A 47,455-nucleotide genomic window follows, 5' to 3' on the forward strand; every position below is an offset into this window, starting at 1 on the left:
TAATAAATATAATTAAAGTGATTAATAAAAAAATTAAATAATTTGTTGTTTATATTTAATATATATAATTATAACTTGTGGTATATGTATATAAGTATATAAATGATTATAACAATATTTATTAGGTATAAATTATTTTAATTTAATATTGTTATTTGTTTAGTTAATTCTAAAAATATAAATTTTCATAAAAATTTACTGGCTATTTATTCTTTTATTATCAATAGTAAATGTCACGCTAAGTATTTTACTTTATGACGATGGAAATGTTATGTCTATGGATATTGAAGATTCCGATTGGGCGTGTATATGACTAGATGAATCTATACATAGAGCCATTGACAAGATATAAAAATGATTTTCTCTTTTTTCAGGATAAAAAATATAATAAAAGTTGGATTGTAAGCATATCCAGTTATCCCAGTTAAGGGTATTATGTTTATAAAAGTAATACTCTAGTAGAATAAAAGGTTAAAAAGCAAATTTTGAAATTAGAACATTGACTTTTATGATATAATGTACTTATTTAGTTCAGGAAAATGATAATTGTTAGGAAACAGAAACACTGCGTGAATAAGCAATTTGGATAAGTGATGGGGGAGAAGGTTGAATTGATTTAAGCTCACCTTTGGTCGAGATGAAAATCAAATCGGTAAATTGTCAATATAAAAGTTTAAATATACGTTAACAGTACTAGAGTAAAACAATCAATAAATATTGCATCAGAAGTTTATGTTTCTTCAGACTAAAAGAAACTTACATGGGTATTTGATGATAATTAATAAATAAAGAGGATAAAAAAAGATAATGATTATGAGCCTACAATTTCAATAAAAAAAGAAATTTTATTAAAAATATATATATTTATTTTTATACCAATTTATCTTCAAGTTTATTTATAATCATATTAGAGAAATAAGTCGAAAGGATCCTTCTGCTAATAAATTTAAATGCTTCAGTAGTATTTTCTAAAAGTATAAATAATAAAAAAACCTAAGTCATTTATATTCAAGAAAAACACGCTGAAGTGTATATTTTAAAATTTCAATCCAATCTAGTAAACAGATACTAAAAAAATAATTAAAAATTATGATTTTTTAATTTTTAAGAAAAAAAATCTTCCTAAAATATTTTTTAGAGATATTTTTACTATAGATATAGATAGTAAGATTTCTTTAATTATAATATTATAAAAATATAACTAAGAATGTTAGTAGAAGAAAATATAAAGAACTGATAGAATGAATTCTACTAATTAAAATGAATATCATTTCGTTATAAATAGGAATTAAATTTTTTTATATTTTTTTAACCCATTACAAGCCCAATGAGCAGTATAGTATAAAGATTTGTATAAAGATAAATTTAAAAAATTATAATAAACGAGAAATTGAAGTTTAAACATTAACCATTTATTTCTCGAATAAGAATTTTGTCTTATTCTGTAAATAACTAAAGGAGACTGGATTGCTCGTATGTTTTCAATCTTTTTTGATAAATTGAGAATCATAGCATAATCTTCTCTTCTATGAACATTAGGAATATGTAATTTACCAATTCTTTTTGTATCATATATTAAAGTTGAAATAAATATAGGGCAATTTAATAATAAACGCTTATAAGTTACATGATCTTCTGCAACAAAGTCTTTTAGACATGGGGTTAGATTTTCATCTACTCTTTTATAAGAGGTATATATAGCTTCTTCATTATTATTTTTAAGGAAATTAATTCTTTCCTCAAGAGCATTAGGTAACCATATATCATCACTATCAATAAATGCTATATATCTTCCAGAAGCGTTATCAATACCATAATTACGCGCTATTGCTGCACCTTGATTTTCTTTTAATACAATAAGCTTTATTCTATTATCCTGATATTTTTTTATTATCTCAACAGAATCATCAGTACTACAATCGTCAATAATAAACCATTCCCAATCAACATACGTTTGATTTAATACAGACTCTATTGTATCTACGATAAAATTGGAAGAATTATAGTTAGCTGTAATAATTGAAACGGAAGGATTAATATTCATTATGTTTATGATTTATATCATTAATAATAATATTTGAATTATATGATAGTAGAAAATATTTTTACAATCAAATTATTTATTCATCAATAAATTCATAAGGTATAAAATATTTTATATCAAAATCATCACTAAAAATATTTGACATTTTATCGAAGCCTAATGCAACGGAATTCGGCCATATTCGCCAGCTCATTAAATAAATATAAATAATAAAAAAGAAATATATAATATGATTATATGTTTTTTTTGAGTATTTTATAATCATAGCAATAAGAATGGCCCAAAAATCACCATATGCAGCCGGTAGTCTAATTGAAAATATTGAATTTTCTCTTAAAGAATAATATATAAAATAATAGGTAACAACTAAATTTCTAATCATTTTATAGTTTTCATCCGAGGTAGTATTGCATATATATCTATCATTGACCAAAAGAGTAGTTATAAATATTAATTTTACAATATCATTTATACTCCATCCTGCACTCTCCAAATTTTTATAAGAATAAAATCCACCGGTAGCTTCTGCTATAATATCAGATGATATATTGGAAAATAAGTTTTCAAAAAATAAATATGGTTTAAATGGGGATATAATTATTGCAAATAAAATAATAAGGAAGCATGAAAATGTAGATAAATTCAACTTAGTAATCCAATAGGCTGGAATAAATATCAAAGCAGTTTTATGGAAGTAATAGCTAATAAAAATACAAAATAAGAACTTAAATAATTTTCGTTGCTCTATATATTGATAAGAAAACAAACAAAGTGCTATAGAGACACCTTGTCTAATATGTCCAGAATCGCTAAAAAAATAATTAGGCATAAAAAAATATAAAAGCGATATCATGGGATATGGCGAATATTTATAATAAGAATAAGTTTTTAGAGATATTGAGATTAGCCCATAAATAAATAATAAAGCAAAGAATGGCATTCTAAAATATCCTAAAATTTTTGATATTAAAACATAAGACACTTCAACATCTGCATCAAAAAGATCACTCCATTTTACAAATTTATTAATACTCATATATAATTTATAATAAGGCCAATAATCTGCACCTTGAGCTACACGTATTCCACATAGAAATATGAAAACTGAAGATATAACTATATATGGAATTTTAATTCGTGCCTTAATACCATTATTATTTATATCTATATAAGAATAAAAGGTTATTACAAATAAAATAATATAATATACGGGATGAAGCATTTAATTATAATTTAATTAATTGTAATATATAAAATACTATTTTCTTTATGCTTAATGTTGATAGATAATTTTTACCAAATCTATTGTAAAACAAAATTTCTTTTCTCGAAATATTTTCGTTTTTCAAAATACTTTTAAGTCTAGAGAACATCTGTCTTCTACTGGTAATATCTTTAACATACGCATAATAAGCTAAAAAACAATAAAAACCTTGAAAGATAATAAATTTATTCCAGTCCTTAATATTTTTATTATAACAACTTTTATTAAAATCAAGTTTTACAATTTCTATAGCATCAAACATATGAATTCCTTTAATGGTGTAATTTCTGGTTATTGAACCGGTTCTAATTAAATATTGATAATAAAATTTATTAGTTTTTGCAATAGTTTTAGCTTTTAAAAATAATCGGGGTATGGTAGCAACATCTTCAAAATGCATATTTTTAGGAAAAAATATATTTTCAAATAATTCTCTTTTAAAAATTTTATTACATGCAAAACAAGACATTTCACCGAAAATCATAAAATCCTGGGTAAGATCTATTTTTTCTGGAAGTTGATGTAATTCAGGTAATTTTTTTAATAATTTTCCATGATTATCGATATTCTGAAGGCTACATATTACAATTTCAGCTGAGTGTTTTTTTGCTAAATTATACATTTCATCCATCATCTCTTTATCTATCCAATCATCACTATCTACAAATGCTAAAAATTCTCCCGAAGCATTTAAAATTCCAGTATTGCGAGCTTCACTTAATCCTTGATTCTTTTGGATTATTGATTTTACATTATCATATTTTAAATAATATTCATCTATAATTATTTGCGAATTATCAGTAGAACCATCATTAACAATTATAATTTCAATCTCTTTTAAAGTTTGATTTATAAGAGAATCCAAACATTTACGAAGATAATGCTCTACATTATAGACAGGTACAATTACAGAAACTTTATAAATCATAGATATAAAAAAGATTCAAAGTTACTATTTTAATTAGATAATTTTGAAATTGATACATTTAAAAATAATTATTATAATAAGACAATAATATAGTAGTATAGTGAACAAAAAATTATGGTTTTATTCCATAATAATTCATATCATTCCAAAATTCAACATAAGATTTTTCAACAACGCTAGGATTTACTATTTCTAAAGGAAATAATAACTTTAAAGGCGCAAAGCTCATGGCCATCCGATGATCGTTGTAGGTTTCAATTTTTTGATTTTCAAAAAACGAATTAATTTTTTTAAGTTCAAAAGAATTATCAGTAATTTTAACGTTTCCACCACACTTTTCAATTTCATTCTTTAATGCAATTAATCGATCAGTTTCTTTTATTTTTAATGTTTCAAGTCCGGTTATCTTTATTGGTATTCTTAATCCAAACGCAGTTAGAGCAACGGTTTGCGCTATATCCGGACAATCATTCATATCTATTTCAATAAAATTCGGATATTCGAAATTTAATATTGAAAAAATAGTAATTTCATTACCTTCAAATAAGGTTTTAACTCCGAAATATTTTTGGTAAATATCTGCAACCCTCCTATCTGCTTGCAATGAATCTTTAAACAAATATTTTAATTTAATTTTTAAATTATTGTTACTCAATGCACATAGGGAATAATGATAAGAGGCAGACGACCAATCACTTTCAATTATAAAATCTTGCTTTTTTATTTCAGTAATTGGTAATATTAAAATTTTATTTTGAAGAATAGAAGCTGCGATGCCTATCTCGGTTAAAATTTTAAGTGTCATGGTAATATAAGGCAGTGAAGTAACTTTACCCTCTAAGTTGATATGCAATCCATTTTCAAGCTTTGCGCCTATTAAGCATAATGCGGTAATATATTGACTACTAATATTAGCAGGTAAATTAATAGTATTACCCTTTATTTTCTTTCCTTTAATTTCTAAGGGAGGGTATCCTTCATTTTCAAGATAAGAGATATTAGCTCCTAGATGTTTTAAAGAATCAACCAAAATCTTTATCGGGCGTTCTTTCATTCGATGTGAGCCGGTAAGTATAGTTTTTCTACCTTCCTGAATGGAAAAGAAAGCGGTTAAAAATCTCATAGCAGTACCTGCGTGATGGATATCTATTAATTCCTCTTTTGATTTTAAAGCTTCTTGCATTACATGACTATCTTGGCTTTTCGATAAGTTTTGTAAAGAAAGTGAATTATCAAATAAAGAATTTAATAACAATAACCGGTTAGTTATGCTTTTTGAGCCTGAAAGATTGATTGTTATACCCATTACTTTAGTTTTGTATTATTAATATGCCTATCACTATCCCGTTTTGATGTTGCATTTAATTTTTTCTGAAAAGCTGTTTCCAGATCAATTCCTGTTTGATTAGCTAAACAGGTTACCACAAAGATTACATCTGCTAATTCTTCACCTAAATCTTTATTTTTATCGGATTCTTTTTCTGATTGTTCGCCGTATCTTCTGGCTATAATTCTGGCAACTTCTCCTACCTCTTCAGTTAATTGTGCCATGTTAGTGAGTTCATTAAAATACCTAACGCCATACTGTTTTATCCATTGATCTACTTGAAGTTGAGTTTCTTTTAAGCTCATTTTTGTAAAAATATAATAATTTATAGCTAATATATTAATAATATACATAAAAACTTTAATTGTTATATATTATGTTTAAATACTTTTTACTTTTTCCTTAGTAAAAAATTAAGTATCAGCAGAATTTATGATATTATCTAGCTTGTTTCCTGATAATTTTTGTATAATTATTTATAAATAGTTTAGAAAAAATAAAATATAATAATATAAGATAAGGAAATAAATTTTCTCATGTGAAAAAAATATATGATTAGTATTTTCCTAATCAATCCTTTTTGAATAAAATCATACCTTTGCCGGTATGAGATGGGATTTAGTTATAAGTAATTTCCAAGAATACTTATGGTTGGAAAAAGGCCTTTCTGAGAACACACAAATTGCATATATAAGAGATGTAAAGAAACTTCAAAAATTTGTTTCAAATAATGAGTCTATAACACCCTATAATATTGATCGATTTTTGGTACAAGATTTTATTTATAATTTTGCTAAACAATCGACTTCAGTAAAATCTCAAGCAAGGTTAATATCCTCAATAAAATCTTTTTTCAAATTTTTACAGATAGACGAAAAAAGAGAAGATAATCCAGCAGAATTACTGGAAAGTCCTAAAATTGGCTTATATCTTCCCGATGTTTTAAGTCATGAAGAAGTCGTAACGTTAATAAAGTCTATAGATTTATCTAAACAGGAAGGAGAAAGAAATCGTTCCATAATAGAAACCTTATACGGTTGCGGTTTACGTGTATCAGAGTTAATTAATTTGAAATTATCTGATTTATATTTAAATGAAAATTTTATTAGAGTGACAGGTAAGGGAGATAAACAAAGACTAGTACCTGTTTCTGAACGTACTATTAATTTTATTACTATTTATAGAGATTCTATTCGAGTGCATCAAATACCTAAACCTAACTGTGAAGATATACTTTTTTTAAATAGGAGAGGAGGAAAGCTTACTCGAGAGATGATTTTTATTATAATTAAAAACATAGCAGAAAAAGCAGGGATTAAAAAGAAAGTTTCACCTCACACGTTTAGACATTCTTTTGCGACAATATTATTAAAAAATGGGGCAGATCTTCGTTCTATTCAACAGATGCTTGGACATGAAAGTATTACAACAACAGAAATTTATACACACCTAGACAATCAACAGCTTAGAGATACTATCGAAAAATATCACCCTTTTTCCATTTATAAGCCCGATTAAATGGAGTATACATAAATCAAAACGTAATGAATTTAGATAAATATAAAAATGAAGCAATAAAAAAAGCTTCGGAGCACAAAAAATATTTAGAAAAGTTAAAACAAAAAAAGCCCAAGAAATTAGATGAAGAAATGGAAGAAATACATCAAAATGTATTTTCTAAAATTGATTGCTTACAATGTGCCAATTGCTGTAAGACTACCGGTCCTTTAGTTTTAGATAAAGATATAGAAAGGATATCAAAGCATTTGCGAATGAAACCAATAGAATTTATAGATCAATATTTATATAAAGACGAAGACAATGATTGGGTTTTTAAACAATTGCCCTGTCCTTTTTTAGATCATTCTAACTATTGTATTATTTACGAAGTTCGTCCGAAAGCTTGCAAAGAGTATCCGCATACGAATCGAAAAAAATTTTATCAAATTAATAATTTAACTTTAAAGAATACGGTCATATGTCCAGCTGCCTTTGAAGTTGTAGAATTATTGATGAAAAGTAAAAGATTATGATTAGTTATCTTTTTGAATCAATAATTTTTTTATTTTGCAACCATTCAACAATTTTAGCACCCAACCATGAAAACGGGAAAAAAATAAAAAACATACTAATAATATACCAAGTAGGATGTCCTTTAATTGTTAAAACAGAAATTATAGCAGTTATTAAAAGGATAAATCCGATTAGCATGGCATAAGCTGTTTTTGCAGTCTTTACGATCAAAGCACAAACTATTCCTCCTAATAGAGAACCAACACCTGAAGAAATCAATAAAGCTATAAAAAATTCACCTTTAGCAGTATGAACTACAGATCTCCAATATTCAATAGGAAGTCCTTTATAATTGTACGGAATCCAATATGAATTGATCATAACTGATAGCGTAATAATTGTTAAAGCTACAAAAAGCCCAAATATAACCGCAATAGTGTTTCTAATCATATTGTTTATTTATTCTGTTGCTATAATTGAAATTTCTATTAAAACATTTTTAGGCAAGGCTGATACCTGTACACATTCTCTGGCAGGATAAACATCTGAAAAATAAGAGGCATAAATTTCATTAACTGTTGAAAAGTTATCTAAATTTTGAAGAAAGATTGAAGTTTTTACCAAATTATTCCAGTTTAAATTTGCTTCAGTAAGGATTGCTTCTATGTTTTTCATAACCTGATGCGTTTGTTCCTCAATAGTTGCAGGAATTTCAGCATTTAACGGATTAACAGGTATTTGTCCGGATACGAATAAAAGGTTACCAACCTTAATCGCTTGTGAATAAGGACCTATGGCTGCTGGAGCTTTATCGGTAGTAATAATTTTCTTAATCATGATTTAAATATACAAATTTTTTAAAAACTTGATTGGTCATTAAAATTTTTAGCTTCGTATTTGACAGCATCTTTCAATATTGCTGCTTTTACTCCAATATAAAAACTCCATGTCTTATTATAGCTAGATGAAATAGGAACCCAGTTAAAGTTGATATTGAAACTTCTTAAGTCTCTCATAAAGCCTAATCGTGTATATCCAAACTCTTTAGTCTCCATATCATAATTTGTTGAAGCTGTAATTTTCCAATATGGGGAAGGGGAAATTTCTCCGGTCAGATTTATAGTGGCAGATATATTGGTGTTTCTATTATACTCTTTTGTTGAAGCATAATTTAAACCTACATCCAATTTCCAAGGCATATCGAAATGGGCATAATTCTCGTCATCAAAATAGTATTTTTCATATCGTACAGTTCCTTGTTTCTTATATTTGGTAACTTTTTTCTCACCGAATAAAGACTCATCCAAAGAAAAATTTAGTCCCATTGTATAGCTGGCAATAGTCAAATGCCCAAACTTATCAATGGCATGGCCCACTGTAGATTCGGGAGTATCGAAGACTATTTTATAAGGATTTACTCTCATGGCATAGTTAACTCGTAATTTTGAATTAAATAAAGAAGAGGATCCAGAAGCATTTATTGGACTCCATTTTAAGGAATCAGCTGCAAAATTATAAGAGGTATTAATATTTAAGGATTCAAATATTTTTATCTTTTTAACGCCACTAGCTTCTTTCTTACTTCTTACTTTCATCTCAAGGTTATTTGCTAATGATATATTAAGAGAGCTATTTTCATAATTAGAAGGAGTTCCCATGATATTTCCTTCATAATAAGAATACTTTACTTTTTTTCCATCTTTATCTATATATGTCCCATAATATCCCCATGAATCTCTAGAAAAATCGGGCATAAAACCATAACTAAAGGTCGGCGAAATCATATGACGAATAGCTTGTATCATGCTACCTTTTTTAAAGTTGGCGATACCATATAATGTTGTTGTCAGATTTAAAGAGCCGTCAAAAGTTCGAAAAGTTTTAAAGCCGTCTTTGTTTAGCGTTTCAATTTTATCTGTTAAAGGATTATACTCTTTTCTTATGCTTTTTGTAGTCCAAATTTCTCTGTAATTACCATTTATTCCGAATTGAAAATAATTAAAGAGAGTAGAAGTAGTTCCAAAACTGGTTGAATTTTTCATACCGTTCTTGGAATTTTTAAACATTTTAGACGTAAACATATCATCAGTGGTCGTATTTAATGAATTTTGAAGATTCATTTTATAATCCATATAGATGTTATGCAAAATTGTTTTTTTAGGTCCAGACTTAGGTTTGAAAGGATAAATTTGTGGCATGGTAACCGTTAAATTGGGAAGGACCATTGAAACTTCTCCGGTAGAGATATTTTGTGAGGCAGAAGTATTTAGAGAAATAGTCAACGGGTTATTATCAAATCTTTTAACTAATGATATGGATGAAGAAGTTTGGTTATTATTTACATTACCATGTAGAGCATTTTGATTGTAAATACTATTATTATAATAATTTTGACTCATATAATTAACCGAAGCATTGAATGATAAATTTGGATTAGCTTTCGAGTCCTGTAAATGAGACCAAGTAATTCTATAATTTTCAATTTCAGAATAATCATCTAAACCTTTAGTGCTATTTATATTTTTTTCATAAATAAAATTTAAATTTCCGGAATATCTATAACGATTTAAATATCTCAAGCGATTGTCGATCATCCAACTTCCTTTTGTATAGAAACCAAAACGGCTTTCTAAATCAAGATATTCTCCAATAGGTACATAAATACCCCATCGTTCTAAATAAAATCCTTTAGCCTGACGTTCGCCAAACGTACCAATTAAAATTCCAGCTTGACGATTACTACCTGTAGAAGGAAGATATAAAAACGGTAATATAAATGGAGTAGGAACTTGCTCAATATACATGGTAGTAGGCCCAGCAATAATTGTTTTTTGGTTTTTATCAGTTATTAATTTCAATTTATTCGTAGATAATCCATAATCGGGGATAGAATCTTTTTTTGCTTTAAAATATTCATCCGTTGTTAAAAAACCACGCCGCATGTAGTATTCACGATCATTCATTCTTTTGGCTTTTTGAGCTATAATAGCCATTTCGTCTTCTTCTGTTCGAATATTAAAAGCTGTACCTTGCTTGGTATTCATATTGAATTGAGCTTCTGTATATTCGTAACTTTTTCCTCCTTGAGTAAATGTTATGTTATCAATGATTCTTCCAAGACTATCTACTTTTCCACGAGCTAAAATATCCCCCGTATTCCAATCCATCACGATATAATCCGCCTTGATAGTCATATCTTGATAACTAACCTGAGCATTATGAATAAGATAAGTAAGTTTTTTCGAGAAAACGTTTCGAATTTCATCACCTTTAGTATCTACTATATTTTCAAGTCTTTCTTTAGTAGAGGATATAGAGTCGTTAGGAGTTTTTACTGTGTCAGCAAGGTTTTTAACACCTTTTTCCTGTGCTAAGATAATGTTAAAAATTAGAAAAAATAAATAAAGTATATTATATTTGAAACTTGAATTGATCAAAGCATATAAATTCAGAAAAATTTTTGCTGTCAAAATTAATCAAAAAAAAGAATTAATGAGAGTTTTAACAATATTTAACTTAAAAAATATACTACTATTAACCTTACTTTTCTTTATTAACTCTTTATATTCCCAAAAAAAAGATTTTATTTTAGTATTAGATGCCGGTCATGGTGGACATGATAATGGGGCCAAGGGATTATCTGCAAATGAAAAAGACGTGAATCTCTCATTGGTTTTAAAAGTAGGAGCATTGATAGAAAAAAAAAATAAAGATGTTAAAGTCATTTATACTCGTAAGACAGATGAATTTATTCCCTTAATGACACGTGCAGACATTGCAAATAAGGGTAAAGCTAATTTATTTATATCCATACATTGTAATTCAAGCCCTAAAAGCGCTCCATACGGTACAGAAACTTTTGTTTTAGGAGCACATAGAAATAGAGATAATTTCGACGTTGCCAAAAGGGAAAATGAGGTAATATATATGGAAAAAGATTACCAAACTACTTACGAAGGATTTAATCCTTCATCTCCGGAATCCGTTATAGGGTTAACATTAATGCAAAATATTTATTTAGAAAATAGCTTAAAAATAGCCAGTTATATTGAAAATAATTTTAAAAAAGAAAATCGATTTTCAAGAGGAGTTAAGCAGGCTGGATTTTTAGTATTGGTTCAAACGGCTATGCCTTCCGTATTAATTGAGACAGGTTTTATATCTAATCCTCAAGAAGGGCAATATCTAGCCTCTGAAGAAGGACAGAATACAATTGCAAAGAATATTTATGATGCTTTTTTAAGTTATAAAAAAGAATATGATAAAAAATCGGAAAAGAAAGAGGAAATAGATATTTCGCAAGCGGTTGAAAAACCTATTGATAATGGCAAAGTTTTAAAAGTTCAATTTTTAGCATCATTTAATAGATACGATCCTAATTCCGCACAACTTAGAGGAATGCAAAATGTTGAAATTATTAAAACAAATGGTAAGTATATATATTATGCAGGAAGTACAAACTTAAGATCTGAAAGTGAAGCAACTTTAAAAATTGCCAAAGAGGCAGGATTTAGAGATGCTTCCGTAGTAGAATTTAATGAAAAAGAAGTTTCAATTAATCAATATTATACAATAGAATTATTTATTTCACCTAAAAAATATAGAGAAAATGATTCCATCTTTAAAGGGTTGAATAATGTAATAAGAGAAAGGATTAATAACGTGTATATTTATACAAGTGGCAAAGTAAATAATTATGATTCAGCTAAAAAACTATTGGAAGTTTATAAAAATCTTGGACTTAACGATGGTATAATATCTAAAATTTCATCATAAAAATAGATTGCCCCTTATTGTATAAGATTTAATTTTTTTAACAGCGTTGCAAACTTTTTTTCATTCATAAGTTCATGAGTAAATAGTTCTCCTTTATAATAAATACCCAAAGTTCCCCATGGGCATGCTGTACCTTGGGCCTCTTGATGATTTTTTAATTTTATTACTGTTGAGGGGATATTATATTCATTACAAACAAGAGAAATACGATAAATATATTCTTCCATAAACGGACATTGATTGGAAAAAATAAACGTAAAACCATTATTGTTTTCTACCTTGCCACTTCTTGATTTATCTGAAAATTTCGGGCTAATGCCTGTTTCATTAAGCTTTAGCTCCAATAATTCAAAATAAGGAAAAGCTGAATCTATAACTGAAAAACCTTGTTTTAAATAAAATTTTTTATCGGTTAAATAAGGTTTTATTTTAGAGCTGCTCACAACTACAATACCGTCTTTACCTTGTTCTAAAGAGTCTTTAATACATTCCTCTAATAGTTTTTTCGATATCCCTTTCCCCTTATATTGTCCGGACACCCATAAACAATTAATTACCATGTAATTGGAACCAATAATTGGTTTCCAAACAGTCTCAATAGGCATATATTCTATAAAAACTTTTCCTCTTACATCATATTTTTTAAATACAAGTCCATTGGAAAATTGTTCATTCATCCAATTTTTTTTGGTTAAAGACCTGTTTATGCTATCCTTATCATTTCCTAATGAACAACATATATGTTCTTCTTTAATATTTTTAGAATTTATTGAAACTATTTTCATAAAATGATTTTATATTACTAAGAGAAAGGCAAAAATAAATAAATTAGATTATATAAGAGTTACTTTATATATTTTTATGAAAACTTAGCAAAATTGGTATAGTTTATTTTACTAATATAAAATTTAATACCATAAAAAAATTATTTTTGTATTATGAAAGAAAATATTATTTTATCTATAGTTATACCGGTTTATAATTCGGGATCATATTTAGTAGAGACCGTTGAGAGTATCAAAGCGGTTAAATTTTCTTATCCTTATGAAATTATTTTGGTTAATGATGGATCAACTGATACCAATACCTTAGAAATATTAGATCAATATAAAGATATTTTTACTGTAATAAATCAAAAAAATGGAGGAGTTGCAATGGCTAGGAACAGAGGTATATCAGAAGCTAAAGGTAAATATATTTTGCCCTTTGATTCTGATGATTTAATGAATGAAAACTATTATGACTTAGCTTTGCATAAAATGGTAGCAGATAATACTATTGATATCCTATACGGAGATTATTTAGTTTTTGGGAGTGAAAAAAGATATAATCGATCAGGCAAATACAATCGTTTACGATTGATTCAGAGTGGATGCTTTCTTTCAAATGCGACGATTTACAAAAAAAGTGTATGGAAAAATAATGGGGGATATGATACCAATTTGTCTTATGCAGAAGATTGGGATTTTTGGTCTAGATCTGCAGTACAAAATTATAATTTCTTTTATTTCGATAAACCATTGTTTAGATATAGAAGAATATATGATGGTAAATCATTAAGCCAAACTAAAGGACATACCTCTACTGAAGCTGTAAAAATTTTAAAAAATAAAATTCCTTCATCAGTATTTACTCAAGAAAGTATAAGTGATTATGTGGTTGTATCAGTTAGAGAGAGTAGGAAATTAAAAATAAAATTGCTTTTACGCATTTTTTTTCCGCGCTTATTTATTTATCTCCAAAAAAAGAAAGTATTTCCCAATGGAATTGTTGTTGAATAGAAAAGGCTTTTATTAAAAAAAATAAAAGCCTTGAACGTAAATTAAATTGCATCTGTATGGACCGTTTTTACGGCTCTTCCTGAAGGATCAGGATTGTTTTTAAACGCTTCATCCCATTCCAAAGCTACCGCAGAGCTGCAAGCTACGGAAGGTACTGAAGGAACGGTCTGGGCTGCTGCTTGAGACGGAAAATGTTCTTCAAAAATGCTTCTAAACCAATATTCTTCTTTAGACATAGGAGGATTTATCGGAAATCTTTCGGCGGCTCTCTCCATTTGTTTATCTGATACTTTTTTATTGGCAGTTTCTTTTAAAGTGTCAATCCATGAATAACCAACTCCATCCGAAAATTGTTCTTTTTGTCTCCAGACAACCTCTTCAGGTAAATAATCTTCAAAAGCTTCCCTTAAAATATGTTTTTCAATTTTTCCATTGCCGCACATTTTATCTTTGGGATTCAAAGTCATTGCAATATCCATAAATTCCCTATCTAAAAATGGTACTCGTCCTTCAACCCCCCAAGCCATAAGAGATTTATTGGCACGTAAACAATCGTAAAGATGAAGCTTATCCAATTTTCTTACGGTTTCTTCATGAAACGCTTGTGCATCAGGAGCCTTATGGAAATATAGATAACCTCCGAAAAGCTCATCGGACCCTTCTCCCGAAAGAACCATTTTCACTCCCATAGATTTTATGTATCTAGCTAAAAGATACATAGGGGTGGAGGCACGTACAGTTGTTACATCGTATGTTTCTATATGATAAATTACATCACTAATTGCATCTAAAGCTTCTTCAATGGTAAAATGTATTTCATGATGAACCGTACCGATATGATCGGCAACCTTTCTGGCAGCTAATAAATCGGGAGCACCTTTCAATCCTACAGCAAAGGAATGAAGTTGAGGCCACCAAGCATCTGAATTATTATTATCTTCAACACGTTTACTTGCATATTTTTTAGCAATCGCTGAAATAATCGAAGAATCTAATCCTCCCGATAAAAGTACTCCATAGGGTACATCAGACATTAGTTGTCTATGTACAGAATCTTCTAATCCTTTTCTTAATTTATTAACATCGGATTCGTTATCTTTTACAGAGTTGAAGTCCATCCAATCTCTATGATACCATGTCTTAATTTCCCCATCTGGGCTATAAAAATATTTTCCAGGTTCAAACTCTTTAATATCCGGACAAACACCCTCCAAAGATTTTAGTTCACTCGCAACATAAAATTGGCCTTTTTCATCATATCCCATGTATAAGGGAATGATTCCCATATGATCTCTTCCCACTAAATAAACATCTTTTTTCTGATCATATAATACAAAAGCATAGATCCCTGTAATATCATTAAATAAATTGATCCCTTTTTCTTTGTATAAAGCTAAGATAACTTCACAGTCGGATAAAGTTTGGAAATCGTATTTTCCTTCAAATTTTTTTCTAATTTCTTTATGATTATATATTTCACCGTTTACAGCTAATATTAATTTTTTATCACTACTATAAAGAGGTTGTCCTCCCGAAGCAATGTCTACAATTGATAATCTTTCATGAGCAAGGATTGCATTTTTTTCGCAATGAATTCCGGACCAATCTGGTCCTCTATGACGAATTTTTTTTGCCATTTTTAAAGCTTGAGGCCTTAGTATCTCATTAGCTTCTTTTAAATCAAAAATTCCTACAAATCCACACATACTTAATTGTTTTAAATTTTATGTAAAAGTAAAGTATTTTAGTTGATATTTAAAGTTATTGTATGTTATTTGTTTTTATAAATAACTTTTTTTAATATTTTGATTTATATTGTGAACTTTTTTTTTATAAAATAGTAAAATAAGTTTAGATTAAAAATTCGGTTACAATGAAAAACATTCTTAAGAACAATTTAATTTTTTTTGAACTTGTCTGTAATATTACATTTTCGTTTATTTACTTATGAAAATAAAATAATATAATTATTGAACAATTTATTTCATTTATTTAGCTCATGTACTTATCTAAAATTTTTAATTTAAGAATGAAATTTTAATCTATTTCAAAATTATAAGATCACCTTGTTTAGGAAAAATGTAATTGATGGAATATGGGTTAGTATTTAATAATTCATTTTTGATTATTTGTTCATTATCATCTTTTGGCTTAATATGAGTTACAATAATTGATAATTTTTTCATATTGTTTTTACCAACTAATTTAGCTAATTTTCCCATTTCTTCATTTAATAAATAAGGTGTTAAATGACCATATAATATTTTTTCTGATTGAGAATTTGGAAATGAAACTTCAATCATAAGGGTTTTTAATTTCCCTGATTTAATTTTTGGAGCAATTTCTTTCCATATTTTTGCCAATTTATCAGATTTTTCAACTCTGTCAGCTCCGGTATCACCAAAATATAAAACAGCATGTTTATTATTTTCAACTAAAATTGCTGAACTTTTTAATGGATTTACATGGCTTAATTCAAAAACAGTTCCAGTAAAATTTGTGTTACATATGGAAAATACTTTTCCAATTTCTGCATAAATATATTGATATTTATTAAGAATCGGGCTTTCACCTTCATTAGCAAAATTGATCCATGCTGTGTTTGTAAAATATTTATTCTTTAAAACTTCAATCGTTTCTTTGATAGCATATATGGGTTTGGAAGAGTCTTCAGGTGAATTAATTAACATTCCAGATAAATGATCCAGATGTCCATGAGATATAAAATATCCTTTAATATTATTTTTTAAAATATTTTCGACGGTTGTATTCGTAAAACTTCCATTTTCAATGGCCTTATTTATTCCACTATATATTGTACCAGCATCTAATGCTATATAATCAGTTGTATTTTCTTCTGCTAATAAATAAGAAGAAAGATTACTTTCATCACTACCTCCATAAACACCTAAAGGAATAATTTTTAAATTTTGGGCAAATGTGAACATCGAAATAATAAAACATATATTGATTAGGTATTTTTTCATAAGTATATATTTTTTGTAAAAATACAATCAATTTAATTGCTAAAAATGTATAAGTAAGTTCTTTTTAAAATTTGTTTAAAGAATAAGTTTTAATTTAACAGAACATTCATTTTTTTAAACAATTAAAAATTATGATCATTTATTCATAATTAATGAATAGGTTCGGGAATAGGTATTATTTTTAGGTATAAAAAAAAGATTTATATCATCTGTAATAACTAAATTCTTTATCTATTTATTGATTACGCATATAAATAAAGATTATTAGGTTGTATTTTTAATGATAAAATAGAATTTAAGCTATTTCTAAAGCTTCATTTAGATGAAATTATTAAATTAAACTATTTGTGTATTTAAGATGCCAAAAATCCAATCAAAGAAATTTTTAAAAAAGCTTTTTATATGGTTATCATACGAATATTAGTTTTTAAAATAAAATTATTTTTAAAAATATTAAACTAAAAAACATATTAATTTTAATATGTATAAAATTTGATTAATAAATTATTTTAAATAATTATTTTTTAATAAAGCTGTAAATTTTTTTAAAGCAATTGCTCTATGACTTATTATATTTTTTTCTTTAGGAGAAAACTCGGCAAAACTTTTAATATAACCATTAGGAATAAATATGGGGTCATACCCAAATCCTTGTGATCCACTAATTTCAGAAGAAATATTTCCAAAAATTTTACCTTCAAAGTATTTTACTTCCTGATCGTTAACCCAGCAAATAACACTAATGAAGTATGCATTTCTATTGGAACAATTTTCCATTTTTTTCAAGACTTTGGATATGTTATCATTAAAAGATCCTGTACCGGCATATCGAGACGAATAAATTCCGGGCTCTCCATCTAATGCTTCAATAACCAACCCACTGTCATCGGCGAAACAAGGAATATTAGTCAAATCATATCCAAATTTGGCTTTTATAAAAGCATTCTCATGAAAAGTTGTGCCTGTTTCTTCAATTTCTCCTTCGAAATTAAAATCATTAAAAGTTTTAAGTTGTAAATTTTCTGGTAACATTTCAATTATTTCAGCTTTTTTATGCTCATTTTGAGTCGCTAATAGTATTTCCATATTTTGTTATTTCCATATTTTTGTTTTTAGTAAATTTGATATAAAAATGTCCAAATATAACTATTAATATAATTCCCACAATAAATAAGGCAAAACCACTAAACCCAAAATCAGGTGATTCCAATGATTTATAGCGTATAAATAGTAAATATGCAACAAAATTATTAATAAAATGTAGGGTTGTGCACGTAAGAAGAGATCCTGATTTGTAAAAAGTAATTCCTAAAATGGTTCCGGCTAAAATGCCTCCTACTGCTTGCCAAGGAAATATGTGAATACCTCCGAAAATTAAGGAAGAAATCAATATCGCCGCATAAGGTTTTACTCCATTGTTAAGCATGCCTTTTAATATAAATCCCCTAAAAAATATTTCTTCAAATATAGGAGCAACTATACATACAGATATAAAGGTTATGATAGGATAATTTTCGGTATTACCTAATAAAGCATAAGACATAGCTTTATACATTTTCTCTAAAATCCCCCCTTGCGTTGGTATTAATCCTGTTAAATATTCTGAAACTAAGTATTGACCTAAAAATAACAAAAAGGCTATAGGAAAAAATTTGATATTATTATAAGAATAGCTGATTTTAAAGCTTTCATTTCTAGGTTTTAAACAGATGAAATGATAGACAATATAAATCAGTATATAATTACCGACAGTAATTATCGGGGTAAATACATAAGGGTTCAGATTTATTATTTTAGCCAGATATAAAAAAAGAGTATTAATAATACAAATTCCCACAAAGAATAGTACAATTACTAAAATTATATCGTACCATTTTAATTTAAAATAATTATTCATTATGATAAGGTTTACCTTGTAATATACTAAAAGCACGGTATAATTGTTCAATAAAAAACAAGCGTACCATTTGATGAGTGAATGTCATTTTTGATAAAGCTATTTTTTGAGGATAAAGATTGTAAATTCTATCTGAAAAACCAAATGCACCTCCAATACAAAAAACAACATGCTTAACAGAATTATTCATTTGTTTTTCTAAAAAAGAAGAAAATTCTGTGGAAGAAAATTCTTTACCCTTTTCATCTAAAATTATTAAAGTATCTCCAGAAGTTATATGAGATAGTATATGTTGTGCCTCAGTATTTTTAAGTTCAGTTTCAGATAGATTTTTTGAATTTTTTACATCCGGCAACTCCTTTCTTTCAAATTTTATAAAAGGAGGTAAACGCTTTTCTAGATCTTCCATTAGATATAATAATTCTTTAGAATTAGTTTTTCCAACAGATAGTAAGGTAATTTTCATACAGCATTAATATATACAAAAATACAAGATTATTTATTAATAAATTAAATGATATAAGAAAATAATTATTTTTTAATAAAAAATGCAAATTTAAGATAAATTAAAATGATTTTTACTTAAATTAAAGTTAAAAAATATAAATTATCAAAGGTTTAAAAATGTGTTATTTAATATTTTTATTATAATGATAGAACTATATATAATAAATATTAGAACCGTACACTCAGTTGCTCATAGTTTTTTATCTTTGTTAAAACATTTAATATATAAACATTTTTAAAGATGAAAATTAATATCGTTGCGGGTATGCTTGCCGCCTCAATAATCTTGGGGTCTTGTAATTCGAAACATCCGGACCAAGTCGAAAAAATTAGTCAAGATGACTTTAATTACAAAGTTGATCGTTTTGCAGATATAGAAGTTTTAAGATATCAAATACCCGGATGGGATAAGCTGTCTTTAAATGAAAAAAAATTGGTTTATTATCTTTCACAGGCAGGATTAGCCGGTAGAGATATTGTTTGGGACCAAAATTATAAGTATAACTTAAAAATAAGAAAAGCTTTAGAAAGTATTTACCAAAATTATAAAGGAGATAAAAATTCAAAAGATTGGAATAATTTTGAAACATATGTAAAAAGAGTGTGGTTCTCAAATGGAATTCACCATCATTATTCCAATGATAAAATAATGCCGGAATTTTCTCAAGAATACTTCGAAAAATTATTGAATGAAACTCAAACTTTATTAGATAAACGCATTGTTGACGTATTATTCGATCAAAATGATGCTAAAAAAGTAAATTTGGATGAATCAAAAGGGTTAATTACAGGGTCAGCGGTTAATTTTTATGGAGAAGGAATTACAGAAAAAGAAGTAGAAAAATATTATGCAGCTAAAAAAAGTCCGGATGCTTCCCGTCCATTATCTTTTGGTTTAAATTCTCAATTAGTAAAAGATAGTAAAGGAGAATTATTTGAAAAAACATGGAAAAGTGGAGAAATGTATGGAGCAGCTATAGATCAAATAATCTTTTGGCTTGATAAAGCAGTTACAGTGGCAGAGAATGAAGAACAAGCAAATGCTCTTAAGCTTCTAATTGAATATTATAAAACAGGTGATTTGAAGACTTGGGACGACTATAATATAGCCTGGTTAAAAGCAACTAAAGGAAATATTGATTATATAAACGGATTTGTGGAAGTATATAACGATCCGCTTGGACATAAAGGTTCTTATGAAAATATCGTTCAGATCAAAGATTTTGATATGTCGGCTAAGATGGAAGTTATATCCAAAAATGCTCAATGGTTCGAAGATCATTCTCCATTAATGGCAGAACATAAGAAAAAAAATGTTGTTGGTATTTCCTATAAAACTGTTATTGTAGCCTCAGAAGCCGGAGATTCTTCACCGAGTACGCCTATAGGTGTAAATTTGCCTAATGCTGATTGGATACGTGCTGAATTCGGGTCTAAATCAGTTTCCTTAGGTAATATAATTGATGCTTACAATCAAGCAGGTGGAAGTGAAAAGCTGAAAGAATTCGCTTATAATGAAAAAGAGATTGAATTATCTGAAAAATATGGAGAATTGGCAAGTAAACTCCATACCGCTTTACATGAAGTAATCGGTCATGCCTCAGGTCAAATTAATAAAGGAGTAGCTACACCAAAAGAGACATTAAAAAGTTATGCATCTACGATGGAAGAGGGAAGAGCGGATTTAGTGGGGCTATATTATTTATATGATCCCGAACTTCAAAATTTAGGCTTGGTTGATGATTGGAAAAAAGTGGGGATGACAGCCTATAATGATTATATACGTAACGGATTGATGACACAATTGATACGCATAGAGCCAGGCAGAGATATTGAAGAGGCACATATGCGAAATCGTCAATGGGTAAGTGCATGGGCTTATGAGAAAGGTAAAAAAGACAATGTAATTGAAAAAATTGTCAAGAATGGTAAAACCTATTTTAAAATCAATGATTATAAAAAATTACATGATTTATTTGGAGAGCTGTTAACGGAAACTCAGAGAATTAAGTCTGAAGGAGATTATAATGCTGCAAAAAATTTAGTTGAAACCTATGGTGTAAAAGTAGATAAAGAATTACACCAAGAAGTATTAAAAAGAAATTCTAATTTTAAAACAGCTGCCTATAAAGGATTTATAAATCCAATATTAGTTCCTAAGATAAATGAACAGAAAGAAATTATCGATATTGAAGTTACTTATCCTGAATCATTTGCTGAAGAAATGCTCAACTATTCAAAAAATTATGGATTTCTTCCTATGGAAAATTAGAAAAAATTAACATTTGAGATATAAACGATTTTACTTTACAATTTGATTAAAATTTGTCAAGTAAAATCGTTTTTTATTTTTATTGTGAAAAAAAAATAATGAATTATAAAAGTATTATCAAAATTTTCCAACGATTAAAATATAAAGTTAACATGGGAATGCTAACGTTAAGTAAAAAGATAATAGCATGTGTTATCCCTACTTTTTATTAATTCTGATATTAAAGGAATAGTATTGTTATCAATTTATTATATCAATAAATCATTTTTTAATAAATATTATATAACATATTTTTATTGAAGTAAAAATGGAGTAAATTTAAAAAAATATAAATGCATAATTGAGAAGTAATTTAGCGATCCGGACGGGACTCGAACCCGCGACCACCTGCGTGACAGGCAGGTATTCTAACCAACTGAACTACCGGATCAAGATAGATTGCTTGTATGCAATAATAAAAAAAATAAACTTTATTTTTTAGCGATCCGGACGGGACTCGAACCCGCGACCACCTGCGTGACAGGCAGGTATTCTAACCAACTGAACTACCGGATCTATTCTGAACGCTTGTTTTTAATAATTTCAGTGGTGCAAAGATAAACCCATTTTTCAATTTCACAAACTTTTTTAATTGAAAAAATCATATTTTTTGTAATAAATATTGAATTTTCATTAAACAAATCTTGTTCACAAATGCCAAAACTATGAATTTCAATGAAATATTATTTATGCTATCATTTTAATTTTTATTTTTAAAAAATAAATAATAACGAAAAGAAAATTCATTTGCATGAATATGATCATAGATACTAAACATAATTAGAACATAGATTCCTAAAAATATAATAACCTGATAATTTAAACAAAATAAATATAGTTCACTTATTTCATATATAATGGTTTAAGAATATCAAAATTTTACTAATATTACTTATAATGAAAAAACAATTATTAATTAGGAGCCAGATGCTATTTCGATATAATTGCAGTCAAATTAACTTCTGTCCATGTTTTCCCTTCATGTAAATCAAAACATGCATGATGCAAACTTGTAAATGCCCGTTGAGAATCAAAGTCTTTTAATAAGTCAACAGATCCTTGTATAGTGATTGTATTTTTTTTAAATATATAAGTAAATTCCTTAGTTATAGTTTTTTTATCTAATGTTATAGTAATCATAACCTTATTATTTTCAAATTTTCCAAATGATCCGTAAATATCGGGAGAAGCTAATCTTTTAAAAAAGAATAAAGTCAAAGTTCCATCTCTGGAAGAATCACCGGAAGTAACAGTTGTTCCATCACAATAAAATTTTGCTCCCTCTAGAGCCTCTTCTAAAGATTTATCATCCTTAGTATTAGTTAAAGAAATAGATTTAAAGCTCCCGTCTACCGCAATTTTATTGGGTGTTTTATATGCAGTCCATATCAATTCTTTTTTTAAACTTGATTCTTTTCCTTCAGGCTTATATCTTTTAATAGTATTTTCAATTCCATGTTGAGATGTTTGATAAGAAGAATTCATAGAAGTTTTATCTTTATGATCAACACAAGAATGAGTAGTCATTAAAGCGGATAAAATAATGTAATTGAACTTTTTTCGAATCATTATAAAGAATTTTTATGGTTTTGAAAATAAATGAATTTTATTAATAAAATATTTATCCTTAATTAACCTCGTTTAATGAGGTTTAATAGAGTCTGTAGAAGACTTGATACTTGTATTCGCGTGAGGGGGTATTTCACTTTTTATAGAATCAACTCCAGAAAGATTAGATAAAGAATCATGAGTGTTATTGTGAGATTCTATATTTTGCACAGGATCAGTGGGGATAATATTTTTATTTCCACTGGAGGCATTTTCACAAGAAATTACTACGCACAAAAAGGATGTCAAGATAAAAATATATTTTTTCATAAATTTTTTATTTGATCAAATATAAAAAAAAACGTCGAGTTAGAAATTCTATATTTAAATTATCTATTATTTACAATTTGTGACTTTCAAAGATATTTTTTAGACTATGTTTTTTTATAATAAATTCTTATTAATATAACTAAATTAAACTCTCATTAAAATTGCTAAAACATTCTATCTTTAAAATGTTTACTTTTGTAACTAAAATTTATACAAAATGAAAAAAATATATTTTTTAATGGTTTGTTTAGGAATGCTATTTTCATGTAAGCATAATAGTAAAAATAAAGGAGATAATACTAAGGTTTCTGATGCATCTGCTGACAATAGGATCGAAGAAACAAATAATCAACAAACACAAGAGATAAAAGTTATACAATCGAATTTTTCTAAAATTCAAGATTTATTAGACACAAAAAGCGATACTATCTATATTACCAATTACTGGGCTACTTGGTGTCCTCCGTGCGTAAAAGAAATTCCCGATTTTGTTAAGCTACAAAATCAATATAAAAATAAAAAAGTTAAATTTATTTTTGTAAGTATAGATGAAACTGAAGATCAAGCAAAATTGCAATCTTTTGTAAAGGAAAATAAAATGAAAAATGTTTATAATATATCTAGAGAAGAATTGTTATCAAATATTGGTTCGATTAGTACAGACTTAGTAGGAGGTATTCCAGTAACTATAATTCAAAAAGGAGATAAAAGAGAAGGTTTTTTAGGTAATATTTCAAATGAATTCGTTATAGAAAAGATTCAACAATATTCAAAATAATAAAATAGGAGTAAAATAAATATTATATGCCATTAATAAAAAGTATATCTGGAATTCGTGGGACGATAGGGGGGAAAACAGGAGAAAATCTTACACCTGTAGATGTAGTAAAATTTGCAGCGGCTTATGGGACATGGTTAAAAAGAAAGCTTAATAAAGGAAACTTAAAAATTGTTATTGGAAGAGACGCTCGTATATCAGGGCAAATGATTTCTGATTTAGTTTCTTCAACCTTACAAGGAGTAGGAATAGATGTGATTGATTTAGGACTTTCTACCACGCCAACAGTGGAGATCATGGTTCCTTATTTATCTGCAGCAGGTGGAATTATTATTACGGCAAGTCATAATCCTAAACAATGGAATGCTTTAAAATTACTAAATTCTAAAGGAGAATTTATTTCCGACCAAGAAGGAAAAGAATTATTGACTATAGCAGAGAATGAAGATTTTGATTTTGTCGAAGTTGATAAATTAGGATGTTATGAAAAAGAAGAGAATGCTATAGAGCTTCATATAGACAAAATTTTACAACTATCTTTAGTGGATGTTGAATCCATTCAAAAGGCTCAATTTAAAATAGTGGTAGATGCAGTTAATTCTACAGGTGGTATATCGGTAGTACCTTTATTGAAAAAATTAGGCGTTGAAGTAATTGAGATGTATTGTACACCTACGGGTGACTTTCCGCATAATCCGGAGCCTTTAGAAGTTAATTTAGATGATATAATGAAAAGAGTTCCTAGTGAGAAGGCCGATCTAGGAATAGTAGTAGATCCCGACGTTGATCGTTTAGCTTTTATTTGCGAAGACGGTTCCATGTTTGGAGAAGAATATACACTAGTGGCAGTAGCAGATTATGTTTTAAGTGAAACACCTTCTACAACAGTTTCAAATTTATCATCGTCTCGAGCATTACATGATATTGCTAAAAAATACAATCAAGAATATCAAGCTTCTGCGGTTGGAGAAGTGAATGTCGTATCAAAAATGAAGGAGATCCATGCACTTATAGGAGGAGAAGGTAACGGAGGTATTATATATCCAGAATTACATTATGGTCGCGACTCTTTAGTAGGTATAGCTCTTTTTCTTTCATATCTTTCTAAGAAAAAAGCTTCGGTAAAAGAACTAAGAAATTTATATCCTACTTATTTCATGGGAAAGAAAAAAATAGATTTAAGTCCAGAAATTAATACTGATTTAATTCTTAAAAAACTTGAAGACCAATATAAAAATGAAGATATAAAAACTTATGATGGATTAAAAATTGATTTCTCAAACAGTTGGGTTCATTTGAGAAAATCAAATACAGAGCCGATTATCCGTATTTATACTGAAGCTTACACACAACAGGAAGCTGATCAATTAGCTGATAGATTTATTAAAGAAATTAAAAAAATTTCATAGTATAGATGTCTATCGTGTATTGAAAAAATAAAAAGGAAAATAATTATAATTAATTATAAGATATTTTGGGATAAATTATTTTATGAATAATATGATTTTTATATATATTATGAAGTATAAGGTGAGTTTTTGTGATAAATGTTCAATTTTTTTTGGAAATATAAAATAAGGCTGTGTGAAAAAAATATTTTTACTATCACTGACAATTTTTTTATACTTTTTATCTAATTTCTATATATTCTATTATATATACTCATTAATATCCGGTGTATCAATAATGATAACCGGAATATTTTTCTTTTTGGTTTTATTTCTACCCTCATCATTTATTTTATTTTTATTATTTTCAAAAAATTTACCTCTTAGATCAGCTACTTTTTTATATAAAATATCAACCGGTTGGTTAGTAATACTTTTGTATACATTCTTACTGTTTCTTATTTATGATGGCGTAAAATTTCTGAATAAATTCTGGACATTTATACCGAGTGATATTCTTGCAAGCAACTATGTAATCCTTTTTATTATTTGTCTAGTGGCTATTCTATGTTTGTATGGATATATGAACTACTTAGATAAAAGAAGAATTCATCTAAAAATAATGACAAACAAAAGTTTGATTAAACCTCTGAAAATAGTTCTTATCAGCGATCTTCATCTAGGATATTCAATTAAAGGTCCAGAATTAAAAAGTTGGATAAAAAAAATTAATAATGAAAATCCTGATATAGTTTTAATTGCCGGAGATATTATAGATAGTAGTATCATACCGCTAAATTATTTTAAATTAGATAATTATTTTAAAGATATACAATCACGTTTGGGGGTTTATTGTTGCTTAGGTAATCACGAATATATAAGTGGTATTGCAGATAGCATAGATTTTATTAAAAAAACCAAAATTAATTTATTAAAAGATTCTTCAGTTTTAATTGATGATAGTTTCTATTTAGTGGGTAGAGATGATCGAACTAATATTAATAGAAAATCACTTAAAGAATTAATTGAAAATTTAGATAAAACTAAGCCTATATTAGTTTTAGATCATCAACCATATCATTTGGAAGAATCTGAAATTAATCAAGTTGATATTCAATTTTCGGGACATACACATCAGGGGCAAATTTGGCCGATTTCTTTACTTACAAATGCTCTTTTTGAAAAATCTCACGGATATCTTAAAAAAGGAAATACGCACTACTATGTAAGTTCCGGCATTGGAATCTGGGGAGGCAGATATAGAATAGGAACTTATTCAGAATACGTCGTTATAGATTTTGCTCAAAATATTTTATAAACCTATTTATGTTTAATAATAAATGAAAAAACTTTTATAAATACAATTCTAGTAATAATAAGCTTTGCTATTCTTGATATAGCATATCCTAATTTTTACTTCATACACCTTACTAGATAGAATTATTATGTCAAAAAAAATTGCTGTTATATGTTATAATAAACCAACAAGAAAAACACAAGAAGTTTTGTTGCGTTTAAAAGGAAAAGGGTATAATGATGTAGATGTATATGCTATACCTTTTATACTAAGAAAAACTTTACATCCGCTTATTGCACATCGCCCCTCAGAATTATTAGTAAAAATAGATAACGAACAATTGGTAGCCAATTTAAATTTTACTTATATATCTAAGGAAATTGAAGAGCTTGATGAATGCTTTACCAAAAAGTCTTATCACTCGATTTTAATAGCAGGAGCAGGCTTATTGCCGGAAAGTTTAGTTTCCCGACATAAACTTATAAATTCACATCCGGGTTATCTTCCTTATGTACGAGGACTAGATGCCTTAAAATGGGCTATATATAAAAATTTGCCCATTGGTGTTACTGTTCATTATGTGGATAAATATGCGGATGCCGGACTTTTAATAACTCAAGAAAAATTAGATATTCTATCTGAAGACACATTTCACTCAATGTGTTTTAAATTATGGAATTTAGAGATGCAATTGTTAGTTGATTCGATTGAAATCATAGATACTGATATTCAATTACTCCCATTATCTACGGAAGGAGGTGAGAGCCATCGAAGGATGCCTAAAGATAAAGAAAAAAAATTATTTCAAAAATTTGAAGAATATAAAAATAGAAATATAAAATAAGCAGGCTATAAAAGCCTGCATCACTAAATAGAGTTTAACACATGTTTTTGAAATTAAATTAAGATGAATTATAAATTATATTTGATTAAATTATTTTCTTAAAACTTTTCATTTAATTATTCATATTATTTTTATATAGTTTATATAAGTTTATTTATCATATTTTAAATTTATAACAATTATTCCTTTCAATTATTCTAAAAAATTATAGAATATAAGTTAAAATTATAATTCAATAGTATTATATATTTTCAAGTAGACTGAAAACATATAAATGTTTTGATTCTACTCATTTTTTTTCTAAAAATTATCTGGAGATCATGAATATTTTTTATTGGAAAATTACTTTTATACATTGAATAAGGATCGTTAATTTTATAGTTTAAAATTAAATTATCAATTGTACTGATCCATGTATTTATAAATTCTTTCCTATTAAAATTACTATGAATATTGATATTTATATCTGCTAATGTAAATAATATTTTAAACTGAATTTGTTTTATGAAATGTATTTGATTTTTATGACCAACATAATTTTCTCTTCTATTGATAGAGAATACATTTTCATAATAAGCTAAATTACTTTTCATAATAGATATATGTATTTATTTTTTTATAGCTAAATTCATGCCAATGTTTATATAATACTAAGGTAAATTGTTTAAAATATTTATTATATTTATTTTATATTGTAATTAAATATATCATTTAATAAGTTGTAATGATGATTAATTAAATATAAAAAATAAAAAACCTTCTGAATTCATTATTCAGAAGGTTTTTTTATTATAATGTAAGTAATTTTATAAACTTATACTTTAATCTCTACCTCTACACCACTTGGAAGCTCTAATTTCATTAAAGCATCAACAGTTTTAGAAGAAGAACTATAAATATCCATTAATCTTTTGTGAGAATTTAATTGGAATTGTTCGCGAGATTTTTTGTTAACGTGTGGAGATCGCAATACGGTAAAAATTCTTTTATGAGTAGGTAATGGAATAGGTCCATTAACTACAGCACCGGTTGCTTTCACGGTTTTTACGATTTTTTCAGCAGACTTGTCAACCAAATTATAATCGTAAGATTTAAGTTTTATTCTTATTTTTTGACTCATTGTTTTTTTAATTAAACGTTTGTACCCTTAGCTTTAGCAATTACATCGTCAGCTATATTCTGAGGAGCTGCTTCATAGTGGTTAAATTCCATAGTTGAGGTAGCACGTCCAGAAGATAAGGTTCTTAAAGAGGTCACGTATCCGAACATTTCAGATAATGGGACAAATGCTTTAATTACTTTAGCATTATTTCTGTCATCCATTCCACTTACTGTAGCTCTACGACGATTTAAGTCCCCAACAATGTCTCCCATGTATTCTTCAGGAGTAAGTACTTCTAACTTCATTATAGGCTCCATAATAACCGGTTTAGCTTTCTTAGCTGCTTCTTTGAATCCAAGTTTAGCTGCCAATTCGAAAGATAACTGGTCAGAGTCTACTGCATGGTAAGAACCGTCTTTCAACGTTATTTTCATACCATCAATTTCATATCCGGCTAATGGTCCGTTTTTCATGGCTTCTTTGAAACCTTTTTCAACAGAAGGTATAAATTCTCTAGGAATATTACCACCTTTGATTTCGTTTACAAATTCCAATCCGGTTTTACCTTCATCAGCTGGCCCAATTTGAAATACAATGTCAGCAAATTTACCACGACCACCGGTTTGTTTTTTGTAAACTTCTCTGTGATCTGCAGTACCCATTAAAGCTTCTTTATACTCAACCTGAGGCTGACCTTGATTTACTTCAACTTTAAATTCTCTTCTTAAACGGTCTACAATGATGTCTAGGTGAAGCTCTCCCATCCCTGAAATTACAGTTTGTCCGGAAGCTTCATCAGTTTTTACCTGAAAAGTCGGATCTTCTTCAGCTAGCTTAGATAAAGCCATACCTAATTTATCAACATCTGCTTTAGTTTTAGGTTCTACAGCGATACCGATAACTGGATCAGGGAATACCATACTTTCCAATATAATTGGAGATTTTTCATCACAAAGCGTATCTCCGGTTTTAATATCTTTAAATCCAACAGCTGCACCAATATCTCCAGCTTCGATATATTCGATAGGGTTTTGTTTATTGGCATGCATCTGATAGATACGAGAAATTCTTTCTTTATCTCCAGATCGAGTGTTTAACACATAAGAACCGGCATCTAAGTGTCCTGAATAGGCTCTAAAGAATGCTAATCGACCTACATATGGATCGGTAGCAATTTTAAATGCTAATGCAGAGAAAGGTTCTTTTGCATCAGGTTTTCTAGCGATAGGTTCATCAGTTTTAGGATCTGTACCTTCAATAGCTTCTTTATCTAATGGAGAAGGAAGATAACGACAAACCGCATCTAGCATGAATTGAACCCCTTTATTTTTAAAAGAGGAACCGCAAACCATAGGTATAATGCTGATATCTATAGTTGCTTTACGAAGTGCTTCGTGGATTTCTTCTTCAGAGATCGAATCTGGATCTTCAAAGAATTTTTCCATTAAAGTTTCATCATATTCAGCTACTGCTTCGATTAGATTTTGACGATATTCCAATACTTCGTCTTTCATATCTTCAGGTATATCTACGATATCAAAAGTTGATCCGAAGTTTTCGTTATGCCATATAATTGCTCGGTTTTTCACCAAATCAACTACCCCTTTAAAATCTTCTTCTGATCCGATAGGTAATACGATAGGAACAGCATTGGATCCTAACATTTCTTTTACCTGACGACATACATTAAGAAAGTCTGAACCTTGCCTGTCCATTTTGTTTACAAATCCCATTCTTGGAACTTTGTAATTGTCTGCAAGTCTCCAGTTAGTTTCAGATTGAGGTTCTACTCCGTCTACTGCACTAAATAAGAAAACTAATCCATCTAATACTCTCAAAGAACGGTTCACTTCAACAGTAAAGTCAACGTGTCCCGGAGTATCGATGATATTAAAATGATAAGATTGAGTATCTGGTAATTTTTTGCCATCATCAGTTAATGGGAAATTCCAATTACAAGTAGTGGCAGCAGAGGTAATAGTGATTCCTCTTTCTGCTTCTTGAACCATCCAGTCCATCGTTGAAGCTCCATCGTGAACTTCTCCAATTTTATGGTTTACTCCGGTGTAAAATAAAATTCTTTCCGTTGTAGTTGTCTTTCCTGCATCAATATGAGCAGCAATACCTATATTACGTGTGTATTTTAAATCTCTAGACATATTTTCTTTAGAATTTGAAATGTGAGAATGCTTTATTAGCTTCAGCCATACGATGCGTATCGGTTTTCTTTTTAACTGCAGCACCTTCCTCTTTTGCAGCGGCGATAATTTCAGCTGCTAACTTTTGAGACATGGACTTTTCATTTCTATCTCTTGAATATTTAATTAACCATTTCATCGCCATAGAAATTTTTCTATCCGGACGAATAGGCATTGGGATTTGAAAGTTAGCTCCTCCAACTCTTCTGCTACGTACTTCAACGTGAGGCATTACGTTTTCTAAAGCATCTTTCCAAATTTCCAGAGATGTTTTTTCCTGATTTTCTTTTTTAGTTTCTACGATATCCAATGCATCGTAAAAAATTTTAAAAGCTATACTCTTTTTACCGTCTTTCATTAAGTTGTTAACGAAACGTGTTACTAATTGATCGTTAAACTTAGGATCTGGTAAAAGCGGACGTTTTTTTGCTTTCGTTTTTCTCATTTTACCTGAATAATTTCGTTAATACTATTTTTTCTCTTTTGGTCGTTTAGCTCCGTATTTACTTCTTCTTTGTAAACGTCCTTGTACACCAGCTGTGTCTAAAGCACCTCTGACAATGTGATAACGAACTCCCGGTAAATCTTTTACCCTTCCGCCTCTCACCAATACTATCGAGTGCTCTTGCAGATTATGTCCTTCTCCCGGGATGTAGGCATTTACCTCTTTACCGTTAGTTAAACGAACTCTGGCTACTTTTCTAAGTGCTGAATTCGGTTTCTTAGGTGTAGTGGTATATACACGAGTACATACTCCACGTCTTTGTGGACAAGAATCTAAAGCAGCCGATTTACTCTTCTTGGTAAGTGTGGCTCTTCCTTTTCTTACTAATTGTTGAATAGTTGGCATTTATGCTCTTTTATTTTTTAAAGTTTGCAAATATAGTCTTTTTTATTTATAAATACAAAAATAATGCGCTCATAATGTAGGGATTACTATTATTATGTATTTGCAAATTTAAAGGTAAAACTATCAATTTATTAACAAATATTTAAAAAATTGATTCGATTCATTAGTTTTTCAACAAGTATCTAAATTTAAGTTTTTAACTTTGAGCCTGCATAAATAGTAAAAAAATCAAGTAAATGAACGTAAACTACTTAAAATCGTTATTTTTAGTAGCTTTTGCAGCGGCTTCTTACGGTGTATTAGCAACTTTTGTCCGTTTATCCTATAACGATGGGTATACTACCGCTGAAGTTACTTTTTCTCAAGCTGTTTTGGGGCTTTTAGGACTTCTTATACTTCATTGTTTTAGCAAAAATAAAAATGAAAATAAAGAAAAAAAATATACTTCTAAAGATAAAATTTATTTAATTTTATGCGGTACATCTTTTGGATTAACCAGTACTTTTTATTATTTGGCAGTGCACTATGGAATTCCAGTATCCATATGTATTGTTTTGTTGATGCAAGCTGTTTGGATGGGAGCATTAGTCGATTTTATAGTTAACAAGAAAAAACCTTCAGTAGTTGAAATTATAGCCATTATATTTATTCTTCTCGGTACCTTATTAGCCACCAACCTAATCAATGAATCACAATTACATTTAAATTTTAATGGAGTACTATTTGGAATATTGGCAGCGGTATCTTATACCTTTTCCATGTTTTCATCCAATAAAATAGCGTTAAATATGCCGCCTACCTTGCGATCCGTATATTTATTAGTTGGCGCAACCCTTATGGTTACGATAATTTGGGCACATGTTCTCATTACCCAACCTTTTCATTTTTCAATATTTTATAAATGGGGTGTTATTTTAGCCATTTTTGGTACCATTTTGCCTCCTTTTTTATTCACTAAAGGAATGCCTGTTGTTGGTATAGGGGTAGGGAGCATTATCGCTTCTATGGAATTGCCGGTATCTGTTATGATGGCAAAATTTGTTCTTAATGAAAAAGTAACTTTTTTACAATGGTTGGGTATAGTACTTATTTTAATATCTATTGTTTTATTAAATTTAACTTTTATCCTTCCTAAACGATCTAAGAAGTAAAAAAATAACTATAAGATAAAAACAAGCAATTTTTTATGATACAAGAAGTGTCATGAAAAAAGTTATCTAATCATAAAATACATGCTTATCATCTGCTATGAGTATTGTTTTCCATTTATATTTTAAATAACTTGCAAAACAATGAAAGAGGATACATTAAAACATAAAGGAAAGAGAAATAAATTAATTAATTTACTTAAACAAAAAGGTATAACTGATGAGGTCGTATTAAATGCTCTTAATAAAATACCTCGTCATTTATTTATTGATTCAATATTCGAGGATTTAGCTTATGAAGACCGTGCTTTTCCTATATTGTCAAATCAAACCATTTCTCATCCTTATACCGTAGCGTTTCAAACCCAATTATTACATATTCAGAAGGGAGAAAAAGTGTTAGAAATCGGTACCGGTTCAGGATATCAAACCGCTGTTTTAGTAGCTTTAGGCGCTCAAGTTTATACTATCGAGAGACAAAAAGAATTATTTGATTTCTCAAAGAAAATATTGAGGAAAATAAATTTCTTACCCAAACATCAGATTTTTGGAGATGGATATTTAGGATTACCTTCTTTTGCTCCTTTTGATAAAATTATTATAACAGCAGGAGTACCTACCATGCCTAAAAAATTATTGGAGCAACTAACTATTGGAGGAGTGATGGTTATTCCTATTGGTGAAAAAGAACAAAAAATGTATACGGTACTTAAATTAGATGAAAATACCTTTGAAACCATGGAATTTGGAGACTATCAATTTGTACCGATGTTAGAAAATAGGGTTATAGAATAATAATTCTAATGATGTGAATTTGTTTATAATCTTAAAATTATAAAATGAATTCGTTGTACTTTAAAAATAATCTTATATAATATAAATAGTTGGTTTTTAGTGTTTTATAAAACGAATACTTGCTTTTTAGAGTATTCATATTTGTGATATTTGCACTTATAAAGTTAAAAAAGGTATAAAGGAAATATACCAAAAGATTTTTTTAAAAAAGAGTATCTTTGTTTTAAGAAATTAAAAAGAAAATGGTCCATTATTTACTTAGAGAACCGAAGTCGGCTACAGATTCGCCATCATTAATACTTTTGCTACATGGATATGGAAGTAATGAGCAAGATTTGTTCAGCTTTGCAGAAGAATTACCAGATGACGCTTATGTAATAAGTTTGCGAGCCATAAGAGAAATAACCACGGGCGGTTATGCTTGGTATGATTTAGATTTTACATCCGGAGCTAAAATGATCAACTCCGAACAAGCAATTGAAGCACAACAGATTATCATGAAGTTTCTGGATCAAATCAAGAATAAATATTCCTTTGATGATACCTCGATAACCTTATTAGGATTCAGTCAAGGAGCTATTCTTTCATTTTCATTGGCTTTGCATTGTCCTGAAAAGTTTAAAAAAGTTGCTTGTTTAAGTGGATATCCAGACCCAGAATTACTAAAAGATGTCAATATGGGTGATGATTTTTCGCAATTGGAATTTTTCTTTTCACACGGAAAAGAAGACCCTATTATTCCAATAGTATGGTCTCGACAATTTAAATCCATTTGCGAAGAATTAGATTTAGATTACGAATATCATGAATATAATGAAGGTCATGGCATAAATTCTGAAAATTATTATGATCTTTTAAATTTTTTACAATAATATAATACGATGAAAATAGGAATTGTTTGTTATCCAACTTTTGGAGGAAGCGGTATTGTTGCCACTCAACTTGGTATGGAAATGGCAGCCTTAGGTAATGAAGCTCATTTTATAAGTTATAGTATGCCTGCTAAGCTTGATGTTACCTTGCCTAATATCTATTTTCATCAAGTATGCGTTAAACAATATCCATTATTTGAATATCAACCTTTTTCGTTAGCATTATCTACTATTATAGTAAACGTTGCAGAAACCTATGGTTTAGATTTATTGCATGTGCATTACGCTATACCTCATGCTTATGCTGCTTATTTTGCTAAACAAATTCTTCATGAGAAAGGTATAAAATTACCGGTAATAACAACTTTACATGGTACGGATATAACATTAGTGGGTAGTCATCCCATTTATAAGTCAGGAGTTGAATTTTCAATTAATAAATCCGATTATATAACTTCCGTTTCCCAAAGTTTGAAAGAAGATACATATAAAGTATTTGATATTAAAAAAGACATTGAAGTCATTCCCAATTTCATCGATAATTCGGTAAAAGTGTCCAGCCATTGCGCAAGAAAAAATTTTGTAGAAAATGATGAAAAGTTGATTATTCACGTTTCAAATTTAAGAAAAGTAAAACGGATTAATGATGTTATGTCTATTTTCAACCTGATACAAAAAGAAGTTAAATCAAAACTTTTGATTGTAGGAGAAGGCCCTGAAACGGAAACTATAGAACATTTAACCAAAGTCTACCAATTAGAGGATAAAGTAAAAACATTGGGAAAAATATTAGATGTTCACTCCATATTAAGTATAGCTGATCTTTTTCTTTTGCCATCTGAACAAGAAAGTTTTGGATTAGCAGCTTTAGAGGCTATGGCATGTGGTATTCCTGTTATTTCCAGTAATGCTGGTGGAATAATTGAAGTGAATAAGGATGGTTATTCCGGATTTGTATCTTCGGTTGGCGATGTTCAATCGATGGCTTCGAATGCTATAAAGCTATTAAAAGATGAAAATTTACTTTCACTTTTCAAGGAACAAGCCGAACAACAGGCATTACTTTTTGATAATTCTCTAGTGATTCCCATATATAAGGACTTATATGAGAGAGCAATTAAGATTTATTAGAATTTTAATCTAAAAAATTGTGCTCTCTACTATAAGATTGATTTTAGCTGAAAAAAATTACGTTTATTTTCGGATCTTTAATCCAAGAAGAATTAGCTAATTTATGTAAGCATATAAATCCTATAAAATAGTTTCCTAATGGGCTGCTGTATTGTTCTTCAATTGTATCAAAGTCAGTAAAGCCTGAAAATTTATCATGATATCTTACATATACCTTATATATCTTCGTATCTACTAATTTTAATTGCTTGTTCAGATGTATATATTTCTTATTTTCGTATCTATAGTCGTACGTTAAGGCAGATATATCTGAAAGTACAGCGGAGCCGGTAGGCTTATCTCCTGCACCTTTACCGATCATAAGTTGTTTTTCGGAGAAGGCACTTTCCAAAACAACGCCATTATATTCATAATTTACATGTGCTAATGTATTTTCTTTTTCAATGAAAGTGGGAGCGCAAAAACCGGTAATTTCATTATTATTTTTATTGCATTTGGCAATCAGTTTTATGCTGAAATTCCTTTGTCTCGCAAATTCCAGATCGAAATTGCTAATTCTTGAAATTCCAAAATTAAATACTGTCTCAGGCTTGACGATGAGTCCGAAAGCATGAAAAAGGATGATACATAATTTATATTTGGGATCAATACCTTCAACGTCTAAGGTAGGATCAGATTCAGCAAATCCTTTCTCTTGAGCTTCTTTTAAAACTTCAGAGTAAGACATATTTTCATGGATCATTTTGGTAAGTATAAAATTAGTGGATCCATTAAAAATTCCTGATACTGAAGTGAGTAAGTCGTTATCGTAATATTCTTCTAAATTTCTAATGATAGGTATACTGGCACATACAGAGGCTTCATAGAGGAGGGGAGTGTGATATTTTTTTTCGAGCTTTAAAAGCTCAGGTAAACGCTCAGCAATCATTTTTTTATTGGCGGATACCACAGCTTTACCATTTTTCATCGCTTCGCAAACAATATCAAAGGCCGCCTCCGCATCATCAATTAATTCAACGATCACTCCGATTTCTGGGTCCGATAACAATTCGTTTTTATCTGTTGTGAAATATTTTTTATCGATAGATCTGGGTTTATCAGGGTGCTTTATACAAATCTTTTTTATATTAGCATCAACACTTTCCGCTTCTTCCAAAACTTTGTATAATCCGGTTCCTACACAACCGAAACCAAAGATTCCCAATTTAAGTTTATTTCTTGCCATAGTGTTCAATTAGGGAGTTTCGTTAATCTAATGCTTGTTTAATATCATTAAGTAAATCATCTATATTTTCAATACCTACCGATAAACGAATGAGAGAATCTTGAATTCCTGTTTCCTTGCGTACTTCTATAGGGGTTGATTTGTGGGTCATTGTAGCCGGATGACTTCCCAAACTTCTGACATCACCTAAATTTTCAGCTAAAAGGAATATTTTTGTACGAGTTAAAAATCTTTTAGCAGCTTCTAAGGTATCCTCTTTTAAGCTAAAGGAAACCATTCCTCCGAAGTTTTTTTGTTGTTTTGCGGCTATATCATGATTATGGTGATACTTTAATCCCGGATAGTAAACTTTATCTACCTTAGGATGAGTAAGTAAATATTCGGCTATTTTTTTCGCATTTTCCGAATGCTTTTCTAAACGGAGATAAAGTGTTTGAATGCCTCGTAGAGTTAACCAGCTATCGAAAGGGGATAGCACGCCACCGGAAGTGTTTTGCAAATACTTTAATTCATCGGCGATATTTTGATCGTTTACAACGACAAATCCCGATAATACGTCTCCATGTCCGGAAAGATATTTTGTACCGCTATGTACTACAATATCAGCACCAAGAGAAATGGGTTGTTGCAAAGCAGGCGATAAAAAGGTATTATCTACAATTAATAAGGCCCCCGCTTGTTTGGCTATTTTAGCAATTTCTTCAATATCCGATATTTTTAAGGTAGGATTTGTAGGAGTTTCCAGCCAGATGAAACGTGTTTTTTTATTGATGGCATTTCTAACGTTTTCAAGGTTAGTTGTATCAATAAATTTTGAGATTATACCAAATTTATTGTAAACCGTTGTTAAAATACGATAGGTACCTCCATAAACATCATTTACAGCGATGACTTCATCACCTTGTTTTAATAATTTTAAAACACAATCTGTAGCTGCTAATCCTGATGAAAAAGCAAATCCGGCAATTCCTCCCTCTAAATCAGCTATGGCCTGTTCCACTACTTTACGTGTAGGGTTGGCTGTTCTTGTATAGGCAAATCCTTTATTAACATCGGGAGCTTCTTGTACATACGAAGAAGTTTGATAAATAGGAGTAGAAATAGCGCCAGTAAGTTCATCAGGTTCAGAGATATGCACTAATTTTGTTTCAAGTTTCATGATTTTGGTTGTTTTTTCTAATTAATAAATACATTAAAATTCATTAATCATCATAAAACAACTTATACAAGATTCCCATTAAATTTATAAAAAAACTTTATAAAGCTTCTTTATATAGGCCGAAAGAAGCTTGAATTATTTTCTTGGTGTATGTAAGCTGTTTCGACTTATCTTTCCTTTACGGTTGGATGCAGCACCTACTCATAGAAGAGGGTTGCTAAGGTATCATAGGGCCAATTCCCTCCACCTTTCTTGATAAGTAATTTTATTAATGATCGTAAATTATTTTACAAAGATAAATTTTATTTTTAAAAGTCCAATAAAAAAACACTATATTATAAAGTTCGAAAATTAAATTGACGAATGATTTAATTGTCATAATATAATAGTTTAAATATTTTTTTCTTATGTATTATTCAAATTCGCTCTGGAAGCGGTTAATATTTACTATAATATTTCGGGATTTGATAGGTTCTAATGATTAATTTTTTTATTAAAAATTAAGCTAAAATTATTGTTAACTATACAGGTAATTTTGAAAAAGTGTTTATTATACGAAAGAAGTAAAGAAGTTGCTATAGAAATATGATATTGTTTTACTATTGATTTTTCGCTATTATTGAAATTCTTGGTAGTACTCTTCAATCTTTTGCATTCTATACAGTCTAGCTTATTCGTGGTAGCATCCAGCGTATATTCTTCATCTAATAATTCTTTTATAAGTATTATCTTCTTTATATTTTCGAAATAATATCTTCGATTCTTTCTTTTTTGCCCTGTCAACCTTTTTGTAATACCTTTTTTCTTCCAATATCTAATTTGTCTACTGGGAATGACTGTAATTCGGGATACTTTTAAAATCTCTATAAATAATTATTGTAAAAATATCAGGATTGTCCATATTGTAAATTATTTGACAAATAAGTTTAATTTAAAAATCTTTTATGTTTACAGATAAAAATGAAATTATAAACGGGGTAACTGATAGAATAGGATTAGGAATTGCTCACGCATTTGCCCATCAGAAAGCTCATATTATTTTAATAACTAAAGTTTAAAAAAACTACAAAAAGTTAAATAAGAATTCACCTCTTCTCAAATACCCATTACTATTTTTTCTGTAGATTTATCCATCATTTGGCAATTACCTTAACTAAGTAAATCTATTTTAGAGGATATCAATCATGTGGATGTATTAATTAATAATGCAGGAATCGGTCGTTTTATTTCGTTTGAAAATACAAGTGAATTTTTTTAATTATGCATATCAATCTTAATATCAAAACCCTTATGTATTGACTCAAAATTTTTATGAATCTTTGAAAAAAAGTAAAGGAAACGGAATTAATATTTCTTCGTATTTTTCTCACAGAATGTTATCCGATAGAAATTCAACTGTCTACTCAATGACAAAGGGGGCTATAGATTCATTTACCAAATCATTACCTTTTTAGATAGTAAAAAAGGAGTAAAAGTAAATGCCATTGTGCCTGGAAGCATTAATAGACCGATGTTAAGGTATAATATAAATCAGCTTATAAAATAAGGTCTGAAACATTTTCAAATAAGGGCTTCAAGTGTTTTTTCGACGGATAAAATTGTTTCTTTTGATGACATACGAACTACAGCTGTTTTTTTAGTTTTCGATCAAGCTAAAAAGACAACAAGAACCCTATTATCAGTGGATAGAATAACCTACTACCAATTTGCATTGGTAAGAATAAAAATTATTCGATAAAAATTAAAACCCAATCCATAAGTTGGATTGGGTTTTCAAACACATTTATATAACAATGTTAATAATTCGTTTAGGCACTACAATAACTTTCTTAGGAGTTTTACCTTCTAAATAATTCGGAGCTTTCTCGTGAGCCAATACAGCTTCCTCTATTTCTTGAGCAGTGGCAGAAATTGGCATTTCAATTTTAAAACGTACTTTTCCATTAAAGCTAACCGGGTATTCAAAGGTATCTGAAACAAGATATTCTGCTTTAAATTCAGGGAAGGGCTGAAATTCAATACTATTAGAATGACCCAATTTTTCCCATAATTCTTCGGAAATATGAGGTGCATAAGGAGAAATTAAAATACATAAAGATTCTAAAATTTCTCTTTTATGACATTTTATTTTGAATAAATCATTGGTTGCAATCATAAAAGAGCTAATAGAGGTATTGAATGAAAAATTATCCAAATCATCTTTAACTTTTTTAATCAATTGATGCAAAATACGTTGCTCTTCTTTATTAGGATTTTCTTCCGATACAAAAAAAGTTTCATTTTCTCCGGAGTGATAAAGTTTCCAAAATTTCTTTAAAAATCCGTGAACTCCACTCAATCCTTGTGTATTCCAAGGTTTAGCTTGCTCAATTGGTCCTAAAAACATTTCATACATACGCAAACTATCTGCGCCGTATTCATCGCAAACATCGTCCGGATTTATGACATTATAATATGATTTAGACATTTTTTCAACTTCCCTGGCACAAATAAATTTACCTTCCTCAAGAATAAATTCAGCATCTTTAAATTCGTCTCTCCAATCTCTTAATCGATCTAAATCAACCTCATCCGTAGTTCCTTTAAGAAGATTGACATCAATACGTAGAGGAGTTACGTCATGTTCTTCCTTTAATAAATGGTAAGAAATGAAATTATTGGTTCCGTTAATTCGGTAAATATAAGCACTTTGGCCTAAAATCATTCCTTGATTAATTAGTTTTTGAAAAGGTTCTTCCTGAGTTACAAATCCATAATCTTTTAAGAATTTATTCCAAAAACGAGAATATAATAAATGTCCTGTTGCATGCTCACTACCTCCAATATATAAATCTACATTTTCCCAATAATTCATGAGAGTTTTGTCGGCGAAGCAAGTATTATTAGTAGGATCTGTATATCTCAAATAATACCAGGAACTTCCCGCCCATCCGGGCATCGTATTTAAATCTAAAGGAAATATAGTAGTGTTATTAATAAGGTCATTACTTACAACTTGTTCTTTTTCAACATCCCAAGCCCACTGGGTGGCACGACCTAAAGGCGGATCGCCGTCTTCAGTAGGTAAATATTTTTCAACTTCCGGAAGAATTAAAGGTAATGCAGATTCCGGTAAGGAGTAAGGGATATCATCTTTATAGTAAACTGGAATCGGCTCACCCCAATATCGTTGACGTGAAAAAACAGCATCACGTAATCTATAATTAGTGGTTCCGTGCCCGATTTTCATTCGTTCTATTTCTGTAATAATCTTAGCTTGCGCTTCTTGTACAGAAAGACCGTCAAGTATTCCTGAATTTACGCAAGCACCCTCTTTGGAAGAAAACGCTTCTTCCTGAACATTTGCCCCTCCTTTAATCACTTCAATAATAGGAAGGTCAAAATGCTTCGCAAACCTATGGTCTCTTTCATCATGGGCCGGAACCGCCATGATAGCGCCCGTTCCATATCCTACTAATACATAATCTGCTATATATATAGGAATATTTTTTTTGGTAAAAGGATTAACTGCATAAGCTCCTGTAAATTGACCTGATACAGTTTTAGCATCAGCAATTCTTTCTCTTTCAGAACGTTTGATGCTCTCATCTTTATATTGGTTTACTTTTTCGTAGTAGTTACCAGTGGTAATTTGATCAACCAAAGGATGTTCGGGAGCCATAACCATATACGTTGCTCCATAAATAGTATCCGGACGAGTGGTAAAAATTTTTACTTTTACTTCAGAGTCGACAACTGAAAAGATAACCTCTGCTCCTAAAGATTTACCGATCCAATTACGTTGGCTTTCCTTAATAGATTCGCTCCAATCTATGATTTCTAATCCAGTAAGAAGCCTTTCGGCATAGGCGGTAATTCGCATAGACCATTGCATCATTTTTTTCTGGTACACAGGATATCCTCCTCGCTCTGAAAGTCCGTTAACCACTTCATCATTTGCTAAAACTGTTCCTAATGCAGGGCACCAGTTGACTGTTGTTTCGGCACGATATGCTAATCGATAATTTAATATAATTTTCTGTTTGGTTTCTTCTGAAAAACTATTCCAGTTTTCAGAAGTAAATAGTTCTTCCTGAGAAGTGCAAGCTTGTATATGAATATTTCCCTCTTTTGTGAAAATATCTACTAATTCTTTAATAGGTCGGGCTTGTTTTCTCTCTTTGCAGTAATATGAATTGAATAGTTGGATAAATATCCATTGTGTCCATTTATAATAATTGGGATCAGAAGTACGAACTTCTCGGTTCCAGTCAAAAGAAAATCCCAACTTTCTTAATTGATTATTATAGCCGGTGATTTTATTATTTTTATTGTCAACTCCACCATTGATATTTACTTCGGTAGTTATAGCCGGATGTTGACCTGTTTGTATAGCATACTGCTCGGCCGGGAGTCCGAAACTATCATATCCGATAGGGTGCAGCACATTAAAGCCTTGATGACGTTTAAATCTTGCATAAATATCTGAAGCAATATAACCTAAGGGATGGCCCACATGTAAACCTGCTCCTGATGGATATGGAAACATATCTAATACATAAAATTTAGGTTTATCTGTACCGTTAGAAGCTGCAAAAGTTTGTTGCTCCTTCCATTTTTTTTGCCATTTTTTTTCGATTTCCTGAAAATTATATTGCATGGGTAATAGTTGAATTAGATTTTTGCAAAGGTAATGATTTATTCAGTTTTTAAAATGTCATTATAGTTCATTTTAAAAATGTCTGATATGATATAATTATTATAGAATTAAAATAAAACTTATGGTTGGTATTTTCTGCTTACTTATAATATTAACATTCTTTTAAAAAGGTAAAGTTTATTTTATTTAGGTAAGAAAAAATTAAGAATAAAAAATGAGGTTAAGATATTTACTTACGTTTAAGAATAATAAAATTTCTAAGGCTATAAAATTTATCTGAAGGTACCCATGATACAGATCTTAATTTTTTTTCCATTTCGGGCCAAACTTCATTATTTTTTAAAGTCTCAATCATAATCTCTTTATCATTTATATTTGCATAATAAATACGCAGCCAGTAAATATCTTCTTCTAAATTTTCTTCTTGTATTTGTTCTTCGATAGTTTTAAATAAATTTTCCGGGATGTTGAAATCTCCTTTACATCCAAAATTACCAATATATACGTTCCATAAATCTCCATTTATATTCCACTCTTCAATACCAATCTGTTCATCATTATTTATTTGCCAGAAAGCAGCCAAAAAAACATGGAAAGAATTTGCGACAAAATTTTGAAAAGCGTTTTGAATAGCAGAATATTTATCCTTACCTATACCTAAAAAACTCTCAGAAATAGCTTTTTTATTTTGCAAAAGCAAAGTTATGTCTAAGCGTATGCTTACTCCGTTCTCATATTCCTTATAGTCAAAAGTATCTGCGCGCATAGCAGGAAGCTGTTCATCAACGAGAAGCCAATCTTTATATTCAATACATGTGAGATCTTGTGCATATAACATTTTTGCGAGAATTTCTTGAGGCGACATAGATTATTTTTTAATCAAAAATACACAAAATCTTTATTAAAAAAAGTATACAAATAGGTTACTCTTAGAGATAAATCGTTAAATAGTTTAATAACCTAATTAGAACAAAAGACGAAAAAATGTACAATTGTTAGTATGTTTTTACTTATATTAATAAATAATTACAAATTTATTTTAATAATAATATTGATATAATTATAGGGTTAAATAAATAATAATTTATTTATAAATTTAATTTACTATATTTTTTAAAAATAAAATAAATTATTATATTTGGTCGATAAAAATTAACTTAACTATGAGGAAATTATACTTGATATTATTTATTGGAGCAAATTCTTTATTTACCTCAGCACAAAATAATAAAATTGTAGGTCCTGGTGGAGTGCCAGGCGCTGTCCTATGGATGAAAACCGTCCCTGAATCAAAAAATCTTAACGCAAGATATTTATGGAAAGATTTCTCGGGAGACTCGTTACGTCTTACTTATAACGATAACCAAACTGAATATAGAGTAGAATGGAATGTATTTGGGAGATCAATTAATTTTAATCCGTCCTTACTCTTGACTAACCCAAGTTCAAGTAAGGAAATACAGATAAAAAGTGCAAATTTATCTACGGCTACTATTTTAGGAACGTATCTAGAGGGCAGTATGATTGGGAATAAATTTGAAAATCCCGATTATATTTTTACCTTAAACGGGGTGCAGGGAAAAGGATTTGTCTTAAATAAAGATAAAATTATCCATAGTAATGAAAGTCATAAAGGAGTTCTAGATTATGGTTCAAAAGAGGGAAGAGATTTGATGTATCATCCCGATGGTAAGTCCGATGTAGATTTATTAGAATACCAAGAAAAAACTGTACAATTATTTACTTATTTCCGTACGAATAAGCCAGTTACTAATATATGGGGTGAAAAGAAAAGTTCAAATTTATCATTAGGTGAAAAATTTTACACATCTAACGAACATAACAATTCAACCTATGATACGGATTTGTTTAATCCGAATACCATATATAGAGCATATATGCCAGAATTAATTATGTATGATCGTTTGTTGACTCCTTTTGAGAAAATAAAGTCAGAGACCTATTTGGCATTGAAATATGGTTTCATGCTGGAAAGCTCATTTATCGGAAGTAGTAATACTCTACTTTGGGATAAAGATATGAATAAAAAATATCATCATAGAGTAACAGGAATCTATAGAGATGATAAAAGCGGATTATATCAAAGAAAAAGTTCTACTTCTTATGAAGAAAGTCCATATTTTGCCTATTCATTAGCGGGTGATTCTTATGATGCTTCCAACAATTATAATCTTTCCAATAGAAATAAATTGTTGGTTATTGAAAAATTTCCTGCTAATTCAATGTTAGATAATGAGTTTTTTATTTGGGGAGATGACAATCAGAATCTGAAAACAGATCAGATTGAAAGCATTGCGGGAATGAATATTATGAATCGTCGTTGGCTAATGCTAACAAATTCATATTTAAATGAAAATGAAAATGACGTAACTTGGTATATACAAAATAATTTAGAAACCGTTAAAGAAAAATATAAATTTTCGCAGGTAAAAATGATTAATGATCGTAGTAAAGATTCCGAAACTGCGATTATGTATAGTGAAAAACCTCTATCAGGATACGAAGGGCATGCTTCTTTAACCTTAGTAAATTATGGAGGAATAATGCTTAAGTTCGGTACGAAAAATGTTACAGATCAAGATAATCCTAGTGCTGATTATGGTGTTTTCATAGACCATCAAGGAAATATATACACTGTTGTTAAAGGTATGATAACTCATGCTATTAACCTTAAAGTGAAAGCAGGAGATCGTTTACAAATTGATAAGACAAAAGATGATTTTATCATACGATTTAACGGATATGCTCCCCCAGTTTCGGGGTTAGATTCACCTAATATACCGTTGGATGAAGAGGATATAGATAAAGATTTTTATGTAAGTCTTGTCATGTACCGAGGATATTTCGAATCAGTTATAAAAGATTTTAGAACTGGAGGTTTTATTAATAGCGGTAACAGAATAGAATTAGGTTATATAGAACACCGAGCAGAAGAGTTTGCACCTTATAATGACAATAAAACTTATTTATTAGTAGATCGTTCCGGAAAAGGAGATTTTAAATTGGAGGATACAGTGTTCTATTTATCTGACGAATATGATCCATATAGAAAAAAAATTGTATTCAACAATGTATTTTTTCCTAAAGAAAGTGTATTTACTTTTGGATACAGACCCTCCAATATTATAGCTAAAATAAAGAAAACCAATCCAACCTGTGATGTTTCCCCAAACTCAAAAGATGACGGAGCCATTCAGATTAACATATTAAGAGGGGATGATGGTTTTGAATACCAGCTGATAGATCAAAAAGATCAGGAAATAAAAAGATCAGGAGTATTTTTTGGTAAAGATTTAAATTTAACTGAACTTTCCTCCGGCCAATATACCTTAAAATTAAAAGAATTGGGAGGATTTAATATTCTTTCAGATTCTACTAACGTTGAAGCTAAAGCATACAGTAAACAATCTATAGATTGGGATAGAGGAGGTTTTTTCCAAACCACAATAAAAGGTAATGATCAGAATTTTCAGATGGGATTGTCTATTAATCCAACATTAGATAATGCCTTACATTTAGGATTTGAAATAAACAATGGACGAGTTTATATAATTAATGATTATGTGAAAAATAAAACTCCTTTAGAAAATATATATGTTAAAGAAGGAGATTTAGTGCAGATTTATAAAGATTTCAATGAAAGACAATCTCCATATAAGGTTTATTATAAAATAAATGGAGTTACTTTTTATACTCAATATACGACACTATATCATTATTTTATTGTAAAACTAAACAATAATGTAGGAGGTATTTATAATATAAAAAATACTGATACTAGTATTATCACAGGATCCAACCCTACAGTTTGGAATTATCAGGGAACCTATCCTTATCCGGAAAAGGAAAATTTTTCTGAAACTACTCTCGAACAAACCATTATTCTTAAAGATGATTGCGTTAAAAAACAAGAAATAGATGTAGATGAAGAAGCAATTTTAGCGAAATCTAATAATAACGTTCAATTTTACTATAAGGACTTCAAAGATAAATCGGTGATTACAGGAAATGTTAAATTAAACCGGCCATCTACAATCATGGTTTCTGTGTTTGATTTTTCAGGAAATATGGTTTATAATAAACATATTAACAAAAGCGATAAAGAACACACTTTTGATATTACAGGTCTTCTAAAGGGGGTATATATTGTCAAAATATTTACCGATGAAGGAGAATTTACTAAGAAGATTTCTATAAACTAATTACTAAATAAAAGTACTTAACTATGAAATTAAAAACAAACCAAGCCCGGTTTACATCAATAGTTCTGCTTTCAACTATGATTTTACAGAGCT

39 protein-coding genes, 2 tRNA genes, 1 pseudogene and 1 riboswitch are annotated in these 47,455 nt (G+C 29.1%); of the genes and pseudogenes, 15 read left to right on the top strand and 27 right to left on the bottom strand.

What is annotated here, in order from left to right; all coding sequences use genetic code 11:
• Nucleotides 1-1,288: 1,288 nt before the first annotated feature.
• From Q0T35_RS09875 to Q0T35_RS09895, 5 genes are all read right to left on the bottom strand, one after another.
• Complete coding sequence (locus Q0T35_RS09875) at nucleotides 1,289-2,044, bottom strand: glycosyltransferase (RefSeq protein ID WP_295842889.1); 756 nt, start codon at nucleotides 2,042-2,044, stop codon at nucleotides 1,289-1,291.
• A 76-nt stretch (nucleotides 2,045-2,120) separates the two neighbouring features.
• The gene (locus Q0T35_RS09880) at nucleotides 2,121-3,266 is read right to left on the bottom strand and encodes an EpsG family protein (protein WP_295842891.1); all 1,146 of its coding nucleotides are present in this window, start codon (nucleotides 3,264-3,266) and stop codon (nucleotides 2,121-2,123) included.
• Nucleotides 3,267-3,270: 4 nt separating this feature from the next.
• Nucleotides 3,271-4,236 (bottom strand): glycosyltransferase family 2 protein, encoded by a 966-nt coding sequence (locus tag Q0T35_RS09885; RefSeq protein ID WP_295842892.1) that lies wholly within the window; start codon nucleotides 4,234-4,236, stop codon nucleotides 3,271-3,273.
• 112 nt (nucleotides 4,237-4,348) lie between these two features.
• Nucleotides 4,349-5,542: a 3-phosphoshikimate 1-carboxyvinyltransferase gene (locus tag Q0T35_RS09890; protein ID WP_295842894.1), complete on the bottom strand. Its 1,194-nt coding sequence runs from the start codon at nucleotides 5,540-5,542 to the stop codon at nucleotides 4,349-4,351.
• On the bottom strand, nucleotides 5,542-5,868 hold the full coding sequence (locus Q0T35_RS09895; protein WP_293916997.1) for a nucleotide pyrophosphohydrolase: 327 nt from the start codon (nucleotides 5,866-5,868) through the stop codon (nucleotides 5,542-5,544). Before Q0T35_RS09895 ends, Q0T35_RS09890 begins: the two co-directional genes overlap by 1 nt.
• 301 nt (nucleotides 5,869-6,169) lie before the next feature.
• Here Q0T35_RS09895 and xerD point away from each other — a divergent pair, with 301 nt between their 5' ends.
• Together xerD and Q0T35_RS09905 are read left to right on the top strand one after the other, a co-directional pair.
• Nucleotides 6,170-7,081: a site-specific tyrosine recombinase XerD gene (gene xerD / locus Q0T35_RS09900; RefSeq protein WP_295842895.1), complete on the top strand. Its 912-nt coding sequence runs from the start codon at nucleotides 6,170-6,172 to the stop codon at nucleotides 7,079-7,081.
• Nucleotides 7,082-7,107: 26 nt separating this feature from the next.
• Entirely contained in the window at nucleotides 7,108-7,596 is a 489-nt protein-coding gene (locus Q0T35_RS09905; protein WP_293917002.1) for a YkgJ family cysteine cluster protein, read from the top strand.
• A 4-nt stretch (nucleotides 7,597-7,600) separates the two neighbouring features.
• Here the strand turns inward: Q0T35_RS09905 and Q0T35_RS09910 are convergent, their stop codons facing one another.
• Genes Q0T35_RS09910 through Q0T35_RS09920 form a run of 3 tightly spaced genes read right to left on the bottom strand, consistent with a single transcriptional unit; the run spans nucleotide 7,601 to nucleotide 11,046 of the window.
• Entirely contained in the window at nucleotides 7,601-8,026 is a 426-nt protein-coding gene (locus Q0T35_RS09910; RefSeq protein WP_293917004.1) for a hypothetical protein, read from the bottom strand.
• Nucleotides 8,027-8,035: 9 nt separating this feature from the next.
• Nucleotides 8,036-8,410: a RidA family protein gene (locus Q0T35_RS09915; protein WP_293917064.1), complete on the bottom strand. Its 375-nt coding sequence runs from the start codon at nucleotides 8,408-8,410 to the stop codon at nucleotides 8,036-8,038.
• Between the two features lie 23 nt (nucleotides 8,411-8,433).
• A complete protein-coding gene (locus Q0T35_RS09920; RefSeq protein WP_295842897.1) occupies nucleotides 8,434-11,046 on the bottom strand; it encodes a putative LPS assembly protein LptD in 2,613 nt (870 codons plus the stop codon).
• A gap of 22 nt (nucleotides 11,047-11,068) precedes the next feature.
• Between Q0T35_RS09920 and Q0T35_RS09925 the strand changes: the two genes are divergently transcribed.
• The gene (locus Q0T35_RS09925; RefSeq protein ID WP_295842899.1) at nucleotides 11,069-12,352 is read left to right on the top strand and encodes an N-acetylmuramoyl-L-alanine amidase; all 1,284 of its coding nucleotides are present in this window, start codon (nucleotides 11,069-11,071) and stop codon (nucleotides 12,350-12,352) included.
• 14 nt (nucleotides 12,353-12,366) lie between these two features.
• Here Q0T35_RS09925 and Q0T35_RS09930 read toward each other — a convergent pair whose 3' ends face one another.
• Nucleotides 12,367-13,137 carry a GNAT family N-acetyltransferase gene (locus tag Q0T35_RS09930; protein ID WP_293917010.1) on the bottom strand — a complete coding sequence of 257 codons (771 nt, stop codon included), beginning with the start codon at nucleotides 13,135-13,137 and terminating at the stop codon, nucleotides 12,367-12,369.
• A 153-nt stretch (nucleotides 13,138-13,290) separates the two neighbouring features.
• Here Q0T35_RS09930 and Q0T35_RS09935 point away from each other — a divergent pair, with 153 nt between their 5' ends.
• Nucleotides 13,291-14,133, top strand: coding sequence for a glycosyltransferase (locus tag Q0T35_RS09935; RefSeq protein WP_295842900.1), 843 nt, complete (start codon nucleotides 13,291-13,293; stop codon nucleotides 14,131-14,133).
• 41 nt (nucleotides 14,134-14,174) lie between these two features.
• Here the strand turns inward: Q0T35_RS09935 and asnB are convergent, their stop codons facing one another.
• From asnB to rlmH, 5 genes are all read right to left on the bottom strand, one after another.
• Nucleotides 14,175-15,839, bottom strand: a complete 1,665-nt coding sequence (gene asnB / locus Q0T35_RS09940; RefSeq protein WP_295842901.1) for an asparagine synthase B — start codon at nucleotides 15,837-15,839, stop codon at nucleotides 14,175-14,177.
• A gap of 336 nt (nucleotides 15,840-16,175) precedes the next feature.
• Nucleotides 16,176-17,120, bottom strand: a complete 945-nt coding sequence (locus tag Q0T35_RS09945; protein WP_295842902.1) for a 3',5'-cyclic-nucleotide phosphodiesterase — start codon at nucleotides 17,118-17,120, stop codon at nucleotides 16,176-16,178.
• A 504-nt stretch (nucleotides 17,121-17,624) separates the two neighbouring features.
• Complete coding sequence (gene rdgB / locus Q0T35_RS09950; protein WP_295842905.1) at nucleotides 17,625-18,206, bottom strand: RdgB/HAM1 family non-canonical purine NTP pyrophosphatase; 582 nt, start codon at nucleotides 18,204-18,206, stop codon at nucleotides 17,625-17,627.
• Nucleotides 18,178-19,017, bottom strand: a complete 840-nt coding sequence (locus tag Q0T35_RS09955; RefSeq protein WP_295842907.1) for a type II CAAX endopeptidase family protein — start codon at nucleotides 19,015-19,017, stop codon at nucleotides 18,178-18,180. Before Q0T35_RS09955 ends, rdgB begins: the two co-directional genes overlap by 29 nt.
• Nucleotides 19,010-19,483, bottom strand: coding sequence for a 23S rRNA (pseudouridine(1915)-N(3))-methyltransferase RlmH (gene rlmH, locus Q0T35_RS09960; protein WP_293917022.1), 474 nt, complete (start codon nucleotides 19,481-19,483; stop codon nucleotides 19,010-19,012). The genes Q0T35_RS09955 and rlmH overlap by 8 nt, the downstream gene beginning before the upstream one ends.
• A 282-nt stretch (nucleotides 19,484-19,765) precedes the next feature.
• Between rlmH and Q0T35_RS09965 the strand changes: the two genes are divergently transcribed.
• A complete protein-coding gene (locus Q0T35_RS09965; RefSeq protein ID WP_295842909.1) occupies nucleotides 19,766-21,796 on the top strand; it encodes a dihydrofolate reductase in 2,031 nt (676 codons plus the stop codon).
• A 356-nt stretch (nucleotides 21,797-22,152) separates the two neighbouring features.
• Here Q0T35_RS09965 and Q0T35_RS09970 read toward each other — a convergent pair.
• The 4 genes from Q0T35_RS09970 to Q0T35_RS09985 all read right to left on the bottom strand — a co-directional run bounded on the left by Q0T35_RS09970 (nucleotide 22,153) and on the right by Q0T35_RS09985 (nucleotide 23,713).
• Nucleotides 22,153-22,226, bottom strand: a tRNA-Asp gene (locus Q0T35_RS09970).
• Between the two features lie 51 nt (nucleotides 22,227-22,277).
• Nucleotides 22,278-22,351 (bottom strand) — tRNA-Asp (locus tag Q0T35_RS09975).
• Nucleotides 22,352-22,765: 414 nt separating this feature from the next.
• Nucleotides 22,766-23,404, bottom strand: coding sequence for a YceI family protein (locus tag Q0T35_RS09980; RefSeq protein WP_295842911.1), 639 nt, complete (start codon nucleotides 23,402-23,404; stop codon nucleotides 22,766-22,768).
• Between the two features lie 72 nt (nucleotides 23,405-23,476).
• On the bottom strand, nucleotides 23,477-23,713 hold the full coding sequence (locus Q0T35_RS09985) for a hypothetical protein (protein ID WP_295842913.1): 237 nt from the start codon (nucleotides 23,711-23,713) through the stop codon (nucleotides 23,477-23,479).
• A 217-nt stretch (nucleotides 23,714-23,930) separates the two neighbouring features.
• On the opposite strand from Q0T35_RS09985, the gene Q0T35_RS09990 reads away from it, so the two are divergent.
• The 4 genes from Q0T35_RS09990 to Q0T35_RS10005 all read left to right on the top strand — a co-directional run bounded on the left by Q0T35_RS09990 (nucleotide 23,931) and on the right by Q0T35_RS10005 (nucleotide 28,020).
• A complete protein-coding gene (locus tag Q0T35_RS09990) occupies nucleotides 23,931-24,491 on the top strand; it encodes a TlpA disulfide reductase family protein (protein ID WP_295842915.1) in 561 nt (186 codons plus the stop codon).
• A 26-nt stretch (nucleotides 24,492-24,517) separates the two neighbouring features.
• Entirely contained in the window at nucleotides 24,518-25,900 is a 1,383-nt protein-coding gene (gene glmM / locus Q0T35_RS09995; protein ID WP_295842917.1) for a phosphoglucosamine mutase, read from the top strand.
• 277 nt (nucleotides 25,901-26,177) lie between these two features.
• Nucleotides 26,178-27,197 carry a metallophosphoesterase gene (locus tag Q0T35_RS10000; RefSeq protein ID WP_295842919.1) on the top strand — a complete coding sequence of 340 codons (1,020 nt, stop codon included), beginning with the start codon at nucleotides 26,178-26,180 and terminating at the stop codon, nucleotides 27,195-27,197.
• A 127-nt stretch (nucleotides 27,198-27,324) separates the two neighbouring features.
• Entirely contained in the window at nucleotides 27,325-28,020 is a 696-nt protein-coding gene (locus tag Q0T35_RS10005; RefSeq protein ID WP_295842921.1) for a formyltransferase family protein, read from the top strand.
• Nucleotides 28,021-28,834: 814 nt separating this feature from the next.
• Here the strand turns inward: Q0T35_RS10005 and rpsJ are convergent.
• From rpsJ to rpsL, 4 genes are read right to left on the bottom strand one after another with little or no spacing between them, the layout of a single operon-like run.
• The gene (rpsJ, locus tag Q0T35_RS10010) at nucleotides 28,835-29,140 is read right to left on the bottom strand and encodes a 30S ribosomal protein S10 (RefSeq protein ID WP_055425679.1); all 306 of its coding nucleotides are present in this window, start codon (nucleotides 29,138-29,140) and stop codon (nucleotides 28,835-28,837) included.
• 11 nt (nucleotides 29,141-29,151) lie between these two features.
• Complete coding sequence (gene fusA, locus Q0T35_RS10015; RefSeq protein ID WP_293917044.1) at nucleotides 29,152-31,281, bottom strand: elongation factor G; 2,130 nt, start codon at nucleotides 31,279-31,281, stop codon at nucleotides 29,152-29,154.
• Nucleotides 31,282-31,288: 7 nt separating this feature from the next.
• Nucleotides 31,289-31,765: a 30S ribosomal protein S7 gene (rpsG, locus tag Q0T35_RS10020; RefSeq protein WP_293917046.1), complete on the bottom strand. Its 477-nt coding sequence runs from the start codon at nucleotides 31,763-31,765 to the stop codon at nucleotides 31,289-31,291.
• Between the two features lie 24 nt (nucleotides 31,766-31,789).
• Nucleotides 31,790-32,170 (bottom strand): 30S ribosomal protein S12, encoded by a 381-nt coding sequence (gene rpsL, locus Q0T35_RS10025; RefSeq protein ID WP_055425682.1) that lies wholly within the window; start codon nucleotides 32,168-32,170, stop codon nucleotides 31,790-31,792.
• A gap of 236 nt (nucleotides 32,171-32,406) precedes the next feature.
• Between rpsL and Q0T35_RS10030 the strand changes: the two genes are divergently transcribed.
• The 4 genes from Q0T35_RS10030 to bshA all read left to right on the top strand — a co-directional run bounded on the left by Q0T35_RS10030 (nucleotide 32,407) and on the right by bshA (nucleotide 36,116).
• Nucleotides 32,407-33,321: a DMT family transporter gene (locus Q0T35_RS10030; protein WP_295842923.1), complete on the top strand. Its 915-nt coding sequence runs from the start codon at nucleotides 32,407-32,409 to the stop codon at nucleotides 33,319-33,321.
• Between the two features lie 141 nt (nucleotides 33,322-33,462).
• On the top strand, nucleotides 33,463-34,113 hold the full coding sequence (locus Q0T35_RS10035; RefSeq protein ID WP_295842925.1) for a protein-L-isoaspartate(D-aspartate) O-methyltransferase: 651 nt from the start codon (nucleotides 33,463-33,465) through the stop codon (nucleotides 34,111-34,113).
• A 242-nt stretch (nucleotides 34,114-34,355) separates the two neighbouring features.
• Complete coding sequence (locus Q0T35_RS10040; RefSeq protein ID WP_293917053.1) at nucleotides 34,356-34,985, top strand: alpha/beta hydrolase-fold protein; 630 nt, start codon at nucleotides 34,356-34,358, stop codon at nucleotides 34,983-34,985.
• A gap of 9 nt (nucleotides 34,986-34,994) precedes the next feature.
• Nucleotides 34,995-36,116, top strand: a complete 1,122-nt coding sequence (bshA, locus tag Q0T35_RS10045) for an N-acetyl-alpha-D-glucosaminyl L-malate synthase BshA (protein ID WP_293917054.1) — start codon at nucleotides 34,995-34,997, stop codon at nucleotides 36,114-36,116.
• Between the two features lie 43 nt (nucleotides 36,117-36,159).
• Here bshA and Q0T35_RS10050 read toward each other — a convergent pair whose 3' ends face one another.
• The 3 genes and pseudogenes from Q0T35_RS10050 to Q0T35_RS10060 form a co-directional block, all read right to left on the bottom strand.
• Nucleotides 36,160-37,341 (bottom strand): homoserine dehydrogenase, encoded by a 1,182-nt coding sequence (locus Q0T35_RS10050; protein ID WP_295811038.1) that lies wholly within the window; start codon nucleotides 37,339-37,341, stop codon nucleotides 36,160-36,162.
• 22 nt (nucleotides 37,342-37,363) lie between these two features.
• Nucleotides 37,364-38,500 (bottom strand): PLP-dependent aspartate aminotransferase family protein, encoded by a 1,137-nt coding sequence (locus Q0T35_RS10055; protein ID WP_293917058.1) that lies wholly within the window; start codon nucleotides 38,498-38,500, stop codon nucleotides 37,364-37,366.
• A 164-nt stretch (nucleotides 38,501-38,664) separates the two neighbouring features.
• A riboswitch (SAM riboswitch) is annotated at nucleotides 38,665-38,762 on the bottom strand.
• A 404-nt stretch (nucleotides 38,763-39,166) separates the two neighbouring features.
• Nucleotides 39,167-39,367 (bottom strand): annotated as a pseudogene (locus tag Q0T35_RS10060) (MerR family transcriptional regulator); the annotation flags it as partial.
• Between the two features lie 428 nt (nucleotides 39,368-39,795).
• On the opposite strand from Q0T35_RS10060, the gene Q0T35_RS10065 reads away from it, so the two are divergent.
• Nucleotides 39,796-39,954 (top strand): hypothetical protein, encoded by a 159-nt coding sequence (locus tag Q0T35_RS10065; protein WP_295842928.1) that lies wholly within the window; start codon nucleotides 39,796-39,798, stop codon nucleotides 39,952-39,954.
• 329 nt (nucleotides 39,955-40,283) lie between these two features.
• Here Q0T35_RS10065 and leuS read toward each other — a convergent pair whose 3' ends face one another.
• A complete protein-coding gene (gene leuS, locus Q0T35_RS10070) occupies nucleotides 40,284-43,139 on the bottom strand; it encodes a leucine--tRNA ligase (RefSeq protein WP_295842931.1) in 2,856 nt (951 codons plus the stop codon).
• Nucleotides 43,140-43,368: 229 nt separating this feature from the next.
• The gene (locus Q0T35_RS10075) at nucleotides 43,369-44,004 is read right to left on the bottom strand and encodes a DUF6348 family protein (protein ID WP_293917060.1); all 636 of its coding nucleotides are present in this window, start codon (nucleotides 44,002-44,004) and stop codon (nucleotides 43,369-43,371) included.
• Nucleotides 44,005-44,302: 298 nt separating this feature from the next.
• On the opposite strand from Q0T35_RS10075, the gene Q0T35_RS10080 reads away from it, so the two are divergent.
• Nucleotides 44,303-47,362, top strand: coding sequence for a T9SS type A sorting domain-containing protein (locus Q0T35_RS10080; protein ID WP_295842933.1), 3,060 nt, complete (start codon nucleotides 44,303-44,305; stop codon nucleotides 47,360-47,362).
• Nucleotides 47,363-47,455 lie beyond the last annotated feature (93 nt).

It is taken from the genome of uncultured Apibacter sp., assembly GCF_946479295.1.
GTDB lineage: Bacteria > Bacteroidota > Bacteroidia > Flavobacteriales > Weeksellaceae > Apibacter.

Bases quoted from the DNA above. Each gene is read 5' to 3' on its own strand.
- Q0T35_RS09875 (WP_295842889.1), bottom strand. From the start codon at position 2,044: ATGAATATTAATCCTTCCGTTTCAATTATTACAGCTAACTATAATTCT.
- Q0T35_RS09880 (WP_295842891.1), bottom strand. From the start codon at position 3,266: ATGCTTCATCCCGTATATTATATTATTTTATTTGTAATAACCTTTTAT.
- Q0T35_RS09885 (WP_295842892.1), bottom strand. From the start codon at position 4,236: ATGATTTATAAAGTTTCTGTAATTGTACCTGTCTATAATGTAGAGCAT.
- Q0T35_RS09890 (WP_295842894.1), bottom strand. From the start codon at position 5,542: ATGGGTATAACAATCAATCTTTCAGGCTCAAAAAGCATAACTAACCGG.
- Q0T35_RS09895 (WP_293916997.1), bottom strand. From the start codon at position 5,868: ATGAGCTTAAAAGAAACTCAACTTCAAGTAGATCAATGGATAAAACAG.
- xerD (WP_295842895.1), top strand. From the start codon at position 6,170: ATGAGATGGGATTTAGTTATAAGTAATTTCCAAGAATACTTATGGTTG.
- Q0T35_RS09905 (WP_293917002.1), top strand. From the start codon at position 7,108: ATGAATTTAGATAAATATAAAAATGAAGCAATAAAAAAAGCTTCGGAG.
- Q0T35_RS09910 (WP_293917004.1), bottom strand. From the start codon at position 8,026: ATGATTAGAAACACTATTGCGGTTATATTTGGGCTTTTTGTAGCTTTA.
- Q0T35_RS09925 (WP_295842899.1), top strand. From the start codon at position 11,069: ATGAGAGTTTTAACAATATTTAACTTAAAAAATATACTACTATTAACC.
- Q0T35_RS09930 (WP_293917010.1), bottom strand. From the start codon at position 13,137: ATGAAAATAGTTTCAATAAATTCTAAAAATATTAAAGAAGAACATATA.
- Q0T35_RS09935 (WP_295842900.1), top strand. From the start codon at position 13,291: ATGAAAGAAAATATTATTTTATCTATAGTTATACCGGTTTATAATTCG.
- asnB (WP_295842901.1), bottom strand. From the start codon at position 15,839: ATGTGTGGATTTGTAGGAATTTTTGATTTAAAAGAAGCTAATGAGATA.
- Q0T35_RS09945 (WP_295842902.1), bottom strand. From the start codon at position 17,120: ATGAAAAAATACCTAATCAATATATGTTTTATTATTTCGATGTTCACA.
- rdgB (WP_295842905.1), bottom strand. From the start codon at position 18,206: ATGGAAATACTATTAGCGACTCAAAATGAGCATAAAAAAGCTGAAATA.
- Q0T35_RS09955 (WP_295842907.1), bottom strand. From the start codon at position 19,017: ATGAATAATTATTTTAAATTAAAATGGTACGATATAATTTTAGTAATT.
- rlmH (WP_293917022.1), bottom strand. From the start codon at position 19,483: ATGAAAATTACCTTACTATCTGTTGGAAAAACTAATTCTAAAGAATTA.
- Q0T35_RS09965 (WP_295842909.1), top strand. From the start codon at position 19,766: ATGAAAATTAATATCGTTGCGGGTATGCTTGCCGCCTCAATAATCTTG.
- Q0T35_RS09980 (WP_295842911.1), bottom strand. From the start codon at position 23,404: ATGATTCGAAAAAAGTTCAATTACATTATTTTATCCGCTTTAATGACT.
- Q0T35_RS09985 (WP_295842913.1), bottom strand. From the start codon at position 23,713: ATGAAAAAATATATTTTTATCTTGACATCCTTTTTGTGCGTAGTAATT.
- Q0T35_RS09990 (WP_295842915.1), top strand. From the start codon at position 23,931: ATGAAAAAAATATATTTTTTAATGGTTTGTTTAGGAATGCTATTTTCA.
- glmM (WP_295842917.1), top strand. From the start codon at position 24,518: ATGCCATTAATAAAAAGTATATCTGGAATTCGTGGGACGATAGGGGGG.
- Q0T35_RS10000 (WP_295842919.1), top strand. From the start codon at position 26,178: ATGATAACCGGAATATTTTTCTTTTTGGTTTTATTTCTACCCTCATCA.
- Q0T35_RS10005 (WP_295842921.1), top strand. From the start codon at position 27,325: ATGTCAAAAAAAATTGCTGTTATATGTTATAATAAACCAACAAGAAAA.
- rpsJ (WP_055425679.1), bottom strand. From the start codon at position 29,140: ATGAGTCAAAAAATAAGAATAAAACTTAAATCTTACGATTATAATTTG.
- fusA (WP_293917044.1), bottom strand. From the start codon at position 31,281: ATGTCTAGAGATTTAAAATACACACGTAATATAGGTATTGCTGCTCAT.
- rpsG (WP_293917046.1), bottom strand. From the start codon at position 31,765: ATGAGAAAAACGAAAGCAAAAAAACGTCCGCTTTTACCAGATCCTAAG.
- rpsL (WP_055425682.1), bottom strand. From the start codon at position 32,170: ATGCCAACTATTCAACAATTAGTAAGAAAAGGAAGAGCCACACTTACC.
- Q0T35_RS10030 (WP_295842923.1), top strand. From the start codon at position 32,407: ATGAACGTAAACTACTTAAAATCGTTATTTTTAGTAGCTTTTGCAGCG.
- Q0T35_RS10035 (WP_295842925.1), top strand. From the start codon at position 33,463: ATGAAAGAGGATACATTAAAACATAAAGGAAAGAGAAATAAATTAATT.
- Q0T35_RS10040 (WP_293917053.1), top strand. From the start codon at position 34,356: ATGGTCCATTATTTACTTAGAGAACCGAAGTCGGCTACAGATTCGCCA.
- bshA (WP_293917054.1), top strand. From the start codon at position 34,995: ATGAAAATAGGAATTGTTTGTTATCCAACTTTTGGAGGAAGCGGTATT.
- Q0T35_RS10050 (WP_295811038.1), bottom strand. From the start codon at position 37,341: ATGGCAAGAAATAAACTTAAATTGGGAATCTTTGGTTTCGGTTGTGTA.
- Q0T35_RS10055 (WP_293917058.1), bottom strand. From the start codon at position 38,500: ATGAAACTTGAAACAAAATTAGTGCATATCTCTGAACCTGATGAACTT.
- leuS (WP_295842931.1), bottom strand. From the start codon at position 43,139: ATGCAATATAATTTTCAGGAAATCGAAAAAAAATGGCAAAAAAAATGG.
- Q0T35_RS10075 (WP_293917060.1), bottom strand. From the start codon at position 44,004: ATGTCGCCTCAAGAAATTCTCGCAAAAATGTTATATGCACAAGATCTC.
- Q0T35_RS10080 (WP_295842933.1), top strand. From the start codon at position 44,303: ATGAGGAAATTATACTTGATATTATTTATTGGAGCAAATTCTTTATTT.